At 63.8% G+C, this 57671-nt stretch carries 44 protein-coding genes and 2 pseudogenes (2 of these 46 running past the window's edge); 29 read left to right on the top strand and 17 right to left on the bottom strand.

The window, feature by feature from the left end; all coding sequences use genetic code 11:
* The 5 genes from G154_RS16525 to G154_RS16545 all read left to right on the top strand — a co-directional run.
* Positions 1 to 1255, top strand: the final stretch of a protein-coding gene (locus G154_RS16525; protein ID WP_023985903.1) for an RND family transporter. The gene continues 1652 nt to the left of window position 1, outside the view; 1255 of the gene's 2907 nt are visible here — the last part of the coding sequence; its start codon lies beyond the left edge, outside the window; it ends in the stop codon at positions 1253 to 1255.
* 50 nt (positions 1256 to 1305) lie between these two features.
* Positions 1306 to 1674, top strand: a complete 369-nt coding sequence (locus G154_RS16530; protein WP_019509817.1) for a DUF732 domain-containing protein — start codon at positions 1306 to 1308, stop codon at positions 1672 to 1674.
* Positions 1671 to 2147, top strand: coding sequence for a DUF5078 domain-containing protein (locus G154_RS16535; protein ID WP_031601549.1), 477 nt, complete (start codon positions 1671 to 1673; stop codon positions 2145 to 2147). The genes G154_RS16530 and G154_RS16535 overlap by 4 nt, the downstream gene beginning before the upstream one ends.
* Positions 2148 to 2425: 278 nt before the next feature.
* Positions 2426 to 3016, top strand: a complete 591-nt coding sequence (locus G154_RS16540; RefSeq protein ID WP_023985905.1) for a YceI family protein — start codon at positions 2426 to 2428, stop codon at positions 3014 to 3016.
* A gap of 1 nt (position 3017) precedes the next feature.
* The gene (locus G154_RS16545; protein WP_019509814.1) at positions 3018 to 3707 is read left to right on the top strand and encodes a hypothetical protein; all 690 of its coding nucleotides are present in this window, start codon (positions 3018 to 3020) and stop codon (positions 3705 to 3707) included.
* A gap of 602 nt (positions 3708 to 4309) precedes the next feature.
* Here the strand turns inward: G154_RS16545 and G154_RS16550 are convergent.
* Positions 4310 to 5038 carry a GntR family transcriptional regulator gene (locus G154_RS16550; protein WP_234713065.1) on the bottom strand — a complete coding sequence of 243 codons (729 nt, stop codon included), beginning with the start codon at positions 5036 to 5038 and terminating at the stop codon, positions 4310 to 4312.
* 978 nt (positions 5039 to 6016) lie between these two features.
* Here G154_RS16550 and G154_RS16555 point away from each other — a divergent pair.
* The 7 genes and pseudogenes from G154_RS16555 to G154_RS27145 all read left to right on the top strand — a co-directional run.
* Complete coding sequence (locus G154_RS16555) at positions 6017 to 7012, top strand: PotD/PotF family extracellular solute-binding protein (protein ID WP_019509812.1); 996 nt, start codon at positions 6017 to 6019, stop codon at positions 7010 to 7012.
* Positions 7009 to 7884: an ABC transporter permease gene (locus tag G154_RS16560; RefSeq protein ID WP_019509811.1), complete on the top strand. Its 876-nt coding sequence runs from the start codon at positions 7009 to 7011 to the stop codon at positions 7882 to 7884. The genes G154_RS16555 and G154_RS16560 overlap by 4 nt, the downstream gene beginning before the upstream one ends.
* Positions 7881 to 8708: an ABC transporter permease gene (locus G154_RS16565; RefSeq protein WP_019509810.1), complete on the top strand. Its 828-nt coding sequence runs from the start codon at positions 7881 to 7883 to the stop codon at positions 8706 to 8708. Before G154_RS16560 ends, G154_RS16565 begins: the two co-directional genes overlap by 4 nt.
* A 26-nt stretch (positions 8709 to 8734) precedes the next feature.
* On the top strand, positions 8735 to 9820 hold the full coding sequence (locus tag G154_RS16570) for an ATP-binding cassette domain-containing protein (protein WP_023985907.1): 1086 nt from the start codon (positions 8735 to 8737) through the stop codon (positions 9818 to 9820).
* Positions 9821 to 10157: 337 nt separating this feature from the next.
* Entirely contained in the window at positions 10158 to 10556 is a 399-nt protein-coding gene (locus G154_RS16575; RefSeq protein ID WP_019509808.1) for a hypothetical protein, read from the top strand.
* Entirely contained in the window at positions 10553 to 12856 is a 2304-nt protein-coding gene (locus tag G154_RS25605) for a N,N-dimethylformamidase beta subunit family domain-containing protein (RefSeq protein ID WP_019509807.1), read from the top strand. Before G154_RS16575 ends, G154_RS25605 begins: the two co-directional genes overlap by 4 nt.
* A 34-nt stretch (positions 12857 to 12890) precedes the next feature.
* Positions 12891 to 13573: pseudogene (locus tag G154_RS27145) on the top strand (hypothetical protein); the annotation flags it as partial.
* A 227-nt stretch (positions 13574 to 13800) separates the two neighbouring features.
* Here G154_RS27145 and G154_RS16595 read toward each other — a convergent pair.
* Positions 13801 to 15369 carry an amino acid permease gene (locus G154_RS16595; protein ID WP_019509803.1) on the bottom strand — a complete coding sequence of 523 codons (1569 nt, stop codon included), beginning with the start codon at positions 15367 to 15369 and terminating at the stop codon, positions 13801 to 13803.
* A 432-nt stretch (positions 15370 to 15801) separates the two neighbouring features.
* On the opposite strand from G154_RS16595, the gene G154_RS16600 reads away from it, so the two are divergent.
* Both G154_RS16600 and G154_RS16605 read left to right on the top strand, forming a co-directional pair.
* Positions 15802 to 17019: an MFS transporter gene (locus G154_RS16600; protein ID WP_045546478.1), complete on the top strand. Its 1218-nt coding sequence runs from the start codon at positions 15802 to 15804 to the stop codon at positions 17017 to 17019.
* A gap of 199 nt (positions 17020 to 17218) precedes the next feature.
* Positions 17219 to 18297: pseudogene (locus G154_RS16605) on the top strand (tartrate dehydrogenase).
* Between the two features lie 16 nt (positions 18298 to 18313).
* Here the strand turns inward: G154_RS16605 and G154_RS16610 are convergent.
* Positions 18314 to 19807, bottom strand: a complete 1494-nt coding sequence (locus G154_RS16610) for an NAD-dependent succinate-semialdehyde dehydrogenase (RefSeq protein WP_019509800.1) — start codon at positions 19805 to 19807, stop codon at positions 18314 to 18316.
* Positions 19804 to 21012, bottom strand: coding sequence for an aspartate aminotransferase family protein (locus G154_RS16615; protein ID WP_019509799.1), 1209 nt, complete (start codon positions 21010 to 21012; stop codon positions 19804 to 19806). The genes G154_RS16610 and G154_RS16615 overlap by 4 nt, the downstream gene beginning before the upstream one ends.
* A 317-nt stretch (positions 21013 to 21329) precedes the next feature.
* Between G154_RS16615 and G154_RS16620 the strand changes: the two genes are divergently transcribed.
* Positions 21330 to 22214, top strand: coding sequence for a LysR family transcriptional regulator (locus G154_RS16620; protein WP_162269044.1), 885 nt, complete (start codon positions 21330 to 21332; stop codon positions 22212 to 22214).
* Between the two features lie 316 nt (positions 22215 to 22530).
* On the opposite strand, the gene G154_RS16625 is transcribed toward G154_RS16620, so the two are convergent.
* From G154_RS16625 to G154_RS27305, 3 genes are all read right to left on the bottom strand, one after another.
* Complete coding sequence (locus G154_RS16625) at positions 22531 to 23892, bottom strand: aspartate aminotransferase family protein (protein ID WP_234713066.1); 1362 nt, start codon at positions 23890 to 23892, stop codon at positions 22531 to 22533.
* A gap of 59 nt (positions 23893 to 23951) precedes the next feature.
* A complete protein-coding gene (locus tag G154_RS16630; protein WP_019509795.1) occupies positions 23952 to 25010 on the bottom strand; it encodes a phosphotransferase in 1059 nt (352 codons plus the stop codon).
* 309 nt (positions 25011 to 25319) lie between these two features.
* Positions 25320 to 25448 carry a hypothetical protein gene (locus G154_RS27305; protein WP_019509794.1) on the bottom strand — a complete coding sequence of 43 codons (129 nt, stop codon included), beginning with the start codon at positions 25446 to 25448 and terminating at the stop codon, positions 25320 to 25322.
* A 260-nt stretch (positions 25449 to 25708) separates the two neighbouring features.
* Here G154_RS27305 and G154_RS16635 point away from each other — a divergent pair, with 260 nt between their 5' ends.
* A complete protein-coding gene (locus G154_RS16635) occupies positions 25709 to 26686 on the top strand; it encodes a phosphotransferase (RefSeq protein ID WP_019509793.1) in 978 nt (325 codons plus the stop codon).
* A gap of 63 nt (positions 26687 to 26749) precedes the next feature.
* Here G154_RS16635 and G154_RS16640 read toward each other — a convergent pair whose 3' ends face one another.
* Together G154_RS16640 and G154_RS16645 are read right to left on the bottom strand one after the other, a co-directional pair.
* On the bottom strand, positions 26750 to 27052 hold the full coding sequence (locus G154_RS16640; RefSeq protein ID WP_131701306.1) for a hypothetical protein: 303 nt from the start codon (positions 27050 to 27052) through the stop codon (positions 26750 to 26752).
* A 27-nt stretch (positions 27053 to 27079) separates the two neighbouring features.
* Positions 27080 to 28396 (bottom strand): aspartate aminotransferase family protein, encoded by a 1317-nt coding sequence (locus tag G154_RS16645; protein ID WP_031601552.1) that lies wholly within the window; start codon positions 28394 to 28396, stop codon positions 27080 to 27082.
* 556 nt (positions 28397 to 28952) lie between these two features.
* On the opposite strand from G154_RS16645, the gene G154_RS16650 reads away from it, so the two are divergent.
* On the top strand, positions 28953 to 30296 hold the full coding sequence (locus tag G154_RS16650; protein WP_019509790.1) for an NAD-dependent succinate-semialdehyde dehydrogenase: 1344 nt from the start codon (positions 28953 to 28955) through the stop codon (positions 30294 to 30296).
* Between the two features lie 313 nt (positions 30297 to 30609).
* Here G154_RS16650 and G154_RS16655 read toward each other — a convergent pair whose 3' ends face one another.
* The 3 genes from G154_RS16655 to G154_RS16665 all read right to left on the bottom strand — a co-directional run bounded on the left by G154_RS16655 (position 30610) and on the right by G154_RS16665 (position 34762).
* Complete coding sequence (locus G154_RS16655; RefSeq protein WP_234713067.1) at positions 30610 to 32757, bottom strand: N,N-dimethylformamidase beta subunit family domain-containing protein; 2148 nt, start codon at positions 32755 to 32757, stop codon at positions 30610 to 30612.
* Positions 32758 to 32943: 186 nt separating this feature from the next.
* Positions 32944 to 33309: a hypothetical protein gene (locus G154_RS16660; RefSeq protein ID WP_019509788.1), complete on the bottom strand. Its 366-nt coding sequence runs from the start codon at positions 33307 to 33309 to the stop codon at positions 32944 to 32946.
* A gap of 1 nt (position 33310) precedes the next feature.
* A complete protein-coding gene (locus tag G154_RS16665; RefSeq protein WP_023985911.1) occupies positions 33311 to 34762 on the bottom strand; it encodes an APC family permease in 1452 nt (483 codons plus the stop codon).
* A gap of 544 nt (positions 34763 to 35306) precedes the next feature.
* Between G154_RS16665 and otnK the strand changes: the two genes are divergently transcribed.
* From otnK to pdxS, 6 genes are all read left to right on the top strand, one after another.
* Positions 35307 to 36563, top strand: a complete 1257-nt coding sequence (otnK, locus tag G154_RS16670) for a 3-oxo-tetronate kinase (protein WP_031601553.1) — start codon at positions 35307 to 35309, stop codon at positions 36561 to 36563.
* An 8-nt stretch (positions 36564 to 36571) separates the two neighbouring features.
* A complete protein-coding gene (locus tag G154_RS16675; protein WP_110807195.1) occupies positions 36572 to 37168 on the top strand; it encodes an aldolase in 597 nt (198 codons plus the stop codon).
* Between the two features lie 357 nt (positions 37169 to 37525).
* Positions 37526 to 38809: an aspartate aminotransferase family protein gene (locus G154_RS16680; protein WP_019509784.1), complete on the top strand. Its 1284-nt coding sequence runs from the start codon at positions 37526 to 37528 to the stop codon at positions 38807 to 38809.
* Entirely contained in the window at positions 38784 to 39518 is a 735-nt protein-coding gene (locus tag G154_RS16685) for a GntR family transcriptional regulator (RefSeq protein WP_234713068.1), read from the top strand. The genes G154_RS16680 and G154_RS16685 overlap by 26 nt, the downstream gene beginning before the upstream one ends.
* Positions 39515 to 40207, top strand: coding sequence for an aspartate/glutamate racemase family protein (locus tag G154_RS16690; protein WP_023985913.1), 693 nt, complete (start codon positions 39515 to 39517; stop codon positions 40205 to 40207). Before G154_RS16685 ends, G154_RS16690 begins: the two co-directional genes overlap by 4 nt.
* Before the next feature lie 73 nt (positions 40208 to 40280).
* Positions 40281 to 41168 (top strand): pyridoxal 5'-phosphate synthase lyase subunit PdxS, encoded by an 888-nt coding sequence (gene pdxS, locus G154_RS16695; RefSeq protein WP_019509781.1) that lies wholly within the window; start codon positions 40281 to 40283, stop codon positions 41166 to 41168.
* Between the two features lie 448 nt (positions 41169 to 41616).
* Here pdxS and G154_RS16700 read toward each other — a convergent pair whose 3' ends face one another.
* Genes G154_RS16700 through G154_RS16710 form a run of 3 tightly spaced genes read right to left on the bottom strand, consistent with a single transcriptional unit; the run spans position 41617 to position 47568 of the window.
* Complete coding sequence (locus tag G154_RS16700) at positions 41617 to 44553, bottom strand: aminotransferase (RefSeq protein WP_019509780.1); 2937 nt, start codon at positions 44551 to 44553, stop codon at positions 41617 to 41619.
* On the bottom strand, positions 44550 to 45893 hold the full coding sequence (locus G154_RS16705) for an APC family permease (RefSeq protein WP_019509779.1): 1344 nt from the start codon (positions 45891 to 45893) through the stop codon (positions 44550 to 44552). Before G154_RS16705 ends, G154_RS16700 begins: the two co-directional genes overlap by 4 nt.
* A gap of 40 nt (positions 45894 to 45933) precedes the next feature.
* Positions 45934 to 47568 carry an amidohydrolase gene (locus G154_RS16710; protein WP_023985915.1) on the bottom strand — a complete coding sequence of 545 codons (1635 nt, stop codon included), beginning with the start codon at positions 47566 to 47568 and terminating at the stop codon, positions 45934 to 45936.
* 219 nt (positions 47569 to 47787) lie between these two features.
* Here G154_RS16710 and G154_RS16715 point away from each other — a divergent pair, with 219 nt between their 5' ends.
* Both G154_RS16715 and G154_RS16720 read left to right on the top strand, forming a co-directional pair.
* Complete coding sequence (locus G154_RS16715; protein WP_019509777.1) at positions 47788 to 48579, top strand: SDR family NAD(P)-dependent oxidoreductase; 792 nt, start codon at positions 47788 to 47790, stop codon at positions 48577 to 48579.
* 628 nt (positions 48580 to 49207) lie between these two features.
* Positions 49208 to 50161, top strand: coding sequence for a response regulator transcription factor (locus tag G154_RS16720; protein ID WP_031601555.1), 954 nt, complete (start codon positions 49208 to 49210; stop codon positions 50159 to 50161).
* Between the two features lie 33 nt (positions 50162 to 50194).
* On the opposite strand, the gene G154_RS16725 is transcribed toward G154_RS16720, so the two are convergent.
* Both G154_RS16725 and G154_RS16730 read right to left on the bottom strand, forming a co-directional pair.
* Positions 50195 to 50896: a GntR family transcriptional regulator gene (locus tag G154_RS16725; protein WP_019509775.1), complete on the bottom strand. Its 702-nt coding sequence runs from the start codon at positions 50894 to 50896 to the stop codon at positions 50195 to 50197.
* A 983-nt stretch (positions 50897 to 51879) separates the two neighbouring features.
* Positions 51880 to 53079, bottom strand: coding sequence for an MFS transporter (locus G154_RS16730; RefSeq protein ID WP_019509774.1), 1200 nt, complete (start codon positions 53077 to 53079; stop codon positions 51880 to 51882).
* Positions 53080 to 53214: 135 nt separating this feature from the next.
* Here G154_RS16730 and G154_RS16735 point away from each other — a divergent pair, with 135 nt between their 5' ends.
* The 4 genes from G154_RS16735 to G154_RS16745 form a co-directional block, all read left to right on the top strand.
* Positions 53215 to 53652, top strand: a complete 438-nt coding sequence (locus tag G154_RS16735; protein WP_019509773.1) for a MarR family winged helix-turn-helix transcriptional regulator — start codon at positions 53215 to 53217, stop codon at positions 53650 to 53652.
* 265 nt (positions 53653 to 53917) lie between these two features.
* A complete protein-coding gene (locus G154_RS26520) occupies positions 53918 to 54058 on the top strand; it encodes a hypothetical protein (protein WP_019509772.1) in 141 nt (46 codons plus the stop codon).
* Positions 54058 to 54960 (top strand): alpha/beta fold hydrolase, encoded by a 903-nt coding sequence (locus tag G154_RS16740; RefSeq protein ID WP_019509771.1) that lies wholly within the window; start codon positions 54058 to 54060, stop codon positions 54958 to 54960. The genes G154_RS26520 and G154_RS16740 overlap by 1 nt, the downstream gene beginning before the upstream one ends.
* Before the next feature lie 654 nt (positions 54961 to 55614).
* A protein-coding gene (locus G154_RS16745; protein WP_162181528.1) for a CoA transferase crosses the window boundary here: on the top strand, positions 55615 to 57671 show its 5' portion. It continues 232 nt past the right edge of the window; the window shows 2057 of its 2289 coding nt (coding positions 1-2057); the start codon lies at positions 55615 to 55617; its stop codon lies off the right edge, out of view.

Genomic DNA, 57671 nt, shown 5'->3' on the forward strand with positions numbered 1-57671 from the left:
GGCGACCATCAACGAAGTGCGCGACAACCTCGCCAACTTCGACGACTTCTTCCGACCGTTGCGCAACTACTTCTACTGGGAGCCGCACTGCTTCGACATCCCGTCGTGTGCGGCACTGAGGTCGGTGTTCGACTCGCTGGACGGCATCTCGGCGCTCAGTGACCAGTTCGCCAAGGTCACCGCCAGCCTCGACAAGCTCAACGCCCTCCAGCCGCAACTGGTGGCGCTGATCCCGCCGCAGATCGATATCCAGGAAGCCAATCGCGATCTGCTGCAGTCGAACTACGCCACCACCGGCGGCACCAACACCCAAAGCCAAGAGGCGTTGAAGAACGCGACCGCACTCGGCAAGGCCTTCGACGACGCCAAGAACGACGACTCGTTCTACCTGCCGCCCGAAGCCTTCGACAACGCCGACTTCAAGCGTGGCCTCAAACTGTTTATGTCACCCGACGGCAAGGCCGCCCGGATGATCATCACCCACGAGGGCAATCCCGCCACCCCTGAGGGCATCTCGCACATCGACGCCCTGCGCAACTCCGCGTTCGACGCGATCAAGGCAACCCCGTTGTCCGATGCCAAGATCTACGTCGCAGGAACCGCGTCGACCTACAAGGACATCCAGGAAGGGTCGACCTACGACCTGCTGATCGTGGCCATCGCCGCGATCGCCCTGATCCTGCTCATCATGGTGTTCATCACCCGAAGCATGGTCGCCGCGGTGGTCATCGTCGGAACGGTCGTGCTGTCGCTGGGGGCGTCGTTGGGCCTGGCGGTCCTGGTGTGGCAGTACATCTTCGGCATCGAGCTGTACTGGATCGTGCCCGCACTGGCGATCATCCTGCTGTTGGCGGTGGGCGCGGACTACAACCTGCTGCTGATATCCAGGTTCAAGGAGGAGATCGGGGCCGGCCTGAACACGGGCATCATCCGGGCGATGGCGGGCACCGGCGGTGTCGTCACCGCCGCCGGCATGGTGTTCGCCGGCACCATGGCCTCCTTCGCCTTCAGCGACCTGATCGTCCTGGGCCAGATCGGCACCACGATCGCCCTGGGCCTGCTGTTCGACACGTTGATCGTGCGGTCGTTCATGACGCCGTCCATCGCCGCGATGCTCGGCCGCTGGTTCTGGTGGCCGCTGAACGTGCGCACCCGCCCGGCCAGCCAAATGTTGCAGCCCTTCGGATCCCGAATCTCGGTACGCAAGCTCATCGGACCCGAGACCAAGGAAGCCGACGGACACGATCCGGCCTGAACGACCCGTCCAGGTCACGTCTCGACATCAGCCCACGGAAGGCACCACGGATGAAGATATCGACGAGTCTGGGGCAGACGACGCTAATCGTCTCCGCAGCATCGGTGCTACTAGCTCCATGTGCGCAGGCCGATGTCGACACCGACTTCGCGAATCAGGCTCACACGTACGGAATTTACGGTCCTCGCGACTACAACGCTTGGGTAGGAAAAATCGCCTGCAAGAGGCTTGCGCACCACGTCGATGAGACGGCCCTCGAGTCCGTGTCGTTCTTGCAAGGCAGTCTCGCCGGCGGGACTTCTCAGGGCCAGGCGTGGCAGTTTCTCGGCGCAGCGGTGGCCGCGTACTGCCCGGAGGCGACGTCCGTGTTGCCGGCAGCAGCAGGACCCGCGGGCTCGACGATGAAGGAGCTGGGATGAGAAGCAGATCGTTGGTACGGAGAGCGATCGAGGGTATTGCCGTGGGAGCCGTATGCGCGGCCACCACCGTGTCGTTGGCGAGTCCGGCATCCGCCGACGCCACCGACGACTTCCCGATCCCGCACCGGATGATCATCACCACCTGCGACACCGAGCAGTACATGGCCGCCGCGCGCGACACCAGCCCGGTGTACTTCGAGCGGTACATGATCGACCGGAGCAACCGCCCCGCCGACGTCCAGCAGCAGGCCTTCGACCGCATCCACTGGTTCTTCTCCCTGGACCCGGTGGCCCGCCGCCAGTACTCCGAGGACACCGCCACCAACGTGTACTACGAGAACACCGCCACCCACTGGGGCAACTGGGCCAAGCTGTTCTTCAACAACAAGGGCGTCGTCGCCAAGGCCACCGACGTCTGCATGAACTACCCGCACGGCGACATGTCCGTCTGGAGCTGGGAAGCCACACCATGACGGCCATTCGGACGTAGCAGACCTCTGCGTCTGCAATGTTTGGTGTGCGAAGGGATTGAGCGAGCGGTGTCAACCAGGCGACCCTATATCGGGTCAGGACACCGAGAGTGGTCGCCAGCGGCCAAATCCCGGATCCATCGACATCGCCACGCGGAAGTGGGCGTCGAGGACGGGACCGCCCCACTTCGGTCGACTCATGAGCTCGAGTAATTCAGGCCGCGTATGCGGTCCGGTTGATGAAGACGGCAAATTTCCTAGAAACCTGGAGGGCGAGACCAATGGCACGAGTATCCGGCGACTACGTGACGGGAACGTGGGTAATAGATCCACAGCGAAGTGCGGTGAGGTTCTGGATACGCCACTTGATCGCCAAGAAGGTGCTGGGAGTGTTCACCGAGTTCGACGGCCAAATGGCGACTCGTCCCGACGTCACCAAGTCTTCCGTCCAAGCGAGCGTCCAGGTGCGCTCGATGGATACCTTCAACGCCGGACGTGATGAGGGAACGCTCGCCAAAGACCCGTTCGACGCGGAAAACCACCCAGCCATCACCTACACGTCGACTGCAATCACACCGGGCGACAGCGGGTTTCGAATTGACGGTTCTCTCACGATTCGCGGCGTTACCCGCCCGGTAGGGCTGGCGGTGACGCAGATTCGGTTCGAGCGCGACGCCGACGGACGCCACGACGTCCACCTCCGTGCGACGGGGCAGGTGAATCGTCAGGACTTCGGGGTCCGCTTCGCCGTTCCGCTGGATCGACAGGGGGTCTTGGCGGGCAACCGGGTCGACATCGAGCTCGACGTCACTGCTCGTCTTCTCGACGCGCATGACGATGATCTGCAGTCGGAGAGAGTTGGAGGTAAATGACATGGACGACGCAAACTTCGATGAGTTTTCTTTCGTCGTTGTGGTGAGTGCAGACGCCGACCCACGCGACGCAGGGCCCGGATGGACTGGCCTCGTGGCGTCCACCGAGGCGCTTGCGCGGCCGCGGGCAGGGTATGGCGGAGCGATGTGGCTGGCGCAGGGCCGGGTTCTCGGTCCGCCCCCCACACCCGACACCGAACTTCTCATGGGGCTGCTCTTCTGGCGCAGTAGCCGCGACGCGGAGGCGTTTGCCGCGGAACTAGTGCAGGCGCAACCCAATAGCAAGTCCATCGATGGCCTCGTCATCGACGAAGGGATCTACCGGTTCAGCGCCACGGTGACTCCGAACCCAGATGACGTGACCCACGTCGACCCCTCGCGCACTGAGCCCGAGGTGGCGACCGAGATCATCAGGATGACACCCGTCAGCGGCAAACAAGGGTGGGTCGGCGAGTACAACGAGAGCGAAACGCGTGACCACATCAAGCATCTCGACGGTTTCGTTTCGGCGAGCTTCTTTCGCGACCTTCGAAGTGACCGAATCGTCGAGTGTGTGCAGTGGCGCTCGCCCGCCGACTTGACGGCGGCGTTCGGCGACGCTCGCTTTGCCGAGCACCTGAGCGTGAACAGTCATTACTCGGAAGGGGAGGCTTTCCTCTTCGGTGAACGATTGGCCGGCGAAACCGTGTAGGCGTCATCGCTCGCGTGGCGCCGGAGCTTCAAAGGCGTTAATTTCCAAGTGATCTCGTAGTGATGTCGCCGTTGCAGTGGGGGCGGGAGCTGGATCCCACACAATTTTGCGAACTCTCGCAGAACTGGCGCTTCACGACAAAAGCCGTTACTTCGATCACGCTGACCGAATGCTGACGACTGACTTACGCAGCATCTGCGGTGTCGTACGCATCGGCAATCTCTGACCTCGGCCGCATCGCAGACGAAATCGCCGCTGGTGGGCATCCAACCGCCAACGCGCTGGCCGCAGCGCGCCTTCCGGGCGGCAGTCGATTCGTCACAGTGACGCTGCCAAGCAGCGAATGACGCTGCGCCCGTCGCGGTTTAGTTCGTTATCATAGAAAGTGTCAATATCCATGAGGACTTCTTGAGCCGAAATGACGTGGTCAATTGCCCGCCGCGTGACGCTCGGAGTGAGCGATCCGTTGCAGAGGGCGTCGGCCCGCAGTGGCTCGCCGAAGGACATTCACGCCCAAGACGTCCCGTCGGCAAGTCGTTAGCCCAACTCCTCGAACACCGGTACGAATTGATTTACCTTGCGAAACAGCACAACCCAAGGAGTTACGGTTCGCCTCGCTCACGCAGCCGCGTCAGCAGCTGCTCTCGGGATTGACAGATGTGCTCGTCGAGCCTGCTCACAGCAAGCTCAAGATCGCCCGCCTCGATGGCCTCGATGATTGGTCGGTGGGTGTCGGGTTCTGCAGAGGTATCCGACTCCAAGACTTTCGTGAGGATGATGGCACGGCGGGTTTCGGACTGAATGGATTTGAGATGGTCGAGAAGGAGCTCTTCGTTGCACGTGGATGAAATAACGAAGTGGAGCTGGATATCCGCTTCGACCACCTCAAACACATCGCCGTGCCGATGCGAGTCGACCAGATCATCGAATGCCGCCCGAATGCGCGTCAGCGCGGCACCGTCGACCAGGTCGCCCGAGAGCGCCTTCCGCAGGGCGTAGCACTCCAGTAACGCCCGGAGACTGAAGACCTCGCTGACTCGTTGTTGTCCGATGCTCTGCACGACGGCGCCCCGATGCGGGTGAATCTCGACTAAGCCACGGTCACGTAAGGCTCGAAGTGCTTCTCGGGCTGTACCTCGTGAGATGTCGAACTCGGCGGCGAGCGTCTGCTCGGGCAAGGGTGTCCCCGGCGGGTACTCGCCCCGTATCACTGCTTCCGAAATGTGTTCGACTACGGCACTGGTCAATGTTTGCGGTCTAGCTAGGCGCCGCCCGCGCGGCCGCTGACCTTCAACCGCAGCGGCGTTACGGCCAACGGATTCCGGGCTCACTCGACGCAACCTCCAGACTGGCATGAATCTCAGCGACCTTCGCTGGCACTCCATCGGTAGTGGTGAACGCCGGCGACGCTTGAAGTGAAACGTCTCCCAAAGCTACGCGTGATGACCCCGCGTTCCCGCGCCTCCCTATGATCCTGCCCAAAGCCCCTGGGTTTCCATGCGGACGCGCACATTTATCGTGACGGCGCCGAACCGAAGCGATGCGCCTTCGGTCGCATCGGGCCATGATGCGCCGGCCGTGTCAAACTGTCAATTGTCTTACAAATTTGGGCGTCGCCACTGGTACGTCGTTTCGACCTCCACCTACACCGGATCGCCTGGCGGAAGCGCGGCGACTCCAGTGTGCATTTTGTGCCCGTCGCAGACAATCGTTCGTCAACCGATTGTCCATCAATCTGTTGCGAGAACCATCCACTTCGGTTACTTTCGTTTTGTGAGTGTGGTCACCGACACAGAAGGGCCACTGTTCATCGAGCAAATGGCCGTACGTTCCCGAAACCACCCGGCCCTGGAACGCACGGTCGGATGCGGCAAGTGCCGAACCGGGTCTAGGAGTACTCCCCAGGCGAGAGGAAAGGGACGTTGAGGTCACCCAGGCAGAACTGGCACAGGGAGTTGCGCGCTCCTCGCCAACGCTGATCGCTCCCAACGCCGCGCGCACGACGATCAAAGCACTCGCTACAAGCGCAGTTCAGTCAGATGGCAGCCAGAGTTCTGCTGCCTGACTTCGGGATCCGCTTCGAAGCCGAAGCGGGACAGAGAATTTCGTACCCGCATACGCGGATGAGACCGCTACTCGATGTTCAACTATTTTCTGCACAGATTGGGGCTACGCACATGTCACGTCAACACGCCTTCAGCCGCAAGGACTTTCTCCGGGGGAGTGCACTAACAGCTGGATTGTTGGCCGTTGGGGGCCCAATCCTGGCTGCCTGTGGTTCGAGCACATCAGACTCCACGCCGTCTCCAATGGGTTCTGCGGCCGACGAGCCAGGTGACCTCGGCGTATACACCTATCGTGGCTTCGAGGCACCGGAGCTATGGGGTGAATATGCCGCGGCGTACCCGGGCAAGACGCCGACATTCCAGTTCCTCGACTCCGATGCTCAGGCATTCGCGAAGGTCCAGTCAGGCCTCAGGACCGATATCGTGCAGGCGTCGGTGGGTTATGCGCTGGATTACGTAAACGCAAAGTTGGTGCAGCCGTGGGACACTTCCGCGATCGCGAACTTCTCGCAACTCGATCCGGAGCTCCTGAAGTACGGCCAGATTGACGGCGCACAGGTCTGTATCCCTACCGACTTCGGCTTCAACGCACCGCTTTATCGCACCGACCGGGTCGAACCCACAGAGAATTCGTGGAGCCTGATCTTCGATGATCGTTACAAGGGCCAGATAACTTGGTACGACGGTCCCGTTGACATGTTGACGATTACCGGCATGTACCAGCGTGTGTCGGATCCGCTAAACATGAGCGCGGCCGAGGTCGATGAAGCAAAGAAATTCTTGATCGAAAAGAAGAAGCTTGTCCGCAACATCACCTCGTCGCCGACCGACGTTCAGACCGATCTACAGCAGGGCAACATCGCTATTGCTGCGGGGAATTCGTATGTGTACACCGCGCTCGCGGCCGCTGGCGCCGACGTCACATACATGCAGCCCAAGGAAGGCCGGCTCGCGTGGAGCGACGGATTCATGCTGACCTCGGGCTCGAGCAATCCGCGCCACGCTCACGACTTTGCAAGCGCTTGGCTTAGCGCCCCTTCCGGCCAGTACGAGCTTGATGTTCTCGGAATGGTCTCCCCAAATCGCAAGGTGAACTACGGCACGATGAGGCCTGACGTGCGGTCGCAGCTCGGCTTGGACAAGCCGGGTCCCTTCAGCCCGCCGGCGGCCTTCTTCATGGGGCACTGCCCCAAGCGCACGGAATACGGCCGGGCCTGGGATGAAGTGAAGGCGTCGTGATCAACCAGCGGAAAGACGCCGCGGTCCGCGCAGGTCTCCTAATTACCCCCGCGAGTTGGCTAATCCTGCTGTTTGTCACTCCAATCATCCTTCTGGCCCTCTATAGCGTCGGTCTGATCCGCGTTTTCCCGGACGACCCCACCTTCAACGTCGAAGGATGGAGCGCCTTCTTCTCCAGCTCCATCTACTTCCCGTTGCTGTGGAAGTCGATACGCACGGCTTTGATCGTCGGGGTAGTTGCCGTTCTGCTTGCCTACCCAGTCGCGTATGTGCTGGCGATGCTGGCGGGGCGGCGGCGCTTCACGCTACTGCTGGTGGTGATGGTGCCCTTTTGGACCAGCTTCCTCCTTCGAGTGCTGGCGTGGAAGGTCGTCCTGAGTGAAAACGGAGTCTTCAACTCATTTCTGGCCTATACCGGGATAAACGCGGACGGTCAGCCCATCCAGTTCATTTACAGTACGACGGCGGTCACAGTCGTATTGATCTATGTCTGGCTGCCATTCGTGGTCCTACCGATCTTCGTTTCGCTGACCTCGCTCGACCAACGCCTATTCGAGGCTGCAGCCGATCTGGGGGCGCGGCGACTGGTCACGTTTTGGACGATCACGCTGCCGCTGACGCTCCCCGGCGTAGTGGCAGGATTCGCCTTCGCCTTCATCCCCGTCATCGGCGAGTACGTCACCCCCACGCTGGTGGGCGGGACGGGCGGATTCCTGTACGGCAACTCGGTTGCCGATGCGTTCGGCGCCGGGTTCGACTGGCAGACAGGGTCTGTTCTAGCAATAGCCCTCTTTGTCGCGGTCGCCTTGACGACCATGTTGTTCGTCCGTTCGCTCCGCTCTGGCGGCGCTTCGGTTGGGATGGTGCGATGAGTGACGTCACCTGCAGCCGCGGCGGCCGCAGAACCTTGTGGTCCTGGTTCTGGGTAGTGGTGTTCCTTTTGTACGCCCCGATCGGGGTTTTGGTGGTGTTCAGCTTCAATGACAATGCTGTGCCCGCCCTTCCGCTGACAGACGCCACGACGCGGTGGTACGTGGACGCGTTTTCCAATGGGCCGCTTCTGGACTCAATCTGGGCCAGCGTTATCACCGCCATGTGGACCGCAGTAATCAGCGTCGCCATCGGGCTTAGCGCGGTGCTCGGTCTCCAACGTTGGGGCGGAAGTCGCGGAAAGGGCGCTTTGGCAACGCTATTCATGAGTCCTCTGGTCATGCCGTATGTGGTGCTGGGCGTCTCGCTGCTGATGCTGCTACGACTTCTCGGAGTGGAACGCTCACTGGCCACGGTGATCCTCGGGCACGTTGTCCTGACGTTGCCATTTGTCGTGCTCATCCTGCAGCCGCGTTTGGCGCAGATCCCGGCGGCACTGCACGAGGCCTCGCGCGATTTGGGGGCCAGCGAGTTCATCACCTTCTGGAAAGTTACTGCGCCTCTCATGGCGCCCGCGACATTCTCCGCGCTGCTGGTTGCCTTCACTGTTTCGTTCGACGAATACGCCGTAGCGTCCTTCGTCGTTGGGGAACGGCCAACCTTTCCCGTCTACCTTTTCAGTCAGCTCAGGTTTCCTCAGCAGTTGCCGGAAGTGATGGCTGTCGCGGTGGCAGCCCTGGTCGCATCACTAGTAATCCTCGTCGTGGCCGAAACCGGCCGACGAATCGCCGAAAACCGAATTAGCCCGGAGTTATCAGAGAAATGATCGAGTCACAACCACACGCTAGCCAGGTGCAGCTTCGCGGCGTTCAGATGCGCTACGGGGATGACGTCGTTGTGCACAATCTCAACCTCACCATCGACGGCGGCGAGTTTTTCACCTTGCTCGGCCCCTCGGGATGTGGCAAAACCACGACACTGCGGATGGTGGCCGGCTTCGAATCCCCTTCTGCAGGAGAGATCCTCATCGGCGGGAACAACGTCGTTGGTGTGCCTCCCGAGCGTCGTCCCACAAACACGGTGTTTCAGCACTACGCGTTGTTCCCCCACCTCAGTGTGCTCGACAACGTTGCCTATGGTCTCCGTCGGAAAGGTATGAAGCCTCGCGAAGCTCGCAAGCAGGCGGGTACGGAGCTCGAGCGGGTGGGCTTGACACCACACATGTCGCGCAAACCTGGCCAACTGTCCGGCGGCCAGCAGCAGCGCGTGGCACTGGCGCGAGCGCTGGTCAATTTGCCCAAGGTGTTGTTGCTCGACGAACCGCTCGGCGCACTCGATCTAAAGATGCGAAAGACCCTGCAATGGGAGCTGCGGAGCATTCAGCGCGACGTGGGGATCACGTTCATCTACGTGACGCATGACCAAGAAGAGGCATTGACAATGTCTGACCGAATCGCAGTTATGCGCGACGGGCACTTCGAGCAGATCGGGACACCACAGGATGTGTACGCGCGGCCTGAATCGTCCTTCGTCGCAAGTTTCGTCGGGGTCGCGAACCAACTGGACGCCGCCGTTGTGAAGCAGACCGGCAGCATCACCACGGTGCGCCTCGATATCGGAGCCGAGTTCGAGGTCGACACCAGGTTGCCGGTCCCCAGTAGCCGCTGCCGGGCTGTGCTCCGGCCAGAGGCCCTACACGTGCGGCCAGTCGGCACGCCAGTACCGAATGGATGGCTCGCGGTCGACGGAATCGCCGGGCAGGCTGCATATTTGGGGACCGGTTCGAGCTTGACGTTTGACGTGAACAACGGGCGCACCCAAATGACCGCACTGGTGGCCGGCGACACGGCACTAGTTCCCGCACCTGGCGATGCGCTCCAAGTTCAGTGGTGCGCCAAGGACGTCCACTTGGTTCCTAGCGTGGAGCCCACGCAGTGAGGGATGGGATCACCTTCATCTCTAGGGCAATCGCCGTGAGTGCAACCGGTGCCATCGGCGACCAGATGCGAGTGGTCTCCCGCGGTGGCGTTATCCCGCCGACATATTTCCAAACGGCTGTATATCGATAGACGCTTCATTGCCATTGGTTGCCTGAATAGTGCGTAATCACGCCCTGCCTTCGATTTTCGGTCGCACAGGCAACCGAAAGGGCTTGTATGACAAGACGGTTCGTCCATGGCGCATCCTCTGCCAGTAGACCACCGAAAGTCTGGCCGCCAACCACATGTGCAAGTAAATCGGTCTAAACCGCCCACGACAAGACAGGAAGGCTCACATGAGTCGAACATCGACGGACAGACTCGCTGAAATTCGGCGGGTCTTCGAACGGCGCTACGAACAGCGTATTTTCGCCGAGCTCACTGACCAGGTCGTGCAGCATCACGACGAGAGACCCTTCGACATCGTCGATGATGTCGCCAACCGAGTGCTGCGCTTCTTGCGCAATGATGCGGTCGTCGGCAAGCACCTGATCTTCTCGTACGGTCCCGATGGCCCCTGGGCTATCGGCCGAGTAACGCTCGGCGCCCCCGGGAACTTTGCAATCGAGGACGCCAGATACGACTCCGTGGACGACGCGGCGAGAGCAGTGTTCCATGCACGCCGTCGGGACTTCCTGGAACGTGTCCACGCGGGCAAGACCTCTTCATCCAAGACCGAAAATGAGGGACAATGAACGGCAAGAGCAGCCTTCAGCAGAAAATCTACGGCTACACAGATCGCTTCTCGGCACGCGTGGGAGAGTCCCTGTCCCTGCACGTCAGCTGCCGTGACAGCGATGTCTACGACCTCGCCGTGGTTCGCCTGCACCACGGGTGGGAAGGCTCGAAGGGCCCAGGCTTTATCGAGACGGTGGTGCCGAGCGACATCGACGGGCAGTACCCCGGCACCCATTACCGATGCGTTCCGGGCTCCTTCGTCGAAATCCCTGAACGTAATGAACTTCTGGCCAATCCACTGGGCCTGGAGATCTCTGTTGCCGTCTACCCCACGTTGCGAGGCGGCGACCAAGAGAGCTCGGTGGGTGCCTACAACATCAGCAATGCTTCGAATACGCTGACGGAAGCTTCGCAGGCGATCATGGGCAACCTAGATACCGAAAATCTGCGTGGATGGGCACTTAGCCTGGACGATGGTCGGCCAACCTTTACCTACGCCGCGGGCGGGGCTCTTCAGACCGTCGCGATGAATCGACAGCTCCAGAATCACCACTGGTATCAGCTGGTCTTGAAAGTGCCCACGCAGGCCGGGGAGATTTCCTTCGAGTGCACTCCCCTCAAAAGCCCTACAGATCTGCACGTCGCTGCAGCCTCCGGCGCCGAACCGGAGTCCGTACGCAAACGTACGGATGCAAGCTTCTCACCAAGCAGCTCGGCGTTCCGGATCGGCGCTCTGGCGGCACTTGCCGAAGGTCGATGGGTCGCGACGGCGTGTTTCAACGGCAAGATCGGAGCGCTTTCGGTAGATCGCGCTACCTCCGAAGGCCACGAGCAGGTTGCGCGTTGGCACTTTGGCCGCAGTAACAGGCCCGATGGTCTATTGCTGACCCACGTTGTTGACGAGTCCGTCAACGAACTTCACGGCACATGTGTGAATAGCCCCGTGCGTGCTGTCACCGGTCCTGGGCACAACGGCATCGTTCGCGATTTCAGGCAGTCGCCGGACGAGTACGACGCCATCATGTTTCATGACGACGACATCACCGACGCCGACTGGCCAGCTGCGCTGATTTTCAGTGTGCCCGAGACGATGGACAGTGGCGTCTACGCATTCCGGCTCACTGTCGATGGCGTGGATCACCACGTCCCCTTCTTCGTAGGCCCGAACCCGTCTCGTCGGCGCGACGTAGCGGTACTGTTCCCGACGGGAACCTACCTCGCCTACGCGAACGACAGTGTCTCCTTCCAAGCGGACGCGATGGAGAACCTGCTCGGCCATACCCCGGTTGTGCACATAGAAGACCTTTCGCTGCAAGAAACCCCGGAGTTTGGCCGCTCCTGCTACGAGGCCCACAACGACGGATACGGCGTTGTGCTGTCCGGCAGTCGCCGGCCGATCGTCACAATGCAGCCGCGCTACTGCTACCCGTTTTCCATCGACGCACCGTGGACGCTCGCGTCAGACCTCTTCCTCGTCCACTGGTTGGAAACGATCGGTTGCGAGTTCGACGCGATTACTGACGAAGTCCTCGATCGCGAGGGCTCCGAGTTGCTCGACCAGTACAGCGTGGTAATCACCGGCAGCCATCCCGAATACGTCAGTCGCAAGGAGCTGGACGCGCTCGAGGCCTTCACGGCCGGCGGCGGTCGTCTGATGTACCTGGGAGGCAACGGATTCTTCGCCACCGCATCCTTCGACCCCGAGAGCTCGCACGTGGTCGAGGTGCGTCGTGCGTCCGGCGGCACCCGACCGCACCAGACACCCTTCGCTGAACAACATCACGCGAATTCCGGAGAAGCAGCGGGGCTATGGCGGGATAAGGGCAAGGCTCCCGACCGCTTGGTAGGCGTAGGCATGTCTTCGCAAGGTTTCGATCATTCGACCTACTACGAGCGGTTGGAGGACAGCTTCGATCCGCGCGCTGAGTTCATCTTCGAGGGCATCGGCGAATCTGAGCGGATCGGCGATTTCGGCATTGCCGGCGGCGGCGCCGCCGGATGCGAAGTCGACTTCTACAACCCGGCTTTGGGATCTCCCCCTGACACGCTCCTGCTGGCTACCTCGGGAGGATTCACCGATGCCTACCAATTGGTCGTCGAGGAGATATTCGAGATGGTTGCGGGGATCGGCGGCAGCGAGCATCCGTCCGTGCGGTCAGACATCGTCTACGGCGCTCTTCGAGGGGGTGGTGGCTTCTTCGCTGTTGGGTCGATTGCTTGGTCTGCGGCCCTGTCGCACAACAACTACGAAAACAATGTCGCCAGATTAACGGAGAACGTGCTGCGACGGTTCCGGGACTCCGAGCCACTGAAGTAGTCAAGGTTATCGATCAACACACCTAGCAAGTGGCGGGGAGGGCTATGACAATCGGTCGTAGCCCTCCCCCGCGTCGTCTAACGAGCCCCTGCAAGTGGAACCCACCACGACGGGCAAGATCGAACGCTGGCACAGGACCCTGCGCCGTGAACTGCTCGACGCCGCCCGCCCGCATCAGTCGCTGGCCATGGCCACCCCAGCAGTTCTGTTTCGGCACGCTCCCATCGAACCCATCGCCGCCGCCCCCGCGCCGGTGCACCACTGACTTCTCCGGTGGTCGACGACGTGGTCCCGCCCCAGCCGGCACCGGCGTTGGTCGGGCACTCAGAGAGCTTGACCGACAACGACATTCACGTCGTCGAATGGGAAACCGATCTCACCCCCCGCGCGCGGTTGCTGTTGCCCGGCAATCAACAGATGAAGTTCACCGCAGCCCTCGCGCGTCGCACCGTCACCATCTGGGCCAACGACCGTAGCTTCACCTACTGCTCGACGGGACAGTCATCCGGACCCGGCCCTCACGGCTGAGCGAACACGACTGACGCGAACTTCTGCGCCGCGGAGCACGTCTGGCCGGAGCCGAACCTGCCCGTAGCGTCGTCACCGTAGGAATGCTCACCCGAAGTGCACCGCACCGTGGACCGTGACGGCTACATCGGCCTGGGCGGCCCCAAGGTGCTGCTGGACCCACCCCTGCAGGGTCGACGCGTCAGCCTGCTGCACCCCCTGCACCGCCGCAACGCGCAATGCGTCGGGAAGGTCACCGTCTTCGCCCGCACCGCCACAGCGAGTTTCGCGCGGAGGACATCGCAAGACCTTGCGGCCCTCACCGACGCCGACGTCCGAAAACTGTTCGGCTAGTTCGCCATCCGCTCACAGCCCCGGGCCCCTCGGCGGTGAAGCACCAGGGGCCCGGGTGTCTGTCGCCGAAGCGGGTGAGCTGTCTAGATGAGGTCGAGTTCCTCGGCGACTGTCGTCACCTGCTTGATCGGTCCGGTGAACCACTTCTTCACCGACACGTGCCAGTAGACGAACAGCAGGATCAGCACACCGCCGACGAGCAGCGGGGTGTAGTTGACGAACTTCCACTCGAAGCTCGGGTCCCACGGCACGCCGCCCAACGAGGTTGGGAACATGGCGATTATCGAGGTCACGATGATCTCGACGAGCGCGACCGGCGCCATCCACTTGTGATGACCGCGCAGATTCCACTTGCCGACCGGGAACGAATCGCCGGCCTTCCAGCGGTAGTAGATCGGCACCGCGAAGCACAGGTACAGGCCGACGACGCCGATGGAGGCCACGGCGAAGAAGGCCACCGGGACCGGTGCGCCGTTGATGTCGACCTGGACCAGCGCCGGCAGCGTGATGATCGCCGCGATGACGGCGGTGACGATCACGCCGTTGGCCGGGATCTTGTTCTTGCTGACCTTGGACCACAGCTGATGCCCGGGCACGGCGCGGTCGCGGCTGAACGCGAAGAGCATGCGGGAGCAACTGGTCTGGATGGCAGTGAGGCAGAACAGCTGACCGGCCGTCGAGATCAGCAGCACGACGCCCACCCACGGCGAGTCCATCGCCTGGCTGAAGATGACCGCGACCGCGCCGCCGCCCGCCGACACCGCGTCGGAGTCGTTCACGGCGAACAAGAAGGTCAGCAGCAGGATCCAGCCACCGATGGCCGAGTAGAAGATGGCCCGCCAAATGCCCTTGGCCGCACCGTCGGCCGCGCTCTTGGTCTCCTCGGACAGGTGCGCGGACGCGTCGTAGCCGGTGACCGTGTACTGGGTGAGGATCGCCGAGATCGGCAGCACGAAGAGCAGCCACCCGACACCGGAGGTGGCGCCGCCGAACATGCCGGTGTTGTTGATGGTCTTGGCGAACACGTCGGACAGGCTGGCGTGCTGCTTGGGCACCACGATCAGGATCGCGATGACGATGGCTGCGCCCGCCACGTGCCACCAGACCGAGATGTTGTTGATCACGGCCAGCAGGTGCGAGGAGAAGATGTTGATGGTTGCGGAGAATGCCAAGATCACTAGGAACATGACGAAGACCCTTGTCAGGCTATAGCCAGCCAGCCACGTCTCGCTGAACGTGCCGAGGGTGAGGTCGAGGAACGTCGCCGCGCCGTAGGCCGTCGATGCCAGGATGGCGATCAGGCCGATGACATTCAGCCAGCCCGTGTAGAAACCGGCCTTGGCACCGCCGAGTTTTGCTGCCCACCAATAGATTCCGCCTGAAGTCGGGAACGCCGAGACCAGCTCGGACATGCAGAGTCCGATGATCAGGATGAACACCGACACGATCGGCCAGCCCCAGGCAATCGCCGCGGGCCCGCCGTTGTTCCAGCCGAGGCCGAACGAGGTGAAGCAGCCCGCCAGGATCGAGATGATCGAGAACGAGATGGCGAAGTTGCTGAAGCTCGACCAGGAACGGTTGAGCTCCTGGGTGTAGCCGAGTGATGCGAGGTGCTTTTCGTCGTCAGACAGCTGTTCGTGACCCTCTGGCACGGTATTTCTCCTTCTCGGGGAGCGCCCAAGAAGGGGCTCACTGGTAGGGAGAATAAGCTATTGGCGGACGTTTGATTGTCTGACAATCAACATTCGCGTAGTGTCCTTCGCGTGGACGGCGTGATCGGCAACCAACTGACGGGCCCGTTGCGGGAGGCTGAACCCTCTACGCGGACGAATCCAATGGCTGCAGAGCACCTCCTCACCAGCGTCGACGGGTGCCGCTCGGTGACGTCGGTGCGGTCCCCATCCTCCACGAGCGGTAGTCACCGCAGCTCACCGCCGCGATGTCTCCAGGGGAATTTGGAGCCCTAGGCGCGCACCGGACGAACCACGTCGATGGCTCATGGGTGGCGATGAGCGGCCTGTGAAGTGTTCACGTCCGGCACCACGCCACGCCGTCCGTCCCGCGCCAGCCAGGAAGACTTCAGTATGAAAATCGTTCGGGCCGCTCCGCACAACGATCCGGCACGCCAACGAGTAGCCACTGCTGGTGTCTTCGTCTCCTTCGGCATCGTTCTCGGCACGTGGGCGGCCTACATCCCAGTGGTCAAGAACGTCATCGGCGCGACGTCGTCGACCATGGGCATGATCCTGCTCGTCGTCGGCGTCGGAGCACTCATCGGAATGCAATTCAGCGGTCGCGCAGTCGACAGGTACGGAAGTGGATGCGTCGCAGCGGTCGGTGGCGCCGCCATGGCGCTCGCACTCGTACCGCCACTCGTCCTCTCAACACCACAGACCGTCGCCGCAGCTGCGCTGTTCTTGGGTATCGCAGTCGGCATCAGCGAAGTCGGCATGAACGCATCAGCAGTTGCCGTCGAGCGCGACTATGGACGTCCGATCATGGCGTCCTTCCACGGAATGTTCTCGATCGGCACTGTCGTTGGCGCCCTATCCGGTGGAGTAGCCATCGCCTCAGGGATGAACATGCACGTCACGGCCGTGGCCATCGCGGTCCTGACGCTGCTCTTAAGCAGTGCTGCCGCGCCGACGTTGCTTCGATCAACCCCCCGCGGCGGGGTGATTGCCGAGTCGACCCCCGACAGCACCAACGGTCCGAAGCGCTACCGACGATGGCAACTCGCCGCACTTAGCACGCTGTCCTTCCTGCTCCTCTTGGTAGAAGGGTCGATGACCGACTGGAGTAGCTTGCACACCCAACAACATCTCGGCGCCTCGCCGGGCTATGGGGCCCTGACACTTGCCTGCTTCGTAACGGCCATGACCATAGGACGGTTCAGCACTGACCGCGTGGCGTCGCGCATCGGGCCAGTATCGGTGTTGCGTTGGGGCTGTCTGTCGTCCGTGGCAGGCCTGTTGATCGTCACCCAGGCAAGCTCCTTGCCGATCACCTTCATGGGTTGGATCCTGGTGGGGATCGGCCTATCCGGCGGCTTCCCACAGGTGTTGACGGCCGCAGGCAACGTCCCCGGCACATCTGCCAGGGCGCTGTCGCACGTCGTAGGCATCGGCTACCTGGCCATCGTTGCAGGCCCCGCAACCATGGGCTGGTTGGCTGACCTATGCAGCCTCAACGGTGCCTTCGCGTTACCGATCGCGGCGATGACGATCTGCGCACTTGCGGCAAAGGCGGTGACAGGAAGCGAAAGCAGCCCACGATTGCCCGCTCCAGCCGTGAAGGCGTAGACCACCCGGCACCCGCCGAAACCGACCAATTCGATCCTGACTCGTGGCGCTGCCAAAGGCCTCCGACGGCCCGAGCCAGGGTACCGATGCTCTTGGGCGCGGCTCCGTCGGAGACGACGTTCACGAAGTCCGCCGCGTCTCGAACCGTTTGCAGCTTAGGGCCGCCAACCCGCCCATCCCGTCTGAAGGATTACTCAGTATGTCCAACACCCACCGCATCGCCGTCATCCCCGGCGACGGCATCGGCACCGAAGTCGTGCCCGAAGGTTTGCGCGTCCTCGACGCGGCAGCAGCGGCATTCGACTTCACGGTCGACTTCGAGCACTTCGACCACTCCAGCGCCGACTACTACCTCAAGCACGGAAAGATGCTTCCCGACAACTGGTTCGACGAACTCAAGGGCTTCGACGCCATCTACTTCGGCGCCGTCGGGTGGCCCGAGGTGGTGCCCGACCACGTCTCCCTGTGGGGCAGCCTGCTGCAGTTCCGGCGAGCGTTCGACCAGTACGTGAACCTACGGCCGGTCCGGTTGATGCCAGGAGTGCGGAGCCCGCTGGCGGGCCGCGAACCTGGAGACGTCGACTTCTACGTCGTGCGGGAGAACACCGAAGGCGAGTACTCCAGCGTCGGTGGGAAGATGTTCGAGGGCACCGACCGCGAGATCGTCATGCAGGAGACGGTCATGACGCGCGTCGGCGTCGACCGAATCCTCAAGTATGCCTTCGACCTTGCGCAGAGCCGACCCAAGCGGCACCTCACCTCGGCCACGAAGAGCAACGGCATCTCGATCTCCATGCCGTACTGGGACGAACGCGTACAGGAGATGGCCGCCCACTGCCCGGACGTCGACGTCGACAAGTATCACATCGACATCCTCACGGCGAACTTCGTCATGCATCCCGACTGGTTCGACGTCGTCGTCGCGTCGAATCTGTTCGGCGACATCCTGTCTGATCTCGGACCGGCGTGCACCGGGACGATCGGCATCGCACCAAGTGCCAACATCAACCCAGAACGCTTGTTTCCCAGCCTGTTCGAACCCGTGCACGGTTCCGCCCCCGACATCGCCGGTAAGGGGTGGCCAATCCCATCGGCCAAATCTGGTGCGCCTCCATGATGTTGGAGCACCTCGGCGAGCCCGACGCGGCCGCCGCGGTGCTCGCGGCGATCGAGACGGTCCTGGCCAAGGGCGGGGATACCCTCACCCCGGACATGGGTGGATCGGCTGGAACCGACACCCTTGGCAAGGCCGTCGCCGACGCCGTGGCGGCCTCGTGAGTGGCCGCAGCATGTTTCACTCAGTCGCGCGACGGGCGACGTTGTAGAAGCGAGTCTCCTGGTATTCCTCGAGCCCCTCGGCGCTCCCCTCCCGGCCCATACCGCTGTGTTTCATCCCGCCGAACGGTGCGGCCGCGCTGGAGGGCACACCTTGGTTGATCCCCACCAGTCCGGTGTGCAGCGCGTCGGCGACATTGAGCGCGCGATCCAGGTTCTCCGTGAAGACGTAGCCGGCGAGGCCATAGACAGTGTCGTTGGCCCGGGCGATGGCTTCGGCTTGAGTCGTGAAGCGCTGGACTGCCGCGATGGGACCGAAGATCTCGGTGTTGGCGATCTCAGCGGTGACCGGCACGTGATCGAGAAGGGTCGCTTCGAAGAAGTGACCTCTGCCTTCAATAGCCTTACCGCCGGCGCGCACGGTCGCGCCGTTGCCGACAGCGTCGTCGACGAGCTTCTGCATGTTCGCCACCGCACGGTCGTCGATCAGCGGGCCAAGGTCGACGTCGTTGGCGAGGCCATCGCCGACGCGTGCGGCCGCCAGTTTCTCGGCCAGACCCTCGACGAATGCCTCCGCGATACCTTCCTGGACGAAGATGCGGTTCGCGGCGATGCATGACTGACCCCCATTGCGCATCTTCGCCGCGAAAGCTCCATTGACGGCGCGTTCGAGATCTGCGTCGTCGAAGACGATCAGCGGTGCGTCGCCGCCGAGTTCCATGGAGGAACGCAAGACGTTGTCCGCGGCGAGCCGTAGCAGGACCTTGCCGACACCGGTGGAGCCGGTGAAGGACACCTTCCGCACCCGGGCGTCGGTGAGGACCGCTTCGCTGAATGCGGACGCATCAGTAGTTGTGACGACTTGGACGAGTTCGTCGGGAACCCCGGCTCGTCGCGCAAGGTCGACAGCGAAGAATGTGGCCAGCGGCGTCAGCGTCGCGGGTTTGATGACCGCGGGGCATCCAGCCGCCAAAGCCGGTGCAATCTTACGTGTCGCCATGGCGAGCGGAAAGTTCCACGGCGTGATCAGAACTGAGAGCCCGACAGGAGCGCGGCGGGTCAGCAACGTGCCACCGCCCGTTGGTAGGTCCCGGACATTTCCGCCCGGGCGCACGGCCTCCTCGGCGTACCAACGGACGAAGTCGCTGCCGTAGGTCACTTCTGCGCGGGATTCAGCCAGCGGCTTGCCCATTTCCCGGGTGATGAGCAAGGCAAGCTGGTCGGCGTGCTCGACCAGCAGGTCATACCAGCGGCGCAGGACATCGGCACGCTCCCGCGGAGTCCGTGCGGCCCACTCGCGGCCAGCCGCGTCCGCTTCCGCCACCGCGCGAAGCGCGCCGTCGACATCGATATCGGGTACGGCTGCCACGAAATCGCCTGTAGCAGGGTTGAAGACGTCGGCATTGCGCGCGCTTTTGGGCAAGGTCAAGGCAGCTACCACAGCATCGGCCGCGGCAGCCCGCTGTGGGTCGGCGATTGGCACGCTGCTCTCTGCCGTCAGTTCCGGGCTCATTTGGACTCCTCCTCAATCAGAACGTGGGAGATGGCGCCGACGTACTGAGTGAGTTCCTCGTCGGTCGTGATGAAGGGAGGGCTCAGTTGCAGCGTGTTGCCGCGCAGGGGGCGTGAGATGAACCCGATGTCGATTAGCTTGTCCGCGACGACTTCCGCGGACAGGTCCCCCCGCAAGGTGACACCCCCGAGGAACCCGGCCACACGAACATCAGCCACGCTGGGGCGGTCGGCGTTCAGCTGGTTGAGCTGTACGCGCAACAGCTCTTCGAGCTCGCCGGCCCGCTCGACCAGGCCATCGCGCTCCAGCACGTCGAGATTGGCCATGGCCACTGCGCAGGCGGTGGCGTGACCGGCGTAGGTGGCTCCGTGCCGGAAGATCGGCGTAGCGGTGTCATCGACATAGAACGGCTCCCAGACACTTGGGGCCACCAGCACGCCGCCGAGTGGCGCGTAACCCGAGGTGACCCCCTTGGCGAAGGTGATGAGGTCGGGGCTCAATCCGAACCTATCCGCGGCGAACATCGAGCCGGTCCTACCGAACCCGGTGATGACCTCGTCCAGGACGAACAGGATGTCGTTTTCTCGACACAGCTGTTGGAGCGTTTCCAGATAGCCCGCTTGAGGGGGGTTGACGCCGCCAGTGCCCTGAATGGGCTCGGTCACGATGGCCGCGATGTTCTCAGCGCCTACGTCCGCGATCACGCCCTTGAGGGCATCGACGTCGTGTACGGGCACCCGACGTGTCTCCGGCACGAGTGAGTCGGTGCCATAACCGTCGCGGTTGAACTCCAAGCCGGCGATGCTGGTTCCGTACGCATGCAGGCCGTGGTAGGCGAACTCACGGCTGATGATCGTGGTCTTGCTGGTGCGCCCCTCGCGCTGCCAGTGTCGGCGCGCGAGCTTGCAGGCGACATCGATCGCGTCCGAGCCACCTGAATTCAGGATCACCTTCGGGTTGTCGATCGGCGACATGGTGGCGAGTCGGTTCGCAAGCGCCACGGCTTGGTCATTCACGAAGCGGCCGAAGATGTGGTACGTCTCAAGCTTCAACATCTGAGTGTGCGCGGCGGCAGCAAGGTCTGGGTGACTGTGACCGACATTCGCGTGCCACAAGCCGGCCGTACCGTCGAACAACCGTCGCCCATCCGCGGTGTAGACGTAGGACCCCTCACCGCGTTCGATCACCAGTTGTCGGCCGAGCACAGACGGAAGATGCGCTTGGGCGGACCACAATGCTGGTCCATCGAGAATGTCTGAATTTACCGACATGGCAGTACCTTTCGAAATCGAAAATCGCTGAAGTCAGGCCGCCGGCGGAGCCGTTCTGCAACTGCAGCCCGTCCTTGACGCTGATCACCGCGCTCACCTCGTCGTGCGCGATTGACTAGCACCCAACCTTCAGTGGTAGGCACAACGTACTGCGGAGAACCATTCATGAAAAGCGACGCTTTTGAACAAGTACATGTCAGAATTACTTACATGTTTCATGGTCCTGGCATGGGCGTCCGCTGATGTTGGATGTGCGCAAGCTGGTCTTACTTCGCGAGGTGCAGTTGCGAGGGAGTATCACGGCGGCAGCGCAGGCGCTGTCGTATTCGCACTCTGCGGTATCTCAGCAGCTGAGCGCCTTGGAGGCTCAGGCCGGCGTACCACTCTTGGAGAAGGTCGGCCGGGGTGTCCGCCTCACCAATGCCGGCGAGGAACTGGCTCGCCATGCCGAGGATATCGTGGCCATACTCGAACGCGCGGAAAGCGACCTGGCGTCCAGTGACACCAACGTTCGCGGTGTGCTCAGACTCGCCGCATTCACTACTGTCAGCCGCCTGCTGGTTCCCGGATTGATTTCCCGCTTGCATGAACTCCACCCGCAGCTCAATGTTCGGTACCGGCAGGTCGAACCTGAAACCGGTCTGCGGCTGTTGTCGTCACGCCGGATCGACGTCCTGATGGTCGATACTTACCCCGGCACTTCGCATTCGACACCTCCGGACCTGCACGCCGAACTCCTGCTGGAGGATCCCATTCGGGTGTACCCGCCTGCCAACTCGAACGCTGTACGTCTCGAACATTTGAAGCGTACGCGTTGGGTGCTGGAGCCAAGCGGTACGGAGGCGAACGCGTGGACTCGAAATCTCTGTCGCCAGAATGGCTTTGAGCCGGATGTGGCGTTCGAGTCGCCGGATCTCTTGTTCCACCTCCGGATGGTTCAGGCAGGTGTGGCAGCGGCCTTCCTGCCCGACCTACTCGTGCGCGGCGCTGGTGTGGACGTGGCTTCGGCTGCTCTGGCAGACCTTCACCACCTGCGCGGCATCTCCTTTGTCTGCCGCTCCGGCGCCGAGCGACGTCCCTCCGTGACCGCGTGCCGAGCAGCGTTCGGCCAGTTGCTCGCTGATGGACAAGGGTGAGCAGCAGCGACTCTCCGTCGCTGCCGACGCCGCTGTCTGATCAGATGTCGTCCAGAGGACCGTCCTGGGCGAATCGCTTGATGACGTTCACGGTCATCGCAGCGACATTGTTGGAGTAGGCGTTCCGCTGCAGGCTCGACACCCATGACATCGACGACAAACTGAATCCGTGCACCACCGTCTTTGGTGCTGAAATACACAATGTCGCCGCGCACCAGGAGGTGCTCGGGACCGTGCATACCGTAGCGTTAGCACCGCGAGCGCCGCCCAGGCCCGCCGCGAGTACGGACCGACGCCGTCATGGCGCCGACTCGAACTAGCCCGGATCGAGTTCGCTCCTCACCACCGACTCGAGCTCGGTGAGCAGCCGGTCGGCATCCGCGGCGCGGAACGCCATCGGCGGACGGATCTTGAGAACGTTTCCGTGATAGCCGGAAGCGGAGATGAGCACGCGACGGTCGCGCAGACGGTTGACGATCGATGCCGCCGCCCGCGGATCCGGACGGACGGGGTGCTCGGTCGAGCCGACCTCCACGCCGATGAAGAGGCCAGCGCCTCGCACGTCGGTGAAACGCGGGTCGTTGCCCGTGATCTGGGCGATGCCGTCGCGCAGCACCGCACCCACTGCCCCGGCGTTGGCGATCAGCTTCTCGTCGCGTATCACTCGTAGCACCTCGTGCGCTGCGGCGATTGACACCGAGTTGCCACCAAATGTGTTGAAGTATCGAATATCTCGGCCGAACTCGGTGAGCAGGTGCGGGCGGAACACGCCGGCCGCGATCGGCAGCCCGTTACCCATCGGCTTTCCAATGGTCACGATGTCTGGTGTGATTCCGTGTCGCTGGAATCCCCACCACGTGGTGCCGGTACGTCCGAATCCTGGTTGTACCTCGTCGGCGATCCACAGCCCGCCAGCAGTGTGCACCTCCTCCATGGCAGCGGCCAGGAAGCCCGGGGGGTCCGCGAACACGCCGTCGGAAGAGAAGATGCTGTCTGCCATCAGCGCGCTGAGGCCGAATCCGTGCCGCCGCAGATCCGCGACCGCACGTCGCACCTCGGTCGCCAGATGAGCCGAAAGGTCACCAGCCGCCAACCGCGGGTCGGGGGCCGAGATCGTCCGCACGTGAGGGCCGAGCGGAGAATTCTCACCCAGTGAGGGCGAGCATGCGGCGACCGCGGCCGTCAGACCGTGGTAGGCGTTGGCCGTGACGATGACCCCCTCACTGCCGGTCACCCGTCGCGCCACCCGTAGCGCGAGGTCGTTGGCCTCCGAGCCGGTACTGGTGAAGGTGACGTTGCCGAGTTCGTCGGGAAAGGTACCGAGGAGGTCCTCGGCGTAGTCCACGACCATGTCCTGGACGTAGCGGGTGTTGGTGTTCACCAACTGCATCTGCCGGTGAACGGCGTCGACCACTCGCGGATGGGAGTGCCCGACGCACGGCACGTTGTTGTACGCGTCTAGGAACTCGTTGCCGGCTGAGTCATACAGGTAGGTCCCCTGCCCCCGGACGACTTCGACTGGTACGTCGTAGAAGAGCCGATATCCGGGTCCTAGCACCCGCTCGCGGCGCTGCACCTTCTGGCGCAGTGCCGAGGGAAGCTCGTCGAGCCGCTCACGATCGAATCCGTTGGCCATGGTCACCGGTCCCGCATCCGATCCGACTAAGCCTCGGGTCATCACATCTCCTACCTACTTAGTGGACATCGTCCTTGGGGCGGCCGCATCAGGCCAGTCGGTCATCCTGGTGATTGGTCGAGCTGAGGCGCCCCCCGATGGCTTTGCAGCGTGTCCAGGACATCCCGGGGGTGGAGCGCGACCAGCTGCGCCAGAGTTGCCCAGGTGTACTGGGATCGCTTCCACCCGTAGCCGCCTTGGAGGGCTGCATTCCTCGACGCCCACGTCACTCCGTTGAGCGCGAGGCGGAGCGCAGCCATCGGGTAGAGCACCGACACTTCGAGTTCGGTCAGTTCGACCACCTCGCCGAATCCGTTGACCACGGTTGCGAGCGCCGCCACTGGATCTGGCTTCCTGAGCATGGCGTAGGCCCCGGCGATTGCGACCTCGCTGACCCTGGCCGTCAACAGTGCGTCGGTGAAGTCGATGACTCCGGTGAGCAGTTGGACACCCGACGCATCGACCTCGGCAAGGACGTTGTGGTCGTTCAGATCCTGGTGGATGACCGAGCGTGGCAGGTCCGCGATTCGTGGTGCGACGATGTCGTCGAACCACTGCAACACGGTTTCGACGCTACGGCGACCCTCGTCGTCCGCGACTGCGTCGAAATGCGTTGCAATGGCCCTAGGCGCAGCCAGGAGGTCCCATTCGTGGGTAGTTCTGATCTCCGGTCCGGGGGTCATCCCCTCCAAGGCGACGACCATGTGCCCCGCAGCTCGACCCCATGCCGCGAGGAGATCCGCTGTATGACTGGGTATCTCGCCCACGATTCGTCCGGGAAGCCAGGAATAGCAGGACACCAACCACGGATCGGCGCCCAACGACAGGGTGGCGGTATCGGACCCAGATGGATCTCGCATCACGCTGGGCGTGGGCAGATCCGAAGACGGTCCGCATCGGTCGAGCAAGTCGTGCTGCCAACGCACCTGTGCGCGTTCCACGTCGTCGTCGGGAACCGTCTTGGCGATGAAACGCCGGCCATCGTCGGCGTACAGATGAAAGGTGCGGTTGAACTCGCCACCAAGCTGGGTGACCCGCTCGATCCCACACCCCAGCAATTCGGCCGCCGCGGCGGCAACGGCGACGTTCGAATCGACCTGGTCGATAGACGCTTTGGACATGTAACCCCAGTTCGGTGGCGTCGTGTCGAATCGACTTCACGGGCATTGCAGAGCTTCACCGCGGTGCTGCTCCTTGTCTACCGTATCGGGCGCCTACAGTATTGGTCAATTGGTCACCAATAGCGTACCGTCGGGATCGCTTCACCTCTTCTGGCAGCGGACCTCGGGATCTTCCTCGTGGAGTCGACAAGAGAAAGCGACTCGCGGCATGTGCCCCACCGATGTGTGTCTCAGCGCGACGCCACCGCGGACGGCGCGCGAACCGCACTGGCTGGCCGCAGGTCGAGTGCTATGACGTCTAGCTCCGACTCACTGCGAGAGATCGTTCTGGTCAGTGCGCCCGACACGACCGGTGACGATCTTTCGGAACACACCGAGCGCGACGCCCTTGCCACCGAGTACGGGCTCGCTGGCGGGTTGACCCGCCGAGGTCGGCATGGTGGGAATCGACGAATTTCTCGAGTGCAGGCACATGGCCATACCCAGCCGCCGCGGTGCGTGAGTCCTACACTACGCGTTCGCTTCCGGGGCGCTCCGACTTAAGCGGGTTGCCTACGCGGAGCGACCGGCCACTGCGCAGAAGCCAGCGCCTACCCATCGGGTATCGCGGTTACGGACGGCCGAGTGAAGCAGAAACCGGCGACGCCACGGGCCGTGCTGTAAATCATCGACGATACAACGAACGCTAGATTGGACCAATGACCTCGTTCACGGAACCGTTCGAGCGGCTGGACGCAGAGCAGATACGGCCACTGCTCAACGCGGTATACGGGATCGAAATCGTCGGCACTCCAATACGATTGCCAACGGAACGCGACGACACGTACCGCGTGGCTACGCGCACTGGCGACGGCTACGTGGTCAAGGTAGCCCATCCCGGCGACCATCCGCGCATCGTCGACTTACAGGTCGCGGCCATGATTCACGTCGGTCGTCGGGATCCCCGGCTGCCACTGGAGCGGATCCTGTGCGCCGTCGACGGGCAACGACAACCCAGCGTCGAAATGCGCGACGGCCGCCGCAGGATCATGCGGGTGACGACCTTCCTCCCCGGTCGAACCTTGAGGTCCGTTGAGCCATCGCCTGGACAGCTTCGCCAATGTGGCCAGGTACTGGCGCGAATGGCGAACGCCCTCAACGACTTCGACCATGAGGCAGCAGACCGCCATTTGATGTTCGATCTACAGAACTTCGGCGAACTCGCCGCCATGCGCCGGCTTTCCGACACCCCGGCCGTGCGTTGGGTCTTCGACTGGTTCGAATCCGTCTTCCAGTCCGCGGCAGCCGAGCTCCCCAAACAGGTGGTGCACGGTGACTTCAGTCTCGACAACATCCTCGTCGACCCCGTCGCGGACACCTTCGTCCAGGGGGTATTGGACTGGGGCGATGTGATGCGTTCCTGGCGCGCCGCCGATTTGGCGAGCGGGCTGGCGTCCCAGGTGGCCGCGAACGGCGATGCGTGGGAGCGCCCCCGGCACATGATCGACGGATACCGCGAGGAGTGCGAGATGACCGACGCCGAGTCCGGATTGATTCGCGGTCTGGTGTCCATGCGGATCACTCAGCGGCTCCTGATGGCCCTCCATCTCAGCGCAGCGATGCCGGACAATGCCGAATATCTGTCGCGCAACGTCGAATGGAGTGCCGCGCAGTTATCGAACCTCGTCGACGCCTAAAGCATGATTGGTCGATCAGCCGAGATGCCTGACAGTCGCACGGCTGGCTCAAGCGCACCGGGGTCATTCCTCGGTGCGCTCTAGCAGGTGGGCAGACCGTGCGGCGTTCTGGATCCGTGCGCAGTTGTCGAGGTGCGCGTCGATCTCGCCGTAGAGCGCGAGGAGATCCTTGCCGCGGCAGGCTCGGATCAGAACCTCGCGCTCATGGGCCAATTGACCCGCTTGGGGTAGTCGGAATCGAGTGCGGCGACCGCCATCCCACAGTTCCTTGACCACGACGCCCCAGATTGAAGTTGTCGACCGCCATGCCTTGCTGAACCAGCTGCCGAAGAGCTTCACGCACTGGCCCTCGGCTGACGGTCCCATCCCTCTTGAGGCCCGGCGCGACGTAGGTCAGGACGTCGCTTCGGCGAGTACCGCGTCCAGCTCCTGCAAAAAATGCTGCGCGTTCTGCGGCGAGAAGACCAATGGCGGCCGAATCTTCAGCACGTTCTCGAAGGGTCCGGTATTGCTCACCAGGATGCGCCGCTCACGCAAGCCGTTCACCACGAACGCGGCCAACTGCGGCGCCGGGTCACCCGTCTCGGGGTCGACCAAGTCCACCGCCACGAACAGTCCGGCTCCGCGCGCGGTCGTCGCGCATGCGTGCCGCCGCGTCAGCTCGGTGAGGCCGTCGAGCATCCGCCGTCCCACTGCGCGAACGTTCCCGAGGATGTCGTCGTTCTCGAAGACGTCCAGCATGGCGTTGGCGGCACTGATGCACACCGAATTGCCCGCGGATGTGTTGAAGTAACGGATGTCACGGCCAAATCGGGCGGCATGCTCACTCTGCGTCGCCACGGCGGCAAGGGGCAGTCCGTTGGCCATCGGCTTGCCCATGGTGACGAGATCGGGAGTGATGCCGTGACGCTGGTAGCCCCACATCGCTTCGCCGGTGCGACCGAAGCCCGCCTGCACCTCGTCCGCGATGAAGAATCCGCCAGCTGCGTGAACCACGTCGACGACCGGGCCTAGGAATCCGGCTGGACCGGTGATCAGCCCATCGCTTGAGAACACGGTGTCGACGAGCATGGCCGCAAGCCGCATTCCATGCCGCTCGAGGTGGGCGATGGCCTCCGCCACACGCGAGGCCATCTTGGCGCCGACAGTTTCGGCGTCCTCGTCGGTGGCGTAGTCCGGCGCGTCGATGGTCAAAGTCTTCGCCCCGAGGGGAACGTTTGGGCCCAGCGTCGGTGATATTTCGGCAATGGACGCCGTAAGCCCGTGATAGGCATTGGACGTCACGATGACGGCGTCGCCGCCCGTCTCATACCGTGCCATCCGGATGGCGAGATCGTTGGCCTCGCTGCCCGAACACGTGTAGAGCACCTGGTCGATGGCCGGGTGGTGAGTCGCCAAGAGCCGCTCGCTGTAATCGACCAGCGTGGGCGTGAGATACCGCGTGTTGCTGTTGAGGATTCCCGCCTGTCGCGAAATGGCCTCCACCACATGGGGATTACAATGTCCGACGGCGGGAACGTTGTTGTAGGCGTCGAGGTACTCGTTGCCCTCTGTGTCAAACAGATGGACGCCTTCTGCGCGGACCACGTCGACCGGGGTGCTATAAAACAGGCGGTTGCTCGGGGCGATGACATTCTGTCGACGCTCCACCAGCGAACGCAGCGCAGGCTTCAGGCTCGCGGCGCTGGCCGGATCGAATGCGTTCGGCATCGCCGCCGGGACGCCGGTGTCGGTCTTGTTCCCGGTCGTGGTCATGTGACATTCCTTCGGTGATCCCGGCCTGGTTCGCCGAGCTGGTGTCGAGACGTGATTGGCTCATGTCGGCCGCCGCCCCGATGGGGCGACGTGCACAATCGCGTTCGCCGGCGACGGCGTCCGTCGTCCGCGGGCAGGACCGACCGGTCCGCACCGTGGTGGCAATGCGACCAACGACGGCTCCTTACAGACTCATCGGCCGTTACCACCACGACGCCCACTCTAATGTGTAGATTGTTCTACAATCAACTGGTGACGACGGACGTGAGGCCTCCTTCGAGGAGGTCGACGGAGGTGTCCACTGCCAACGAATCCGGTTGCCGTGGTTGCCAACGACCTCCTGGCACCGGCGGATCGACACCGGTGAACCCACCCCGTCGCCCGCCAGCCCGACCAGCCTCCACCTGCCCCGCCACCCCACTGATGTTCGTGGTCTCGACTCGGATCGCCCCTTGTCGAAGGCCACGAAATCCCCTGCACAGTAACGAAACAACACGATGAGGAGACAGCCATGAGCAGCTATACCGTGATCGATCCGAGGTCCGGCGAGGAGCTGACGTCCTACCCGGTCGACACCGACGCCGAGATCGACGCGAAGCTCGACGCCGCCCACGGCGCCTACAAGACGTGGGCTCGCCAGACGATCGAGGAGCGGGTGACGCTTCTGAAACGCCTCGCCCAACTCCACGAAGAGCGTCAGGATGCACTCGCCGAGATCATCCAGAAGGAGATGGGGAAGTCTCGCGAGGACGCCCTCGGCGAGATCGGCGTGTGCATCTCGATCTATCGCTACTACGCCGAGAACGCCGCCGCATTCCTAGCCGACGAGACGATCGACGTCACCAGCGGCCCGGGTACCGCGATCGTCCAAAGGCGGCCCATCGGAATCCTTCTCGGCATCATGCCGTGGAACTTTCCTTACTACCAGGTGGCGCGATTCGCCGGACCGAACCTCGCGCTGGGCAATACGATCCTGCTCAAGCCGGCCCCGCAGTGCCCGGAATCCGGTCTCGCCCTGCAAGGCCTGTTCGATGATGCGGGGTTCCCGGCGGGAACCTACAACAACGTGTTCGCGACCAACGAGCAGGTCGAGCGGATCATCGGAGATCCCCGCGTGCAAGGCGTCTCGGTCACGGGTTCCGAGCGAGCGGGGGCGGCAGTCGCAGAGATCGCCGGCCGCAATCTAAAGAAGGTCGTCCTCGAACTCGGCGGATCGGATCCCTTCATCGTGCTCGGCGTCAGCGACATGGACGAGGCCGTCGATGCGGCCTTCGAGGCACGTATGGAGAACACCGGTCAGTCCTGCAACGCCGGCAAGCGCGTCATCGTCCTCGACGAGTTGTACGACGACTTCGTCGCGCGATACACCGCGAAGATGCTGGCGCGGCCCGCGTCCCCGGTATCCTCGCTGGTTGCCGCGGAGCGGCTGAGCGACCAGGTGGGCCGTGCCGTGGCCTCCGGAGCGACGCTGCAGACCAGCGGCGAACGCGACGGGGCCTGGTTCCCCCCGGGCGTGCTTACCGGCGTCCAACCCGGCGGTGACGTGTTCTACGAAGAGTTCTTCGGCCCGGTGGCGATGGTCTTCCGCGTCCAGGACGAGGACGAGGCGATCAGGATCGCCAACGACACCCCGTTCGGACTCGGCTCCTACCTCTTCACCACCGATGCCGAGCAGGCCCACCGGGTTGCCGAGCAACTCGAGGCGGGAATGGTCTACATCAACGGTTTTGGCGGCGAAGGTGCGGAGCTGCCGTTCGGTGGGGTCAAGCGTTCAGGCTTCGGGCGTGAACTCGGGCGTCATGGGATCGACGAGTTCGCGAACAAGAAGCTGATTCGCACCCTGCGCCAACCCTAACCACCCGGGGCAGCGCGCCACTCACCCTGAGTGGCGCGCTGTCACCCGCAGATCGCTGCACGCGGATGGCGGTGAAAACCCTATCCGCGTGCAGTGTTCATACGTGGGCTTCGATTGATGGGTACAGCACCCACGCGAGCGGGTTGCCGCGCTCTCGCGCGCACCGACCACCCGGCATCACCGAGCTCGCCGCCAATCGCTCGGCATCGATCGTCAGTGCCGTCGGTACCCAGCACAGCCACGTGGCGCCACCGCGCACGGGAGAGCATCCCGCACGAGATGGCGCCAGGAGACAGCCTGCGTCTAACTTCGCTCAGTCGATGATCTGATCCAGGGGTTCCTTGGCCACGAAGCGCCTCAGGACGTTGCCGGTGATTCTCGCGACGTTGTTGTCATATCCGTTGTGCGACAGGGCAGCCGTCCACGCGATCGACCCGACGGAGAAGAATCCGCCTCCGCCCTCGAGTGCCCCGAGAACCATGTCGGACCGAACGTAGGGGTGTTCAGTGCCGCCCTGCCCGGGCAGGTTCTCATACACTTCCTCGATGACGACCAGGAAGGCGTCGGTCAACGGCCCAGAGGTCGCGAGGACCAGCGTGCCCGGCGGAGAGCCCAGCGCCGGGTCGTAACAGTCGATTTCGGCCCCCGCCGCTCCACCGCCCATAATACCGAAGTCACCGATGATCTCATCGTCACCGATTCCCTCGAACACGAACGCAGCGAGCGGATCACGGCTGTCTTCGAGCCGCTCGTAGTGGGTCGAGCGGTCGAATCCTTGCGCGGCGAAACCGACGCCGGTCAAACGCTGCGGCGCCTTGCCCTTGTGCCGCCACAGTCCCGCCATCTCCCCCGAAGTGGCGTGCCGTCGTTCGCCGTAGTTCGACTGGTGGGGCCGGGTGCCCCCGGCGGATCGGCGAAGTTCCATCACGTACGGCTGATCCGGCACGAACGAGGCGGTCGCGAAGAACCCATTGCCGCCCAGGTACATCAGCCGACCGCCACGTGCGGTAAACAGGTCGAGCGCATCCAGTTCGCCGCGGGTGACGTACTCAGGATGTGCGCCGGTGATCACCACTTTGTAGTCGGCCAGCAGCTCGTAGCCGCCTGCGTCCAGGTCGTCGTCGGTGATGACGTCGAACTCGCAGTCGAGCGTGTCGAGCCAGTGCACGATGCACAGATCTGCCGGCAGGCCCCAAACGCCATTTGCCCCGTACCAGGCCCGGTGCTTGGGCTGGAGTGTGATGATCGGCTTGCGCACGCTGCTGAATACGACACCACTGCCGTCATTGTGGATTTCGTAGCAGCACCGTCCGAATTCGGGGTGGTTCTGGAGATCGATGTCATTCTGGTTGAGGATCGGAGTGTGCGACACGATGACCTCGGCGCCGTCGGCTTCGAATGCGGTCCGATCGTTGGCGTAGGCGAGATAGGTGGCGGTCGGAAGCAGCAGTGCCACCTCCTTCTTCCGGCTGCCGGGCCCCACGATGAACGGGACGTAGTGCGCTTTGTCGTGCGCCGCCAGGCGGGCGGCGTACACGCCGCTGGGAAGGTCATCGGGGACCGCGAAGGTGAACGCGACGGGCCAATCGGCGTCGGCGATGTCGTCGTCGTGGAAATGGATCGCGTCGAACTCATCGGGTGCGTTGCGAAAGTCCTCCGACAGCCCCGCGTAGAACGGCCCGGTCACTGCTCGTATCGGCGCGTTGAAGCACCGACCATCCAGCTTGTTGTCCGAAAGATCGACGACATCCCACAGCAAGAGGCCGTCGTCGGAGGACGAGCGACCGAAGTGCCAACGTGCGAGGAGTTGGGCACCGGTGCCGTCGATCGGGTCTCCGCCCCGGGTTACGGTGAGTGCGCCGATTTTGCCGTTGAACGGTGCGACGGCGAGCCACCGGTCGCCGTCGCGGCGGGCGAGCGCCGCGATCCGGAATGGATGAGCACTTCGGGCGGGGGTGCCTTGACCCAATGAAGCAGTCGTCTCGTCCACGTCGATGGGCGAGGCTTGATCGGAGAATTGGTTCATGCAGTTTGCGATGGGTGTCTGCGTCAGTTGGACTTCGCCCGCGGCGCTTCCGAAGTGCAGATCGAGTCGGTACCAGTGGTTTGCCTGCAGGACGCTCGCGGTGGAGAGCGTTCGCGCCTGTCCGTCGTCGCCCCACAGCACGGTGGGCACTCCGTCGTCCAGCACCAGCGCGTAACCCGTCGCAGTGTCCTCATCCCACGTGCCACAGATTGTTTGACGCTTATTGGTCAGGCTGATGGAGTTCTGCGTGACATGGTAGGCGCCGATGCTGTCGGCGCGGTCGGACAAGGGGAGCGTCGCGTAGACGTACACGCTGATCGCCACGTCGGTCGGGTCGGCGAGGACCGAGTTGGGGTCGTCGATCTCGACGAACGACCCTGGCTGGCAGACGTGGTGTTCGCCGGCGTAGTTGCCCGCGAAACTTGCGTCGGGCACGTCGTACTCGACGAACCCGGGGCCGGCGGACCCGGTGTAACCGTGACTCAGCCGGACCAGCGAGGCGTCATACCGGGTTGGTTCGTCGCTGCTGACGTGGAACGACAGCGTCTCCCCTGGGCGGGCAGAGAAGCGATCGGTGTAGCCGAAGATCGTGGTGGGGTCGTGCTTCATGGTTCGACCTGCCTATTCAGCGGTATCGACGAAACGGGCTAGGCGACGGCGCAATACGGTGCGCGCGGCCGCTGTGTAGTCGTCGAAGACGTCGTCCTCGACGATCATGTTTCCTGGTGCACCGATGACGATCGTCCCGATTGCCCACGCGTCATCGCCTGGCGCGAACAGAACTTCCTTGCCAGCGATGGGCAGACTGCGCAAATATCGGAGCACTCTCGCGGTGCGATCGGTGTGGGGTCCGAACGGGTTGGCGTCCAATTCAGCGGCGACGACGTCGTCGTGTTCGGCGGTGACCCGGTTGAGGGTCCGGCGGGCGTGAAGTCGAGCCAGTTCTGCGGTGCGGTCGGACGCCTTGCGTCGGGTCGTGGTGGTCATCTCAGCGCTCCTTCTCGGCGGTGACGACTGGGGTGACGTGCGACTCGTCGGCCGCCGCATGAGGGGTGTCGCCATCGATATCCGATTGCGCCAACGACCGGCCGGTCGCGCGGAAGTACACGGCGATCAGAACGCCGATGCCCAACCAGATCAGCCCGACCAGCTTGGCGTTGAAGCTGCCGCTCCATAGTGCGTAGATCAGTACGGCTGCACCAAGGATGGGAGAAACATAGTGGGCGAAGATCTTTCGGCTCCTCAGGCGGACCCCGAAGTGCGCCAGAACGCTGAGGTGGAGCATGATGTACGCGGTCAGGGCGCCGAAGGTGACCAGGCTGGTGAGCAGCGCCGGGTTCTCGATCCCGAAGATTCCCACGACCAGGGACACCGCCATGATGAAGATCATCGCGTTGGCCGGGACCTGGGTCTTCGAGTTCACCTTCGCCAGAAATCTCGGCAGCTGACGGTCGCGGGCCATGCTGAACACCAGTCGCGACGAGATGCCGTTGGAGGCAACAATGTTGGCGAACAGCGCGATCAGTGCCGTCGTCAGGGTGACGACGATCTGGAACCAGTTCGCCATGACCTGACCCGTGATGTTGTAGAAGGCGTTGTTGGTGTCATCGCCGTCGGCGAACACCGTGCCGTTGGGCACGAAGATCGCTGCGAGATAGACCTGGAGGACGAACAGGGCGGTACAGATCCACAGCACAATCATGGTGGCCCGTGCGACGGTCTTGCCACCCCCCTTGGCTTCCTCGTTGAGCGTCGAGATGCCGTCGAAGCCGCAGAAGCTCAGCGCCGCGATCGGAATGGCGCCGAAGACGACCGACCAGGTGAACGTGTTCGAGCTGAAGATCGGATCGAAGGAGAAGTGGCCCTTGCCCTGCGCCACGGCCACGAGCGCCCACACGCAGAACACCGCGAGGACCACCAGCTGGATGACGAGGAAGATCTTGTTCATCGACGCGGTGAACGTGATGCCACGCAGGTTGATGCTGGCGGTGATGACGACGAAGACGATGATCCACACCCAGGCCGGCAGGCTCGGCACCAGCGAAACCATTGCCGAGGCCGCGAAGACCGACAGCAATGCCGGCATCAGGAGATAGTCCAGCAGGATCGCCCAGCCGGAAATGAATCCGACGAACTGGTTGACTCCGTTTCGGACGTAGGAGTAGACCGAACCCGCGATCGGGAAGGTCCGCGCCATCTCCCGGTAGCTCACCGCGCTGAACACCATGGCGATCGCGGCCACGAGGTACACCAGGCCGACCGCGCCGGCGGAGAAGTTGTACACGATGCCGAACACAGCGATGGGTGCAATGGGCACCATGTAGATCAGGCCGAAGATAACCACATCAGCTAAGCTCATCGCCCGCTTCAGCTCAGGGTCATACCCCAGCTTCTCGAGTTCGGCGTTGGCCGAATTCCCACTTTCGTCAACTGGATTCATGAATTTGACCTTCCGTGAGTGACGGGATTCCGCGCTATCCTCGGTTCGGAACCCGGCCGGGCAATTGCAGCCATAGGCACCGGTTCTGCGGCCGGCGGCTGTGTCGAGGCAGAACGTGGGTGAACTCAAGGTAGCCAGCACGTGGACGCGCCGACATAGGTACTTCTACCGATACGAGCAGCTTCCCAGGGCGTGCCAACCGCACCACACCGTTGCCAGCACATCGCTGTGTTCGCCCGCCGCCGGCGATGAACCTCGGCTGGGCGGTGGGATCTTGCCGTGGGTCTCCGATGCATGTTTGACGTACAGAACGCCTCGTCCTACGATCGCCGTAGATTGATCGACAATCAATCGCCCAACACGGTGCTACAGAGCATGGAGGTCGGGGCAACCTACGGCGGTGTCGCGCCCCAGCTCCAAGCCCGTGACCGATTCCTGGAACACGGAGCCGCTGGCACGGCGACTGGTCGCCGACGAACGAGATGAGACGCTCCGAGCGGAGCGGCACGACATCGCAGCACGAGAGCCGAGTGGAGGCCCCCGCGTGACACGCATCGCCGTCATCGCCGATGACTACACCGGCGGCACCGACGCCGCAGCCGCTCTGCGCCGCAGTGGACTTCGCGTTGTGATGCTCTTCGGTATCCCAGATCCCGCCAGCACACTCCAGGACTGCGACGCAGTGGTGGTCGGAATCAAGTTTCGCAGCATCGATCCCGCCGACGCGTGCGCATACGTCGAGCAGACGGTCGGCTGGCTGCGCGGACACGGAATCACCCGGTACTACTACAAGTACTGCTCGACGTTCGACTCCACGCCGCAGGGAAATATCGGCCCGGTACTGGACATCCTCGGAACGCTGATCGGCACTCCCTACACGATCGTCTGCCCGGCCACACCGCTCCATCAGCGCACCACCTACCTCGGCTACCTGTTCGTCGGAGAGAGGCTGCTCAGCGAGTCCCCGCTGCGCAACCATCCGCTGACGCCGATGACCGATGCGAATTTGGTGCGTTGGCTGTCGCTGCAGACCGAATCCACGGTGGGGTTGCTGCCACTCAACGCGGTACGTGCCGGTCACGAAGCTGCGACAGACCACGTCAAGGGTCTTGTCGAACAGGGTGTTCGGCATATCGTCGCGGATGCCACCGCCGACGCCGATCTCGACACGATCGCCGTCGGCCACGATGAAGGCCTCCTGAGCGGTGGCGCCGGCCTGATCGAGGCACTGGGGCGCACCATGACAGCCGCGCGGCCGTCAGAGCGCCAAACACACGGCGGCCTCGGTGCGCCCGCCACCTCAGGTGGGACCCTGGTCCTAGCCGGAAGCTGTTCAGAGGCGACCCTGGAGCAGGTACGGCGGGCGCAGCTCACCATGCCCGCGTTGCGACTGGATCCCGGCGAGATCTCCGACTCCGATGCCCTCATCGCGACCGCCGTGGCGTGGGACGAGGCCCAGGACCAGAGCCGGCCGCGGCTCATCTACACCTCTGCCGACGCCGAGCAGCGGCGTCGGGGCGCGCTCGCCATGGGGGCGGACACTCCGCAGATCTTGGAGAAGGTGCTCGCCCGGGTTGCAGCGAGCGCGGTCGAGCGCGGGGCGCGTCGCATCGTCGTCGCGGGCGGCGAAACCTCGGGAGCGGTGGTGACCGAACTCGGAGTGCAGCAGGTTCTCGTCGGAGAGGAGGCCGCGCCCGGAGTTCCCTGGTGTACGACCATCTGCGGCGACCCGATCACCCTGTTGCTCAAGTCCGGAAACTTCGGTAGCGCCGACTTCCTCGTCGAGACGGCCTCGTCATGACGAGCGCGATGACTGCCGAGCGGACCGAGATCGTCCGCCAGGGTGCGTCGCTGTTCGATCGCCGACTCACGGCAGGACGGACAGGCAACATCAGCGTGCGGGTCGGCCCACGAATCCTCATCACTCCGACCGGCACCTCGCTGGGGAATCTGATCTCCGACGAGCTTGCGGTACTCGATCTGAACGGAAAGCACCTGGCGGGATCCAGACCGTCCAAGGAATGGCCGATCCATGTCGAGACCTATCGCGCGAGGCCCGACTCAGGGGCGGTCGTCCACCTGCACAGCTCGCACGCGGCCGCGGTGTCCTGCCTGGCCGGACTGGACGTGGCCGACTGTTTGCCTCCGCTGACCGCCTACCACGTGATGCGTGTGGGGCGGGTACCTCTTATCCCGTACCTGCCTCCTGGTGACCCAACCCTCGGCGACGAGGTGGGACGCGCCATGAGCTCGGCGCATTCGGTGCTCCTGGCCAACCACGGCTCGGTACTGGCCGGCAGGACGCTGGCCGATGCCGTGGACGCGGCCGAGGAACTCGAAGAGACGGCGCGAATCATGCTGCTCCTCGGCGACCGTCCCGTGTCACTCGTTGCCCATCGTTCATGAATCGGGCAGCTCCCATCGCGATTGTCCAACAATTGACAGTCAGACACTTTCGGAGCATGATGACCAACGTGAGCAACGGCTCCCGATATCCTCGACGGCGGAAAGATGTTCCGCCGGCAAGGATCGAAAACAGATTCGTCGCAAGCACTTTGAACCCCGCATTGGCCATCGAGGCAGTGGCCGCGATGGCGACGGCCCGTCTCTCTACGGACGTCACCAAGACCGTCGAGTCAGTGCTCAGGATCTCGCGTCTACGAAGCGCGCCCCTGAAGAGACCTGCGCGACGGGAATTGACGCACCCCACGTCGTCATGCGCGCGCGGGAACCCATCATGTCTGCAGCAATAGGAGAACGATCATGACCGAGACCAGCTACTGGCACCCATTCGCTCAGATGAGCGCGGTGAAGAACGACACCGTGACGATCGTCCGCGGCGAGGGCCGCACAGTGTGGGACGCCGATGGCAATAGCTATCTCGATTCCCTTGCCGGACTGTGGTATTGCAATGTCGGACTGGGCCGTACCGAGATCGCCGACGTCGCTCGCCAGCAAGCGATCGACCTCGCGGCGTTCCAAACCTTCGATGTGTTCACCACGCCCAACACCGAGCTCTTCGCCTCTCGCATCGCCGACTACCTGCCTTTCCCCAACGGCAAGATCTTCTTTACCGCCGGCGGCGGTTCGGAGGCCGTCGACACAGCGGCCAAGCTGGCTCGCCTGTACTGGTCGGTCGTCGAGCAACCCAACAAGAAGATCATCATCAGCCGCACGCGGGCCTACCACGGCATGAACGCCTACGGAACCTCACTTGCCGGTCTACCCGCCAACCTCGCCGGTCTGGCACCGATGGTGGAGTCGGTGGCGCAGGTGCCGTGGAATGATGCCGAGGCGCTGCGCACCAAGATCACCGAACTGGGCGCCGAGAACGTGGCGGCATTCTTCTGCGAGCCGATCATCGGCGCCGGCGGGGTTCTGCATCCGCCGCAGGGTTACCTCACCGAAATCGAGAAGATCTGCCGCGAGAACGACGTGCTGCTCGTCATCGACGAAGTGGTGTCCGCCTTCGGACGCGGTGGCGACTGGTTCTCCTCCGGCCGCTACGGAATCCAGCCCGATATGATCACCATGGCCAAGGGCCTGACGTCCGGTTACGCACCGCTCGGTGCGGTCGCGATCGCGCCGCGCGTGTCCGAGGTGTTCTGGAAGGACGGCTCGACTGCAATGTTCCGGCACGGCTACACGTACTCCGGACACGCGATGGCCACCGCGGTAGGCAACGCCAACCTCGACATCCTCGAAAAGGAAAGTCTCGTCGACCGGGTGGCCGAGTACGAATCGGTGATGGCATCGCATCTGGCCCCGCTGGCCGATCACCCGTTGGTCGACGAGGTGCGCGCCGGCGTGGGACTGCTCGGAGCCGTCAACATCGATCCGAGGGTCAAGGAGGCGAATCCCGCCGTGCTGGCCAAACTGGTTCGCGAATCCCGCAAGCGCGGCGTGATCACCCGTAACCTGGGAGACGTCGCGCTACAGGTGTCGCCGGCATTCACCATCACCGACGAGGAATTGGCGAAGGTCGCCGACACGATCCATGAAAGCCTGGAGGTGGTTTCACGTGAGTCCGACTTCGTTGGGCCCTGATGGGGTCCAAGCCGACCCCGACGATTCGCGTGCGCGGCCGCGTGGACTAGCGCGGCCCAAGACGCTCACCCATGCCGTCATCGATCACATCGCCGAGGCGGTGATCCGCGGGACGTATCCGCCGGGTGCACCGCTGCCCGAGGTCACCCTCGCCGCGGAGCTCAATACCGCCCGGGGCACGGTGCGCGAAGCGTTGCGTGCCCTGCGGGATCGGGGTCTGGTGGAGATCCACCCACACCGCGGTGCCTTCGTCCAGAGCATCGGCGAGAAGCGGGTGCGTGAAGTGTTCAATCTCCGCGCACTGCTGGAATGCTATGCGCTGCGCACCGCGATGACCGCCGGCTACATCGACGACGCCCCCCTGCGGACCATCCAAGCCGCTTTCTCCAAGCTCGACGATGCCTACGGGCGCGGTGACCTGTTTGCGGTGGTCGACGCCGACATTGAATTGCACTACGTAATCGCATCCACCTGCCGCGAAGATCTCCTGCTGGACCACCTCAAGTCCATTCAGATGGAGACTCGGCGGGTGATCATCCTGACAAAAGTCCTCGACTCGGACACCTCTGCAGAGCCCGACACTCATCGTCCGATCATCGAGGCCATCGAGGCCGGCGATGTCGAACTCGCCGTGTCTCGTCTCGACGACCACATCTGCCAATCCCGCGAGCAGCTGCTGGCCCGCCTCCGAGAAAGAGATCTGTCATGACCCGTCGCGTAGTGCTGCTTCACACCGTCAGCGGCCTCCTCCCCGTGTTCGGTGAGCTCGGCGCGAAACTGCCCGCCGATGTCAAGGTGTCCAACATCGTCGACGAGTCGTTGCTCGCCGACGCACTTGCCAACGGTGCTCTGACTGCGTCTATCTCGCGCCGCGTGGTCGACCACGTCGTCTCTGCGGCCGACAGTGGCGCAGTAGCCGTGATGGCCACCTGCTCGTCCATTGGGCCCGCGGTCGAACTCGCCGCGCAGCTGGTGGACGTCCCCGTACTGCGAGTGGACATGCCGATGGTGGATGCGGCGATCGAAACCGCGAAAATGGCCGCCGGGACCGAACGAACGCCCCGGATCGCCGTGCTGGCAACCGCAAAGTCCACCCTGTCGCCCACCGTGGATCTGGTCCGCCGCCGCGCTAAGCACGCCTCGGTTGAAGTCGATCTCGACGTCCGACTGCTCGCCGAAGCGTTCACCGCCAATGCCTCGGGCGATGCAGCCCGCCACGATGCGATCATCGCCGAAGCACTTCAGGATCTCGCTACGTCGGTCGATGCCATCGTGCTCGCGCAGGCATCGATGGCACGTGCCGCGGCCAGCGTCTCCGGAGAGGGTCTGCACACGCCGACCTTCTCGAGTCCCGGTCTGGCAATGGACAAGCTCGCCGATGTCTTGGTCCACGGGTGACGTCCCGGCCCGGCGACCACATCCCTCGAACGAAAGCGCAGCTGCTGACGCGGCTGCGCGAGAGGCGTTGAAGATGGCGACGTCGGTGGGCACCGCACGGGTGAAGCGCGGCATGGCGGAGATGCTCAAGGGTGGCGTCATCATGGATGTCGTCACGCCTGAGCAGGCGCGCATCGCCGAGGCCGCCGGAGCCGTCGCGGTGATGGCGCTCGAACGTGTGCCTGCCGATATCCGGGCCCAGGGCGGCGTCTCCCGCATGAGCGATCCGGACATGATCGAGGGCATCGTCGCCGCAGTCACCATCCCGGTGATGGCCAAGGTCCGTATCGGCCACTTCGTCGAGGCGCAGATCCTGCAGAGCCTCGGGGTGGACTACATCGACGAGTCCGAGGTGCTCACACCCGCCGACTACGCCAACCACATCGACAAGTGGAAGTTCACCGTCCCCTTCGTGTGCGGTGCCACCAATCTGGGCGAGGCACTGCGCCGGCTCACCGAGGGTGCGGCGATGATCCGCTCCAAGGGCGAGGCCGGTACCGGCGACGTGTCCAACGCCACCACCCACATGCGCAAGATCGGCGGCGAGATCCGCCGGCTGGGCTCGCTGTCCGAAGACGAATTGTTCGTTGCCGCAAAGGAACTGCAGGCGCCCTACGATCTGGTCGTCGAGGTCGCGCGGGCGGGCAAGTTGCCCGTCACGCTGTTCACCGCGGGCGGTATCGCCACCCCCGCCGACGCGGCGATGATGATGCAGCTCGGTGCCGAGGGCGTCTTCGTGGGTTCGGGCATCTTCAAGTCCGGTGACCCGGCGGCGCGGGCCGCGGCGATCGTGAAGGCCACCACCTTCTACGACGATCCCGACGTGCTGGCCAAGGTATCCCGCGGGCTCGGCGAGGCCATGGTCGGCATCAACGTGGAGGACATCGCGCAGCCCCACCGGCTCGCCGAACGCGGCTGGTAAGCCGCGTTCTGCCACCCGCCAAGTCGGTGGTGAAGATCGCTACGCCGTTCGTCGCGATCTTCGCCACGAACGGCCAGCGCACCGATCCGGGCTCGACGAGCTCGTCGAACCGTGTGCGCACTTCGTCGAGAGCGGGACTGTGGTCGCGCACCTCGACCCACCGGTCCCAGTCATGCACCTCGATGACCTCGACGATGTCCACCCCGAGTCCCCCGCCCTCTGCGTCGTCCTAGACCTGCAGCGTTTCGAACCTGGCCAGCACCTCCGCCTGGGCCGCCAACGTCGGCTTATCGATCGTGGGTGGACAACTCGGCGACCTGCTCCGCCGTTACGCCGGGGCGTAATCTGAATGTGTTGATCACCAATCGTTTTCCGTCGGCGCTCTGCACAATCGTTCGGCTCGCGACCGCGAGCCGGGGCCTGCTGATCCGTCCCGCGAGCGGGTCGTCTACCAACCCTCGGTCAAGACGCTGTCGAGCGCATCCACGAAGTAGTCCGCCCCCGTCTGGTCCAAGCACAGTGGCGGCTTCACCTTCAGCACGCAGTTCCGATCGCCCGTGGGCTGGATGACCACTCCCTTGTCCAACATCCGTTCGCAGATCGCCAGTGTCTCCTCGGTGGCGGGCTCCAGAGTGTCTCGGTCCCGCACCAACTCGACTCCGAGATACAGACCGTGCCCATGGACCGTGCCGATGATCGAGTGCCGTTCCGTGAGTTCCAGCAGACGCCCCCTGAGGTGCCCGCCGACACGACGGGCGTTGCCCTGCAGGTCCTCGTCCTCGAGGATGTCCAGGACCGTGCTCCCGACCACGCACGACGCGGGGCTGCCACCGGCCGAGGAGAAGAAGTAGCCCTGGGATCGATAGGCCTCGGCGATGACCTTCGTGGTCGCCACGATCCCAAGCGGATACCCGTTGCCCACCGCCTTCGCCACCGAGACGACGTCGGGCACCACGTCCTGCTGCTCGAAACCCCAGAACCACTGTCCCAGACGGCCGTATCCAACTTGGACCTCGTCGGCGATCGCCAGTCCCCCGACGTCGCGAATCGCGGCGTAGACCTGCTTCAGGTACCCGTCGGGAAGCGCCATTCCGCCGGCATTCCCGTAGACGGGTTCGGCGATGAACCCCGCGAGGTCTACACCGTCGGCGGCCAGTTTGCCGATGTCGGCAACGGCATCCCGCGCGTACTGGTGCGCCTGCGCCCCCCGGTATCGCCCGCGATAGGAGTTGGCGGATTCCACGGTGTGGACCCACCCGGGACGAGTCGTCAGGGCGTTGGGGTTGTCCGCCGTCGACGTGGAGACCGCATCGGTGAGGTAGGTCCAGCCGTGATAAGCCTCCCCCATCGAGACGAGGTGCTGCCGTCCGGTGGTGCCCAGCGCCAGCCGCATCGCGAGGTCACTCGCCTCCGAGCCTGAGTTGACCAGGAAGATCTGGTCGAGCGACGGTGGCAGCCGAGCGGCGATCTTCGCGGTGAACTCGGCGATGGCCGAGTAGTTGAACCGCGAGTTCGTGTTGAGTAGTTCGTACTGGCGGGCAACGGCATCTGACAACCGAGGATGCGAATGGCCAAGCAATGCAACGTTGTTGACCATGTCCAAATACGATCTGCCGTCGGTGGACAGCAAGTGGTGCCGCCAGCCCCGCTCGATCCGGGGCGGGGTGACGTAGTAGTGCTCCTGAACGTCAGCCAGGTACCGGCCGCGGCGTTCGAGTAGTTCAGCACTCGATTCGGGTGTGTCGCCGTCGGGGGCGCCGAGCAGTGCTGCGGGATCTGCGGTGAGGGCCAGCCAGCCTGGGCCGTACCGCGGGGCGACGAACGGGGGCACAGCCGGACCGTCCGCCCGCCGCACCTGAACGCGAATCCGATGGTCGGCCGCCACGGTCGTCAGCGGCGCGCCCGCCGCCACCTCACCTACGTGTAGGCCCGGCAGCGCGTCGACGTCGGCGTCCAGGACGACTTCGAGGATGACGTCCGCGGCGGACAGGATGAAGCCGTGAGCGGTGCGTCGCGTGACGCCCGCCCACGGTGCGCGGAGGGTGGTGGCCTCGAAGAACCACGCGTGGCAGGAGGTTGGCAGCGTGGCGGGTTCGGTGTCCCGCAGCGGCGCTGCCTGATCGAGGCGGGGCTGCGCGTAGGCGCTCACCGCGACCTTCGCACCCGACGCGCGCGCGACGTCGACGGCCCTCTCGACGGCGCCCGGGTGCAGCCAGGCACCACGGTCCCACACCGGCGCGGTGGTCGAGAGGTCCAGCACCGCGGGCTGCCCGGCGACGAGTGGAACGTAGTCGTCCGGGAGCGTCACCCCACCGGGTCGCGGCAGCGATAGCGCGTCGCAAATCAGGGTGGACATCACCTCGATGGGCACCGCCACCGCCGCGTCGAACATCCGCCACTCGTCGTGCAACCCGGTGACGGCATACTCGTTGTCCGGCTCGATGCTGACCTGCATCGTGCCGTTGAGGACCAGGATCGCCGCGCGGATCACGACCAACGGCCAGACGGCCTGGGCCTCGGCGGCCGACAACGGCCGCACCGCGTGGAAGCCCGTCACCGTCGGGAGCGCCGACAGTGCGTCCGCACCGGGATGGTGCAGGACCGACGTTGCTGTACAAGCGAGTTCGGCGACGGCCCACGTTCGGCACAGGTCGCCGAAGTCGAGGATGCCGTCATAGCGGCGTGGGTCACCCGGCTCGGCTATCAGGTTGGAGTTGGTCAAGTCGAGGTGGACGGCTTGACGCGGGAGTTCCCCGGCGAGCCGTTCCAGGATCTCCCACGCCCGGGCCACGACGTGAAGGAGCTGGTCACGGCGACCCTCGTCGTCCTGATAGGAGATGAGTTTCTCCGTCACGGCCGGAACGTGTTGTGGATCCCAGGCCAGCGTGCGGTCGAGTCCGGGATGGTCGAACGAGCGCAGCGCTCTGCTCACGCGACCACACACATCACCCATCTGCCGGGCGACGTCGGCTCCCAGATACGTGTCGGCCTCGACGGTGGGACCGGGCAGATAGCGGAGAACACGCGCAATGAGCGACGTTCCGTCCGAGTGCCGGACGGTTCTGCGTGTCCGCCCGTCGATGCCGGGGAGTGCGGTGGCCAGTCGCAACTGGGGTTCGGCTGCCTGCACGAGCTGGGCGGCGTCATCTTGCGCCTGCACCTCGGCTTCTGAAAACACCGGGTTCGCGATCTTGAGGACCCCGATGCGCCGGCCGTCGTCGGTCGTGAGCATGAAGTTCTGGTCCTGCTGGCTGCCGAGCGACTCGGCGATCACCGGGTGTCCGAAGTGTTGCGCCCCGAGGTCTTCTGCCTCGGTGTCACTGATGCGCAGTGCGGCGATCTCCGGCTGTGCGAAGAAGTCGTAGCCAATCGTCTTGTTGCTCAAAGTTTTACAACCCTGTCATCGTCATGGGGAGTCAAGGGTGAGTGCTCGGCGTCGAACTGTATCTCTGGTGGGGCCTTGCGGAAGCCTCGGGTGATGCCGGCGAGGTACAGGACGCCCACGACGATCCAGACGAGTCCGGCGATGAAGCCCAGACGAGACAGGCTGAACCACAGGTAGAAGGTGAGCAGGAACCCAATCGCGGGCGCGAGCCCGTACCGGAACAGATGCCACGGAGTGCGTTCGGTGGCGTCGACGAGGAAGAGTTTGATGACCGCCAGGTTGACGACCGAGAATGCAGCCAACGCACCGAAACTCACGATCGAGGCCATGGTCCCTAGGTCCGCTACCAACGCGATCAACGAGATGACTCCGACGAACGCGATCGCACCGACCGGGGTCTGGAACCTGCGGCTGAGACGACCGAACAATTTTCGCGGCAACACGCCATCCCGGCCCATCGCATACAGAATTCTCGTAACGCTAACCTGAGAGGCCAGTGCCGAGGCCACACACGCGGCCATAAAGCTGAAGAGGAAGAACGTCTGGAGCCACTGCCCCGCGGTCATGCCCATGATCTCGATCGCTGCGGAGTCTGGATCCACGATCGCAGACGGATCGCGCTGCACCAGTGTCGCCAGATAGGACACCGCGATGAAGAGCATCCCGGCGATGGCGACGGTAAGCATGATTGCTCGTGGCACCGTGCGGCGCGGGTCCCGCGCTTCTTCGGACATCGTCGAAATGGCGTCGAAGCCAAGGAAACTCAACGCCAGCGTCGCGGCTCCCGTGAACAACGTCGCCGTGGCGACACCTTGGTCGTAGATGGGCTGCAGGAGCGAGACGCCCGGGTTCTCGACGATGTGCTTGACCGCGAGCACCGCGAACACCAGCGCGAAGACCATCTGCAGCCCCACCATGACCAGATTCGCGTTGCGCACCACCACGATTCCCACGACGCTGAGCACCGTGACGACACCCATCCCCAAGAGTGAGTACAGCCAGATGGGCACCGCTGGATACTCGGCGTGCAGATAGATGCCGATGAGGAGATAGTTGATCAGCGGTAGCAAGAGGTAGTCCAGCAGCAACGCCCAGCCGGTGACGAAGCCGACGTTCCCGCCGAAGGCCCGCCGGGAGTAGGTGTACGCGCCACCGGCGACCGGGTAAGCCCTGACCAGGGCCGCGTAGCTGCCCGCCGTGAAGAGCACCGCCAACAGCGTGATCAGATACGCGGTCGCCACATGGCCTGACGTCGATTCATTCACGACGCCGTAAGTCGTGAACACTGCCAGCGGCGCCGTGTAGGCCAATCCGAAGATGACCAGTCCGGGCACGCCCATGACCCGCCGCAGTCTAGGGGCGGACGAGGTGGGTGATGTTTCAGACATGAGTACGCTCCATCTGCGCCGGCAGGGCGCTGGACATCGAATTCGATTGGTAGGTAGGGATTCCCGCGACCCAGGTGCCGAGAACCGATATCGAACTCAGGTCGCTTACGGGTGACTTCCGCGGGTCGGCCGACAGCCACACCAGGTCCGCCTCGAAGCCGTCGTTCAACACACCGCGGCTGGTCTCCGTGCCGGCTTGATAGGCGACGCCGCGGGTGACGATGTCGAGTGCGTTGACGATGTCTATGCGTTCCTCCGGCATCCAACCACCGTGTGGGGTGCCGTCTTGGCGTGCCCGGGTGACGGCCGTCTGCAGAGCCGGTAGGACGTCTGCACTGGTGACGGGCCAGTCACTGCCGAAGCTCATCGGTGCGCCGGACCTCAAGACGGAGCCGATGCGGTACTGCCGGTGGCCTCGCTCATGCCCCAACCGCGGGAGCGTCAGTTGCTGCATGACGTCATCCGTGGTGGCCCACAATGGCTGGAAGCATGCGATGACACCGAGCTCGGCAAACCTGGGCAGGTCGTCGTCGTCGACGAGTTGAGCGTGGGCGATGACCGGGCGCCGGTCCCGAGGACCGTTGACGGCTTGGATGTGCTCCACGGCGTCGAGGGCAGAGCGGGCTCCGGCGTCACCGATGGCGTGAAGGTGCAATTCGAAGCCGAGCTCGTCGACGAACGCCGCGGCAGCCAGGAGCTCATCGTGCTGCCACACCTTCATGCCACGGGTGCACGCATCGGCATAGTCGTGAAGCATGTGCGCGGTGTGGTTTTCGATGATTCCGTCGACGAAGAACTTGATGGTGTTGCACGTGAGATGGGGTGCAGCACGGATGCGATCGCGTTGCCCGGCAAGCTGGTAGCGCTGTTCTGCCCACCGCAGCGGGTCCGCCCGCAGTGCCAGATCGGCGCGGCATCGGAGCACGCCCCGCTGGGCAGCCGCCAACCAGATCTCGATGTCGTCCGGATCCACCCACGCGTCCTGGAACCAGGCGATGCCACGGGCGGCGAGGTGTCCCGTGGCGTACTCCAACGCTTCGACCCCTTGATCGAGACTGGGCGTCGGAGCGACCCGTAGCGCAAGGTCCACCGCGCCCCACTCCAGAAGGGTGCCCAGCGGTTGACCGTCCTCCCGCCGTGGGATCTCGCCGACGTCGGGCTGCGGAGTGTCCTTGTCGATGCCGGCGAGCTCGAGCGCCCGCGTGTTGCACCACACCGAGTGGTAATCCCACGCCCGCAGCATCACCGGGCGATCGGGCACCACGGCGTCGAGCCAGCGAGCGTCGAACCACCCAGACGGGGTGAGGGTGGCGTCGTAACTAGCAGCCACGATCCACTCGTCGTCGGGGTGGTCCTGCGCCCACGCTTGTATCCGTTCGACGATCTCGGACACGTCGCGCGCATCCCGAATTGCCGGTCCCTGCTGTTCCAGGCCCGCGAGAATGGGGTGTGCGTGACCGTCACCGAAGGCGGGCGCCAGGAGTCCGCCGTTCAGGTCGACGGAGACGTCCGGGCTCACATCCTCGTTCCACGGCGCGATGCGACCGTCGACGACGAGGAGCCGATCCGTGTCCGGAAGGCCGTCGCCTCTCCACACGGTTCCGTTGCGGAACGCTATTACGCCCATCGGCCAACCTCTCGGTCTTTGCAATATTGGTCACCAATTAAACAAATTGTGATCGGCATACGATATATGCCGAAGGCCGCGCGCGCCATAGGAACGCCCGCCGAATGGTCGAGCAGCCACGTCGGTATCAAAAATTGGTCACCAATTGACCGATTATCGCACCCGTGACTACGCTCCGCTCGTCCATCCGACGGTCGTTCACCACCCGGAGAGGGGACCATGTCCCACGCCGAATCTGCCCACCATCACCTGGGGACCGCCATCGTCACCGGCGCCGGGTCGGCTGCGGGTATCGGGTTTGCGACCGCACGCCTGCTCGGCCTGACCGGCCTGACGGTGATCTTGACGTCGACCACGGATCGCGTCCAGCAGCGGGTGGACGAGTTACAGGCGGCCGGCATCCACGCCGTCGGTATTGCCGGCGACCTCACCGACCCCGCTCATGCGGATCGGGTGGCCGCGCTCGCGCTGGAACGCACCGGCCGCATCGACATCCTGGTGAATAATGCCGGGCTGGCTGCGGTCACCAACGTCGTCGCGGCAGCCACCTTGGCACACCTCACCGACCACGACTGGGCTAACTCGATTGGGTGCAACCTGACCACCGCGTTCACCCTGACCCGTGCGGTGCTCCCCACGATGGTCGAACGCGGATACGGCCGGGTGGTCAACGTGTCCTCGGTATCGGGGCCCGTGTGCGCCTTCCCCGGGGACGGGGCCTATCACGCGGCCAAGGCCGGTTTGGTGGGCCTGACCCGGTCAGTCGCCATCGACTACGCCGGGGCCGGCATCACCTGCAACGCCGTGGCGCCTGGGTGGATCGTGACGGACTCGACCACCGAGGACGAGCTGGCAGCAGGTGCTTCCTGCCCGCTCGGCAGATCCGGAACGGCCGATGAGGTGGCGCACGCCATCCTGATGCTGACGGCCAGGGCGGCTTCCTACATCACGGGCCAATGCCTCGTGGTCGACGGCGGTAACTCGATCCAGGAAGATCACAGGTTGCGCTAGCGGGTCGACGTCATCCCGGCGCGGTCGGCGCGAAAGCGCATTCCTCCCAATGATATTCGACGTGGCACGGCCGGCAGAACGCACGGCTACGTCCCGACGGCGGGTCGGCGTCCTGCGATGACCGCCTCAGCACGAACCCCGCCCGGGGTCGGCCATCCTGATCGATCCGCGTCGCCGGGCACATTCGCCGCAACGGCTTCACGGCTTCACGGCTTCACGGCTTCACGGCTTCACGGCTTCACGGCTTCCGAACGGGATCGAACCAGGCTCGGTGCATTCCGGACTGGGCGACGCCCTCAGAGAGATGGCATCGAAGCGGTGTCGCGATTGCCCGGGGGTATCAACTGTCTCGGGACATCCGTCGGATCTGTTGCGGGGTCGGCCGTGCTGTCGCACAATGGCATCACCATCACCACGTTTGTCCAGCGCTTTCCCAGACTTCGAATTGCTGGCCGAACACCTGAATTCGAGGCGCAGTCGACGACGACGGCGCTAGGATCGGTGGCGGCTGACCGCGCCGCCCTTTCCTCTCGGGTTCAGTCTCTTCACAACCTCATCCGAGATGAGAGGTCGTCGAGTGCCCCTTTGCTACGACACGGAAAACGACGTCCACCTGACCGGGCCGGACGTGGATCTCGTTGCGGACTGCGCCTACAACGCCGGCAGTGAGGAACGCGGTCCGGCCGGCGCGTACATCCTCGAACGGCTGGGCGGCATTGTGCACGCCGATGCGGCGGCGATCCTCGGGTGGAACCCCGTCGCCCATCGCCATGTGCTCGTGAGCAACGTCGAATACGCACCATCGACGCTTCTCGGCCTGAGCGAGCCCTACGCAGACACCGATCCGCACCACCAGATGATCGCGTGCAAGCAGCCGCTGCGGTTCGCGGACCTGCCTTACGACTACCGCGGGACCGAGTTCTACGAAGACGTCCTCGCACCCGCTGGATTTCGGGACGGCCTGACGACGTGTCTGTTCGGTCAGAGCGGGGACTACGTGGGCATGGTCCACATGTCGTCGGGCACGCGGGGGACGTTCGACCGGAGGCATTCGCTTCTGCTCAAGACCATCGCCCCCAGCATCGGTCGGTTGTGCACTCCGGCGCGGCCCCGACTGACGGCGGACACGTCGTCGGTCGCCTACATGGACGCCAGCGGCCGAAGCCAGGCCTGGGGACGGTGCCCCGCACCCGTGGTCTGCGACGAGCCGGAGTTCATCTCCGCCACGGCCCGCTTTCTCGACAGCGGCCGTGAGTCGGTCGTCGGACTATGGCCCACGGCCGCGTCCTGGCTGCGCGTGCGCATGGACCGCATCGACGAACCCCTATGGGGGCCAGGCGTCGTCGCGTTGGTCGCCACCACTGAGACGCATGTTCCATACGGCTTGACCGGTCGCGAAATTGACATCCTCACCGGGGTGGCCCACGGCCTGTCGAATCAACAGATCGCTTCGCGCTTTGGGATATCGGTGCGCACCACCACGGCTCACGTCGAGAAGATCTTGCACAAACTCGCCGAACGGTCCCGCACGGGTGCGGCGGTTCGCGCGATCGAGGAAGGCCTGGCCCGCCTCATCCCGTGAACGACGGTCTGGCAGCACCTTGAATCGGGATGGCTATTCACTGACGGCGCCAACGGCGCCATGGTCCTGCTCCTGCACGATGCTCACCAGCCGTTCGCGATTGGTCTCGACGTGGGTGGTGATCAGATCGAGCGAACGGTCGTGGTCGCGGTCCATCAAGGCACGGCGAATGTCTTCGTGTTCGGCCAGCGCTTGGGCCGGGCGCGTCTGCGTCTCGCGCTGCGTGGCCTCGAGGATGGCGATGGCGAACGCCATCTCTTGAGCGATCGAACCGAAGAACCGGTCGGCGCGAGGACTTGCCATCAGTCCGATGACAGCGGCGTGAAATCCGAGATCGGCCTCCACCACCTGCACCGAGTCGAGGTGTTCGCTCGCGGCGCGCAGCCGATCGAAGGCCTCACCCAACCGATCGGCGAGCACCTCGTCGGGGGCCGCCGGGTCCGCGGTGCACCAACGTCGTGCCGCTGCGGTCTCCAGCACCAGACGCGTGTTGTAGAGGTCACGGATGTCGGCGGCGGCAAAATCCGCCACCTGTGTACCCTTGTGGCGCTGATGTCGGACCAGCCCGAATCCCTCCAAGATGCGCAATGCATCCCGCACGGTCCGGCGCGATACCTCGAACTGCGCCGCGATCGCCTCTTCGCGCAGCGGCGCGCTGCGTCCGATCGCACCCGTGATGATGGCCTGCCGAATCAGTTCGGCAACCTGCTCTCCGGTGGTCGACCTGCTGGGCAATCCATTCCGAACAGGTGAATAGTCGCTGGCGACCCGGTCCACAAGCTCACCTCCTTCGCGGTGCGGTGCTCCTGTGGCACCAAGGCGATTCGCACCGTACTTTAACCCAGATCAACTTCGTTGGTTAATTGGTCACCAATCCCTGACCTCGGCCGCTTCGCCGGCGTCGGCGCGATCACCACCGAAGCTCCTACCGCGCCATGTCGGCAAAGCCGCGAACTCGAAGCTGGCTGGCCACGTCGATCGTCTTGGAAGGTCTCGTCTGGTGCTAGCCGATGATGATTTCGCCCTGGCCCGCGGGCGATCACGTTCGAACAGATCCGGGTGGTGCTGCACAGCGCGAATTCACCATCCTGCTCCGACCGCTGCAGACTCGCGTGGATCAGGAAGTGGCAGACAACCGTCCGAAGACGTCGGAACTCTCTGTCGTACAACAGAGTTAGTTGAGTGTTGACACGATGCGACATGTTCATCGATACCAATCCTCAACCCAAAGAGGCCCTACGGGTCCAACTGGCGTAGTTGTTCCCATCGCCGGCTTCCGCTACTAAATATGAAGGGCGTCATAGCACAGCCGATCATCGATGAGCAGCCCCAACAGCCCTGGTGCAGAATGCATCGCGGGTCCTTCGCGACCACCGTCACTGACAGTGGTCGCAGCGCGAAACGAACACGGTTGACAGTGACAGCCGCGAGGTCAGGGCGTCAACTCTTCTCGGACGGAGATACTCATTTCAGCCAAATGCGGTCTCACGAATGAGACTTCACTCGCTCTACAGGCGTACTGCGAACGAACATCGAAGGATCACGTTGGTGCAAGCGATCTTCGAGTGACTCGGACAGGACTCGAGAGAATCCGCGCCACCCCGATAGATCTCCGTGACGGGAACGCCGTCATCGGCAAGATCAAGGACCATCGGATTCATCTTTAGAGTTTGAGGTCTAATGACAGGTGCCGACAGTCAGTCCCCACCACCATTGGATTACTGCGCGAGGCGCGACATACCTGCGGAGGTCGTCAGGCCGCTGGTCTTAGTCCTGCTACTCAAGGCGGTTGCTACGACGAGTACCAGCAGGGCGGATGCGGTAAGTGCGGCGCCCGCCCAGATGGGTGAGGTGTAGCCGAAGCCGGCGGAGATCGTCATGCCGCCAATCCAGGCGCCGAGGGCGTTGCCGAGGTTGAATGCGCCGATGTTGGCGGCCGAGGCCATCGTTGGTGCGTCATCGCCGAATGTCATGACACGCATCTGCAGGGCAGGGACACTGCCGAAGGCGGCGGCTCCCATCGCCAGCAATGCCGCGATCGTGGCGGGCCGGCTGTGCGCAGTGAGCGCAAACGCCACCAGGATCACGATCAGAGCGGCGATGAACACGATCAGGGCCCGGTCGACCGACCGGTCTGCGGCCTTGCCGCCGACGACGTTTCCGACGAAGCCCCCAATACCGAAGACCACCAGCAGCCACGGCACGGTCGAGGAGGCGAAGCCTGATACTTCGGTCAAGGTGTAGGCGATGTAGGTGAACGCACCGAAGACACCGCCGAATCCGAGGATGGTCACCGCGATCGACAACCACACCTGCAGGCGGGTGAACGCCGTCATCTCGCGCCGCAGGCTGGGGGGCGACTCGGCCTGCGGATCATCGTTGGGCGCCAGGACGGCGATGCCGGCCGTGGCAATCACCCCGATGAGCGTGATCGCCCAGAACGTTGCTCGCCAGCCGAACTGCTGCCCCAACAGCGTTCCAAACGGGACACCTAGAACGTTGGCCGCAGTGAGGCCGGTGAACATGAGGGCAATAGCACCGGCTTTGCGATGAGCAGGAACCATGTTGGCCGCGACCACCGATCCGATACCGAAGAACGCTCCATGACATAGTGCCGCCAGAACGCGACCGCCCATCAGAACCGCGTAGCTCGGGGCCAGCGCCGACAGCAGGTTGCCAGCGATGAACAACCCCAGCAACCCCATGAGAACCGGTTTGCGTGGAAGGCGCGTCACCGCCGCAGTGACGACGAGTGCACCGACGACGACCGCCAAGGCGTAGCCGGAGATCAGCCACCCCGCGACGGCTTCCGTCACAGCGAACTCAGTGGCAATGTCCGGCAGGAGCCCCATGATGACGAATTCGGTCAAGCCGATACCGAATGCCGCGATCGCCAGCGCGATTAGTCCCTTGGGCACGGGGCCCCTCTCGGTAGTGTCGCAAGCGCTTATAGCGCGCCTGCAACTAATCTTGGTATAGCCGATAGTTGCACACGCGCCATATCGGCGCAAGCTGGTAATGTGTGACGTGGTTAACGCAGCTGGAGGTGTTGCATGGGTATCGCCAATGACGCCGTTGAGATCCGGGCTCGGGGTTGGCGAACTCTCGCGGCCCTGCACGGCCGTCTGGAAGCTGCGTTGGAAAAGGTATTGCAGGCCGAACACGAGCTGTCCGTCGTCGAGTACACGGTGCTCGATGCACTGAGTCGCCAGGACGGCTGGCACATGAGAATGCAGCAGCTCGCGCGCGCGACGGCCCTGAGCTCGAGCGCCACGACTCGACTGGTCAACCGCCTCGAAGAGCGCGGGCTTCTGGGGCGCTTTCTATGCCAGGACGACCGCCGGGGGATCTACACCGAGCTGACGCCCGAGGGACAACAGCTGCTCGAACTTGCCCGCCCCCATCACGATCGCATGCTGAAGGAGGCACTCGGCGTAGCGGCCGACCACCCGGAACTCGCACCCCTGGTCCAGGCCTTGAACAGCCTCTAGCCGCTTCAACGCCGTTCGACGACGTTCCAAGCGGGCATTAGATTCCGACTGATCCCGTTGATCGTGCGTGCAAGTGACCCCGGCGACAAGCTGCTGTTCCATTCGTTGGAAGCAGACTCGTCAATGAACTCGACGCGGCGGCAAATGCGCCGCAGCGTTCCAGCCATCGGAACCGTCGGCCGACGATCCCCTGTGCTCATGTCTAGGCTGGCATCGGCCACCCTGCTTCACCACTGAACAGAGCTGTCACCTCGGGCAGGAGTTCATGGAGGTCGAGACCACCGGCGAGTTCGCGGCCGACGTGGAGATGTCCGGGCAAATGACGATTGACCCGAAACTGATGGCCCACTTCGCCAGCTTCATGGTTGAAGTCAGCCGCGACTATTACTACCAATTGGAGGCCTGATGGACATCCGCACCGGCACCGCCAAGTCCGGCGATCTCGACATCTTCTACGAGGACATGGGCGACGTGAACGACCCCGCTGTTCTGTTGATCATGGGGCTCGGCGGGCAGCTGTTGTTCTGGCGCGACGGCTTCTGCGAGCGTCTGGTTAATCAGGGGTTCCGCGTCATACGCTACGACAACCGCGACATCGGGCTCTCCAGCAAGCTCGAGGGCCATGACACCGACGCAAAACTATTGCCGCGACTGCTGCGTTTCCAGTTCGGGCTGCGAAACGAAGCCGCCTACACGCTGGAGGACATGGCCGACGACGCTGCGGCGCTGCTCGACCACCTGCAGATTGAAAAGGCGCACGTCTTCGGCGGATCGATGGGCGGGATGATCGCGCAGATCTTCGCCGCCAGGTACCACCACCGCACCAAGACGCTGGGCGTCATCTTCACGAGCAACAACCAGGCGCTGCTGCCCCTGCCAGCCCTCAAGCAGATGCAGGCGGCGACGACGCGTTCCAAGGACCCCTCGCGCGACGGCGTCATCGCCAACTCCGTCCGCACCGCCAGAATCCTCGGCAGCCCGGGCTACCCAGCCTCCGAGGACCAGATGCTGGCCGATGCCACGGAGTCTTACGAGCGTTCGTACAACCCCGACGGGGTGACTCGCCAGTACAACGCCATGCTCGGCAGCGGCAGCCTGCTTCGCTACGACAAGCAGATCACCGCGCCGACGGTGGTGATGCACGGTCGCGCGGACAAGATGATGCGCCCCACTTGTGGCCATGCGGTAGCCAAGGCCATCCGCGGGTCCCGCTGGGTGACATTCGACGGAATGGCCCACGACCTGCCCGAGCCGCTGTGGGATGACATCATCGGTGAACTGAAGATCAACTTCTCCAAGGTGCCGTAAACCTCGGAGCCAACTCGAATTTGGTCCGACCTGGCACTTGGCAAGATCGGCCTTACGCTCGGACAGCGCTGAGCGGGGGCGGATTACCGATTCGTCGAAGTCCGTCGAAACACGCTGTCGGACAACATCGATGCCTCGGCGATCACGTCAACACGGCTCACGCGATGGGTAGACACGGCAATCGGGGTCAGCTACGGACCCCGCACGGTCTTCATTCCGTCCAGGTATCCACTTCGCCGCCGTTCTCACCTTCATGGCGAGACAACGGCGCGACGGTCGAATTCACCGACTACACAGTGCGAGCCACGACCGCATCGAGTTGCCGCACATCTCTTCCCGGCTCAGCAGACGCAACATCGTCGCAATGAACACCGCGCTCGCGCCAATCTGCGCCCGGCGCCGGGCGTGCACGTCGCGGTCGAGCTTCCCGTGCGCGAGCCACCAATCGACGTGGCGCCGGTGAGCAGTCGATCGTCAATCCTCAAGCAGCCCACGCACGGTCGTCACTCGAAGCGACGACCGACTCTTGCCATCCGTGTTCCGACCGCCGGCCCGGCGTGGTGGCGTTCCGATCACCGGAAATGCGTATTCACCGACATCAGTCGCCCGCGCAGCATCGAGATGCGAATCAGACCGCATCGAGGGAGTGAACACGTGTCGAACACCAACACAATTGGTCGCGGAACCGGACAAGATGACGTGCGGTTGCTCGACGACGTCGTCGTCGCCGAAGCCGGCGCCACCGAGGCGGTGGCGTGGTGCGGCCGGTTACTGCGCGACCTCGGGGCCGATGTGGTGAGAATCGACCTCAATGACGATGCGCTTTCCGTGCCGCACGACGCATTGCACCGCGGCAAACGGCGCATCACGGACGTAGCGCGGGTCGACGTCCTCGTCGTGGATGGACCAGCGGGACATCTGCAGGTCGACCCCTTCAGGGCACGGAATCCCAAGCTGGTCGTTGTGTCGGTCAGCGACTACGGCATGACCGGGCCGGCGGCTGAGACGCCAGCTAGCGAGCTCACTCTGCAGGCCGAGGCCGGACTCATCGCACTCCATCCGACCTACGGCCGCCCTCCCGTCGGCATCGGCGTCAATCTCGCCGAACAAATGGCGGGCCGGTGGGCGGCCGTCGGCGCGATGGCTGGTCTTCTCGCGGTGACAGGCGGCGCACCTGGCACCGAGGTCGACGTCTCGCGGTTCGAGTCGCTGGCATCGGTGCTGCAATACCCATGGCTGATGGCTCAGCTGCCGGACAGCTTTCCGTACCCGGTACCTCAGATGGCCGTACCAGGGATCGAACCGGCCAAGGATGGCTGGGTTTGTCTGGTGGCCGTGAGCCCCCAGCAGTGGAGTGGCGTCAAGCAACTCGTCGGCGACCCGCGCCTGGACGACCCGCGCTATGACCAGCTGGTGGAACGCATCCGTCTGGCTGCGGAGGTGAGGCCACTTCTTCACGACTTCACCAAGCGGTATACCGTTGCCGAACTCGTCGAGATGGGCATCGCGAGTCGGGTCGCGATCGCCCCGGTCACCGATCTCACGACGGTCGCCGAGTTCGCCCCGTTCGCTGCTCGCGACTGCATCCTTCGCACCGAGGACGGAGTGACATTCCCCCGTAACCCCATTCGCGTGCACGCCGCACCCGACACGACGGCGCTCGGCACGGTTGGTGACCCATCACGCCTACCCCGACGTCCTCTGCACGGAGTACGAGTCACCGAAATCGCCAGCTTCCAAGCCGGACCCCTGGTGGGTTCCTATCTTGCGTCGCTCGGCGCCGACGTAATTCGGGTCGAATCGGCCACCAGGCCCGACGCGATGCGCTTCACGGGAACGCCCTCGACGGTCGATCGATGCTGGGAGCGAGCGGCCTCCTTCGCCGGAGCCAACGTCGACAAGAGATCTGTTGCCGCCGAGCTCAACGACCCTCGGGGGCGCGAGATCGTCGACCGCCTCATCGCATCCAGTCACGTCCTGGTGGAGAACTACGTTCCACGGGTCCTCGATGATCGCGGTTTGGACTACGCGGGAGTTACGGCGTTGCAGCCGAACATCGTCATGACTCGAATGCCTGCCTGGGGTTCCACTGGACCCTGGCGTGGTCAACCTGGGCTCACGTTCACCGTCAATGCGGCATCAAGCGTCAGTTGGATGTCCGGGTACGAAGACGGCGAACCACTCTTGACCGGAACGGTTTTCGATCCAATCGCGGCTGTCACCGCGACGGTTGGTACCCTGGCGGCGCTATGGCGCCGTTTTCGCACCGGACGTGGCGCGCACCTTGAGGTCGCGTTGTGCGATGTGGCCCTCCAGGTCTCCGCGCTGCAGATCGCAGCCGGCTCCACGGGCCGGAAGCCCATCCGATCCGGAAACAGACGCAACGGGATCGCTCCGCAGGGCGTGTACCAATCCGCAGACAACCGGTGGGTGGCGATCAGCGCGATCTCGGATAGGCAGTGGGACGCCCTCGCAGGAGCACCAGGAATGCCGGAGCGGGCGCTCGACGCGGATCTGCGCACTCTCGACGAAAGAGTCAGCCGCCACGACGAACTCGACGAGATGCTCACCGTGATGTGCTCGGGGCAGGAAGCAGCGACATTGGTCGACGTATTGCGGGGCCGCGGCGTTCCCGCCGCCACGGTAGAGATCGGCACCGGTCTGATCGACCATCCGCAATTGCTCGCGCGGCAACGCGTCTTCGCGGCCGA

This window comes from Mycobacterium sp. VKM Ac-1816D, from assembly GCF_000416385.1.
Lineage (GTDB): Bacteria > Actinomycetota > Actinomycetes > Mycobacteriales > Mycobacteriaceae > Mycobacterium > Mycobacterium neoaurum_A.

Bases quoted from the DNA above. Each gene is read 5' to 3' on its own strand.
- G154_RS16530 (WP_019509817.1), top strand. From the start codon at position 1,306: ATGAAGATATCGACGAGTCTGGGGCAGACGACGCTAATCGTCTCCGCA.
- G154_RS16535 (WP_031601549.1), top strand. From the start codon at position 1,671: ATGAGAAGCAGATCGTTGGTACGGAGAGCGATCGAGGGTATTGCCGTG.
- G154_RS16540 (WP_023985905.1), top strand. From the start codon at position 2,426: ATGGCACGAGTATCCGGCGACTACGTGACGGGAACGTGGGTAATAGAT.
- G154_RS16545 (WP_019509814.1), top strand. From the start codon at position 3,018: ATGGACGACGCAAACTTCGATGAGTTTTCTTTCGTCGTTGTGGTGAGT.
- G154_RS16555 (WP_019509812.1), top strand. From the start codon at position 6,017: ATGGGTTCTGCGGCCGACGAGCCAGGTGACCTCGGCGTATACACCTAT.
- G154_RS16565 (WP_019509810.1), top strand. From the start codon at position 7,881: ATGAGTGACGTCACCTGCAGCCGCGGCGGCCGCAGAACCTTGTGGTCC.
- G154_RS16575 (WP_019509808.1), top strand. From the start codon at position 10,158: ATGAGTCGAACATCGACGGACAGACTCGCTGAAATTCGGCGGGTCTTC.
- G154_RS25605 (WP_019509807.1), top strand. From the start codon at position 10,553: ATGAACGGCAAGAGCAGCCTTCAGCAGAAAATCTACGGCTACACAGAT.
- G154_RS16600 (WP_045546478.1), top strand. From the start codon at position 15,802: ATGAAAATCGTTCGGGCCGCTCCGCACAACGATCCGGCACGCCAACGA.
- G154_RS16610 (WP_019509800.1), bottom strand. From the start codon at position 19,807: ATGAGCCCGGAACTGACGGCAGAGAGCAGCGTGCCAATCGCCGACCCA.
- G154_RS16625 (WP_234713066.1), bottom strand. From the start codon at position 23,892: ATGACCCGAGGCTTAGTCGGATCGGATGCGGGACCGGTGACCATGGCC.
- G154_RS16630 (WP_019509795.1), bottom strand. From the start codon at position 25,010: ATGTCCAAAGCGTCTATCGACCAGGTCGATTCGAACGTCGCCGTTGCC.
- G154_RS27305 (WP_019509794.1), bottom strand. From the start codon at position 25,448: ATGCCGACCTCGGCGGGTCAACCCGCCAGCGAGCCCGTACTCGGTGGC.
- G154_RS16635 (WP_019509793.1), top strand. From the start codon at position 25,709: ATGACCTCGTTCACGGAACCGTTCGAGCGGCTGGACGCAGAGCAGATA.
- G154_RS16640 (WP_131701306.1), bottom strand. From the start codon at position 27,052: ATGGGACCGTCAGCCGAGGGCCAGTGCGTGAAGCTCTTCGGCAGCTGG.
- G154_RS16645 (WP_031601552.1), bottom strand. From the start codon at position 28,396: ATGCCGAACGCATTCGATCCGGCCAGCGCCGCGAGCCTGAAGCCTGCG.
- G154_RS16650 (WP_019509790.1), top strand. From the start codon at position 28,953: ATGAGCAGCTATACCGTGATCGATCCGAGGTCCGGCGAGGAGCTGACG.
- G154_RS16660 (WP_019509788.1), bottom strand. From the start codon at position 33,309: ATGACCACCACGACCCGACGCAAGGCGTCCGACCGCACCGCAGAACTG.
- G154_RS16665 (WP_023985911.1), bottom strand. From the start codon at position 34,762: ATGAATCCAGTTGACGAAAGTGGGAATTCGGCCAACGCCGAACTCGAG.
- G154_RS16675 (WP_110807195.1), top strand. From the start codon at position 36,572: ATGACTGCCGAGCGGACCGAGATCGTCCGCCAGGGTGCGTCGCTGTTC.
- G154_RS16680 (WP_019509784.1), top strand. From the start codon at position 37,526: ATGACCGAGACCAGCTACTGGCACCCATTCGCTCAGATGAGCGCGGTG.
- G154_RS16690 (WP_023985913.1), top strand. From the start codon at position 39,515: ATGACCCGTCGCGTAGTGCTGCTTCACACCGTCAGCGGCCTCCTCCCC.
- pdxS (WP_019509781.1), top strand. From the start codon at position 40,281: ATGGCGACGTCGGTGGGCACCGCACGGGTGAAGCGCGGCATGGCGGAG.
- G154_RS16705 (WP_019509779.1), bottom strand. From the start codon at position 45,893: ATGGGCGTGCCCGGACTGGTCATCTTCGGATTGGCCTACACGGCGCCG.
- G154_RS16710 (WP_023985915.1), bottom strand. From the start codon at position 47,568: ATGGGCGTAATAGCGTTCCGCAACGGAACCGTGTGGAGAGGCGACGGC.
- G154_RS16715 (WP_019509777.1), top strand. From the start codon at position 47,788: ATGTCCCACGCCGAATCTGCCCACCATCACCTGGGGACCGCCATCGTC.
- G154_RS16735 (WP_019509773.1), top strand. From the start codon at position 53,215: ATGGGTATCGCCAATGACGCCGTTGAGATCCGGGCTCGGGGTTGGCGA.
- G154_RS26520 (WP_019509772.1), top strand. From the start codon at position 53,918: ATGGAGGTCGAGACCACCGGCGAGTTCGCGGCCGACGTGGAGATGTCC.
- G154_RS16740 (WP_019509771.1), top strand. From the start codon at position 54,058: ATGGACATCCGCACCGGCACCGCCAAGTCCGGCGATCTCGACATCTTC.